Here is a 54,538-nt window from a genome sequence, read left to right on the forward strand (position 1 = left end):
CATCGCCATGCGCCACGACTGGACCGAGAAGCGCAAGGGGCGGCCCACCGGCCATGGCTCGGTGTTCCGTTTCGATCCGGCGCAGCATGGGTTCCTGTACGAAGACCTTGCCAAGGACGCCTATGCAGAGGTCGAAAAGGCCCGCGGATCAGAGCAGCGCTATACCTCGCACAAAGCGATGGATCGCGATGTTTTCACATATATCCCAGAGCCTTGGGTCGTGTCCTTCAAGTATGACTGCAATCCGTTTCCGGGCAATTGGCTGCATGCGCCGCGCCTGCCGGAAGAGGCGCGCGTGGTCTGCTTTCATGGCCACCCGAAGATGTCCGAGGCGCTGGAGGGCTACAACGGCAGCCTGATCCGCCATTCCAAACCCTGCGATTGGCTGCGCGAGCATTGGATCGACCGGGCACGCGCGGATCTCGGCCAAGACTGGGCCTGATCCTTCGGAAGATTAACCGTTATGCTTGCCGACTATGCCGCCCGCGCGGTAAGAGCGGCGTCAACATTACGAACTTGAGAGAGAGGCAGAGCAATGCGTCGCGTTGTGGTTACCGGGCTGGGGCTTGTCACGCCGCTGGCGGATGGTGTCGAAAAGAGCTGGGAACGTATTCTTGACGGCCAGTCGGGCGCTGGCCCGATTCAAGGCTTCGATACCGAGGGGCTCACCACCACCTATGCCTGCGAAGTGCCGCTGGGTGACGGCTCGGACGGGACGTTCAATGCCGATGCCTATATGGAGCCGAAAGAGCAGCGCAAGGTCGATACCTTCATTCTCTTTGGTATGGCCGCCGCGCAGCAGGCGGTCGAGGATTCCGGCTGGACCCCCACCGAGAAAGAAGATCTGGAGCGCACCGGCGTTCTGATCGGCTCGGGCATCGGTGGCCTCAACTCCATCGCAAACACCGCCGTGATGATGGAACAGAAGGGCCCGCGCCGCGTGTCGCCGTTCTTTGTGCCCGGCGCGCTGATCAACCTCATTTCGGGTCAGGTCTCGATCAAATACGGCTTCAAGGGTCCGAACCACTCGGTGGTCACCGCCTGCTCGACCGGCGCGCACGCCATCGGCGACGCGATGCGGCTGATCAAATACGGCGACGCCGACGTGATGGTCGCGGGCGGCGCCGAGGCGGCGATCTGCAAGATCGGCATCGCCGGGTTCAACGCCTGCAAGGCGCTGTCGACCAAGCGCGCCGACGATCCGCAGAAGGCCAGCCGTCCTTATGATGCCGACCGTGACGGTTTCGTCATGGGCGAGGGCGCGGGCATCGTCGTGCTCGAGGAATACGAGCACGCCAAGGCGCGCGGCGCGAAGATCTACGCTGAGGTCCTCGGCTACGGTCTGTCGGGCGACGCCTATCACATCACCGCCCCCTCCGAGGATGGCGAGGGTGGCGAGCGCTCGATGCGCGCGGCGCTGAAATCCGCCGGGCTCGAGCCGTCGGACATCGACTACATCAACGCCCACGGCACCTCGACCATGGCCGACACGATCGAGCTTGGCGCGGTGGAACGGCTGCTGGGCGATCACGCCAAGAACGTCACCATGTCGTCGACCAAATCGGCCACCGGCCACCTGCTGGGCGCCGCCGGTGCGATCGAGGCGATCTTCTCGATCCTCGCGATCCGCGATCAGGTCGCGCCGCCGACGATCAACCTCGACAACCCGGCGGTGGAGACGCCCATCGATCTCGCCCCCAACGCCAAGCGCGCGCGCAAGGTGACCTACGCCCTGTCCAACAGCTTCGGCTTCGGCGGCACCAACGCGAGCGTGATCTTCGGGAAGGTCAGCTGATATGTGGCGCAACATCGCCTCCAACGCGATGACCTTTCTGGTGGTGCTGGTGTTCCTCGCCGGCGGGCTGCTGCTCTGGGCTCAGAACGAGTACAGCGCCGAGGGTCCGCTGGAGCAGCCCATGTGCCTGCAGGTCGAACGCGGCTCGAATTTCACCCGCGTCTCGCACGATCTCGCGGAACAGGGCGCGATCAGCTCTGACATGATCTTCCGTCTCGGCGCCGACTATGGCGACAAGACCGATCTGCTCAAGGCCGGGTCCTATCTGGTGCCCGAGCATGCCTCGATGACGCAGATCACCGACATCGTCACCAAGGGCGGCGCGTCGACCTGTGGCACCGAGGTGGTCTATCGCATCGGCGTCAACAGCGCTGAGGTGCAGGTGCGCGAACTCGACCCCGAGACCGGCCGCTATGTGGAGCGCATCGAGTTCGACCCCGCCAGCGACGAGCCGCGCCCCGAAGGCTATGAGGCGATCAAATCCGAGGTCGGCACGCGCTTCCGCGTGGCGCTGGCCGAGGGTGTGACCAGCTGGAAAGTGGTCGAGGAACTGGGCCAGATCGACGTGCTCGACGGCGAGGTCGCCGAGCGTCCCGCCGAGGGCGCGCTTGCCCCCGACAGCTATGAGATCAGCCCCGGCGACAGCCGCGCCGATCTCATCGCGCGTATGGAGCAGGCGCAGGAGGCGATCCTCGCGCAGGCGTGGCAGAACCGCGCCGAGGGCGTGCCCTATGACAGCCCCGAAGAGGCGCTGATCATGGCGTCGATCGTCGAGAAGGAAACCGGTGTCGCCGAGGAGCGTCCGATGGTGGCTTCGGTCTTCGTCAACCGTATCGAGCGCGGCATGCGCCTGCAGACGGACCCGACGGTGATCTACGGGCTGACCAATGGCGAAGGCGTGCTGGGCCGCGGGTTGCGCCAGTCCGAGCTGCGCAAAGAGACGCCGTACAACACCTATGTCATCGACGGCCTGCCGCCGACCCCGATCGCCAACCCGGGCCGCGCCAGCATCGAGGCGGCGCTGAACCCGGCGCAATCGGACTATGTGTACTTCGTGGCGGATGGATCGGGCGGCCATGCCTTTGCGGCGACGCTGGCCGAGCACAACCGCAACGTCGCCGCATGGCGCAAGATCGAAGCGGAGAAGGCTGAGGGCAACTGAGCACTCTCTGTCGGAAACAAGAAAAGGCCGGGCGCGATGCCCGGCCTTTTTCGTTTTGGGGATGAGAGCACGGTATGAAAAACGCCCGGGATCAAGGCGAAGCCGCCGGGCGAGCGGTCGTTTATCGTGGCGCCATCGGTCCAAGCGCGATGGACGACGCCGTCCGGGCGGGCTGGCGCTTTGGCGACCTCGCCAAACGTTCGTATGTGCTTCGGATTTGGCGGGCATAAAGCGCGCATGTCATTGGTTGCGGCGCCACCCCACGGTCCGGCGCACGCACGACTGCCGTGGCTACTTTAAGTTCAGCCCTTCAGCACCCGCGCCAGTGCGCAGAATTGCTCGAGCGAGACCTGCTCGGCGCGCTCGGTGGGCTCGATGCCCGCCGCCCGCAGCTTGTCCTCGATGTCCGGCGTCAGCCCCTTCAGCGCGGCGCGCAGCATCTTGCGGCGCTGGTTGAAGGCCATGGCGACGACCCGCTCCAAGGTCTTGGCGTCGGCGGGGTAGCGCGGCTCGGGCAGGGCTTTCAGATGCACCACCGCCGAGGACACTTTGGGCGGCGGGGTGAAGGCCGAGGGCGGCAGGCTGATTACGATACGCGCCTCGCAGCGCCATTGCGCCAGCAGAGCGAGCCGCCCATAGGCCTTCGAGCCGGGCTGCGCGACGATGCGCTCGGCCACCTCGCGCTGGAACATCAGCGTCAGGGTCGACCAGAAGGGCGGCCAGTCGGTCGGCGTCAGCCAGCGCACCAGCAGCTCGGTGCCGACGTTGTAGGGCAGGTTGGCGCAGATGGCGATCGGCGGGGTGAGCCGCTCGAGCGGGTCGATCTCCAGCGCGTCGCCGTTGATCACCTCGAGGCGGCCGTCGTAGTGCAGCACGATCTCGTCGAGCGCGGGCAGGCAGCGCGCGTCCTTCTCGACCGCCAGCACCCGCCGTGCGCCCTCGGCCAGCAGCCCGCGGGTGAGCCCGCCGGGGCCGGGACCGATCTCCAGGACATCCATATTCGACAGATCGCCCGCCGCCCGCGCGATCTTGGCGGTCAGGTTGAGATCGAGCAGGAAGTTCTGCCCGAGCGATTTCTTGGCGCTCAGCTGATGGGTGGCGATCACCTCGCGCAGCGGGGGCAGGCCGTCGATACCGCTCATGTCTTCATTGTTCTCCAAATACGCCGGGGGTGAGCCCGAAGGGCGAGGGGGCAGCGCCCCCTCTATACCTCTACCCCTGCGGCGCGCCAGCCGAAAGCTCGGCGGCCATGCGCAGCGCGGCGAGCGTCGAGGAGGGATTTGCCAGCCCCTTGCCCGCGATGTCGAAGGCAGTGCCATGGTCGGGCGAGGTGCGCACGAAGGGCAGGCCGAGCGTGACGTTGACGCCCTCGTCAAAGCCCAGTGTCTTCACCGGGATCAGCGCCTGATCGTGATACATGCAGACCGCCACGTCATAGCGCGCGCGGGCGGCAGCGTGGAACATCGTGTCGGCGGGCAGCGGGCCGATCAGATCCATGCCCTCGGCGCGCAGCCGGTCCAGCAGCGGCGCGATCATCTCGATCTCTTGCCGGCCCATGCGCCCGCCTTCGCCGGCATGCGGATTAAGCCCGGCCACGGCGATGCGCGGGCGGGCGATGCCAAAGCCCGCCATGGCCTCATGGGTGATGCGCAGCCGGGCCTCGAGCAGCTCGGCGGTCAGCGCCTGCGGCACCTCTTCGAGCGCGATATGGATGGTGGCGGGCACCACCTTTAGCTCGGGACAGGCGAGCATCATCACCACCTCGGGCACATGGCCGAGATGGGCGAGAAATTCGGTATGGCCGGGGAAAGCGAAGCCGCAGCCGCTCGCCAGCGCTTGCTTCGAGATCGGCAGGGTGCAGAGCGCCGCGGCCTCACCGCGCTGGCACAGGGCGACGCCGCGCTCGATGGCGGCGACGACACCAGCGGCCTGCGCTGCCTGCGGCACGCCCGGCACGCGGGGCCCGGGCATCTCCTGCACCAGCACCGGCAGGCCGCGCGTGGCGGCCTCTGGCGCCTCGGCGGGGCGCTCGATGATCACATGCGGCACAGTGCCCGGCAGGTGGTGCGGCGCGCCGATCCAGAAGAACGGCAGCTCGGTCCCGAGCGCCTGCCACGCGGCCTCGGCCAGTTCCGGCCCGATGCCCGAGGGCTCGCCGCACGACAGCGCGAGGGGCAGAGCGGGCCGGTGCGGGCTCATTTCTCGACGATGCGCGCGTTGGCGCGCAGCTGCGCGAGATAGGCCTCGGAGAGCTGGTTGAGCCGCTGGTTGCGCAGACCGACGCTCACCTGCTGGCGGTCGGCGTCGGCGGTGACCTCCGGCGTGCGGCTGCACATCATCAGGAACATCAGCGTCTGGCCGTTGGAGCGCGTCAGCGCGGTCGAGACCTCGCCCGCATCGAGCTTCGACAGCTCATAGGCGATGTCGGTGGGGATCTCCGAAGGTGCTTGCTGGTGGCGCTGCAGCACCTCGGCGGGCTGGCCCTTGGCGACGCCATAAAGATCGTCGCAGCGGTCGATCTTGCTGGCCAGAACCCGCGCCTTGGCGAGGGTCTCGGCGCTGCGGCCACCGGCCATGTAGTAAGTGGCGTAATCGACCGAGGCGATCTCGGGTTCGGAATAGCCGCTCTCTTCGACCTGACGCATCTGGAAGAGCGCCACGGCGCCTTGGATCGGGATCGGATCGGTGACCTCGCCGGGGGCGAGACCGATCACCAGCGGGCGCAGCACGGGCGGCAGGTCGTTGAGATCCTGCCACGGCAGCCGTCCGCCTTCACCGCGGGTGGCGGTGGCCGAATATTCGCGCGCGGCGGCGGAGAAATCGGCGGTCGAGCGGTAGTTCGAGATGCGCTCGGCGAGGTTGTTCACCTGCGCCTCGGTGCCGGGACGGATCGGGATGATGATCTCCGACAGCAGCACACGCACGTTCGAGCCGGTGCCGGTGCCCGAGAGCGCGCGGTCGACCTCTTCGTCGCTCACCTGCGCGCGGGCCTGAAAGCGCGCCTGCACCAGTTGCCGCCACGCATAACCGGCGCGGACGAAATCACGGAAGGTCTGCTCGTCGACGCCGTTCTGCGCCAGCAGGGCGACGAACTGGTCGAGGCCGAGATTGCCGCGTTGGGCAAATTCGCTCATCCCGTCTTCGATTTCCTCGTCGGTGGGGGCGATCCCCGCGTCGGAGGCGGCCTGCATGCGCAGCCGGTCGTCGATCAGCTGTTCGCGTGCCAGCTGCTGCGGGTTCTGGCCGGAGTTGAGCACCTCAATCATCCGTGCGCGCTGCTGGATCTCGTAGTTGGTGATCACCATCTCGTCGACGGTGATCGCGGGCGAGAACAGCCCCTGCGCGGGCAGCGCGGCAGGAGCGAGCGCCAGACCGGCCGCCAAGAGGACGGAACGGAGGAGGCGGGCCGAAAAGCGGACGGGGGTCACTTGCATGTGCGTCGATACTCCTTGGCGCTATCCGTGGTGCCGAAGCCTGTCAGCGCGACGGAAAGGCCGAAATCGGTTGACGGTTCCAGGTTGCTCGAGGACGCGTATTTGCGCGTTACCGAGAAATCCACCTGGACGCATTCATTGCGGTATTGCAGGCCCAGACCAGCGCGGTCAAGCCGTTGATCGGCAAGGTCGTAGCGCCATTCTGCCGAGCTGGTCCAATTGCGGGCGAAGCGGTAGCTGCCATCGAGCGACCATTCCGATTGCGTCTCGTCGCGGTCCTCGTCGGGGTCCTGCACCAGCAGCAGGTAAGAGGCGCCAAGATCGATGCGCGCATTGCTCCAGTCGACACGCGCTTCGGCCTTGTTGAAATCGGTGATCCCGCCGAGCAGGCCGCGCGCCGAGATGGTCAGCCCGGCGTCATTGCTGAAGCCTGCGGCGATCAGCCAGTCGGACAGGCTGCTGTCGAGACCGGACGAGCGGCTGAAGTCTTCATCCACATCCGCCTGCCAGACCCGCCCGACGGTCATGCCCGCGCGCCAGCCATCGGGAGCCTCGTGCAGCCAGCGCAGGCCAGCGGCCACCGACTGGCCATGCTCGCGCCGGTCGGCAGCGGGAAAGCGCGACAGCGACAGCAGGTTGCCCTCGTCGAACTCGACACGGGTGCTCTCATCCGAGACGATATTGACCCGCGTGCCGCCGACCAGCGCGTATTGCGCCACCGGCTCGAGCAGCGTGCGCGCGCCATCGGCACCGCGCCGGATCAGTGGCCAGCGCAATTCGACGGCGGTGGCTCCCATCACGCGCGAGACGTCGCTGTCCGAGCTGCTGTCCTGACTGTAGTCGTAGCGGTCGAACCACAGGCTGTTGGTCCAGCCCATGCGGATGCCGCCCGCCAGCGTCCAGCGCTTGCGCCAGCTCGCCTCGGCGGTCAGCCGCGCCACGTCGCGCCCGATGATGTCCTCGTCGGAGGTGCGGTAATGCCCGTGCAGCTCGGTGCCGAGCCGCAGCTCGCCGCCGATGCGATCCGGGAAGAACCGCTTCTCGTAAGATCCGTCAAAAATCCACGACGGCAGTTCCTCGTCCTTTTCCGAGGCGCGCAGCGATTGGTAATGCGACAGCCCAAAGCGCAGCAGATCATCGGACCGGGCACGCGACAGCTCGATGGTGCTGCCCAGCCGGTCGAGGTCTTCATAGTCGTAATCGTTCAGATAGGCCTCGTCGCTGACCATCTTGAGATCGAGATCAAGCTGGAATTCGTTGCGCAGCCCGAATGTGCCTTCGGCAAAGAGATAGCCGCGGGTGGTGTCATCGGTCAGCGTGTCGCGGGTGAGCGCGCCGTTGAGTTCCAGATCGCCCCGCGCGAAGGCGCGGCGATAGCGCGCCTCCAGAGTCTTTGTGACGGGCGAGATATAGGGCGTCAGCGTGACGTCCTGATGCTCGCCGATCGGCACGAAATAGGGCAGTTTGACCCCGAAGCCGAGCAGCGTGGAGCTTCGGAACGTCGGGATCAGGAACCCTCGGGTGCGCTTCAGCGTGGGGTCGGGCAGGCGCATGCTGGGCACCCAGAACACCGGCACATCAAGCACCCGCAGTTGCGCGCCTTCGAAATAGATCTGCTTGGCTTCCTCGTCATGGACCACGCGCTGCGCGCGGATCGACCAAAGCGGAACCTCTTCCCTGCCGCAGACCTGACAGGAGGTCACCGCGACGCGGCTGAGTTGCGTGAAACGGCCCTCGGCGCGGCGCGCCTCGACGGCGGCCAGCTGCAATTGCTCGTTCATCACCATGCGCGCGCCGCTGAGGATGCCGTTGCGCAGCCCTTCTTCAAGCTCGGCGCTCTCGGCCAGCATAAGGTTACCCGAAGCATCGGTGATGCGAATCGGCCCTTCGATCTGCAGGCTGTCGGCCTCTTGATCGTAGATGATACGGCTGGCGGACAGCCGGGTGCCGTCCTGCAGCGCCTCGACATTGCCTTGGGCGATCAGCCGGTTACCGCTTTCGACATAGACGCTATCGGCGACCAGCAGGGCGGCCGTGGCGCTCTGTTCGCCGCCGGTCGGGGAAACGGCGGTCTGGGCGCGCAGCGCATCGGGAAGGGTCGCGCAGAGCGGCAGGCCAAGGGCCAGTGCCGCCGCGAGCAGGCGGGTGTGGGGGGTCATCCTTCCTCCATCTGAAGCACCAGACCCAGCGCCAGCAGCAAGGCGGCGACAGGCGGCACCCAAGCGGCAAGCAGCGGGTTCAGCTGCCCGTTTTCGCCGAGGATCTGCGCGAAGTTCCTGACGTAGTAAAGCCCGAAGCCGAGCATGACGGACCCGAGCACCGAAAGCCCGGTGTTGGCCAGCCGTGCCGGGCGCATGGTGAACCCGGCGGCGACCAGCACCATAGCCACCAGAAACACCGGCTGGGCCAGTTCCGACTGCAGCCACACGATGTGCCGCCGCGCCGAGAAGCCCGCGTTTTCAAGCCCGCGAATAAAGGCCGGAAGCTCCCAGATCGGGATCGCCGAGGGCTGGCCGAAACGGTCGCGGATGCCGTCTTGGGTGAGGTTCGAGGGCACCCGCATCTCGTCGTAGCTGAGCGCGGCGGCCTCGGGGTTCACCGCGCCGCTGAGCGGCCATGTCTTGGCCTTGGTCAGCACCCAGTCGCCGCCTTCCAGCCGGGCGCGCTCGGCGATGATGCGCTGGTCCGGTCCGCCGCCCGGCGCGTAGGAGACGAAGCTGACATCGTAAAGCACCGTCGCGTCGGGGTTGGTGCGGCTGGCGCGGATCACCGTCTGGCCGTTCTCGTCGCCCTGCCGCAGCCACAGGCCCTCGGAGCCGATCGACAGCACCGAGCCGCCGTCGCTGTCCCATTCCTGTTCAAGATCGGCGGCGCGCTTCGAGGTGGCAGCGACGATGGGATTGACCATCGCCACGGCAAAGCAGCCGATCGCCAGCGCCACGCCCACCGGCCCCATGAGCGCCGCCAGACCCGAGCGCCCCGCAGCGCGGCTGACCACCAGTTCGGAACTGCGCGCCAGCGAGATGCAGAGCGAGATCGCCGCAAGGATGATCACCAGCGGCAGGATCGTGTAAACGCCCTCGGGCAGCTTCAGCAGGGTGATGTGAACCACCTGTCCAAAGCCTTCGCTCTCGCCGAATTTCCGCAATTGCTCGACCAGATCGACGAGGAAGAAGAACAGCGCGAAGATCAGGCCAATGGCGAGAAAGAGCTTCAGGAAGCGGCGGGCGAAATAGTAGTGCAGGATCATGCGGCGGCTCCGGAAGCGGCCTGCCGGCGGCGTGCGGCGCTGGGACGGCGGGGGCGGGCGGCACGCCAGAGCATCAGCGCGCTGATGGCGAAACCGGCGATGCTGGGCAGGTAGATCAGCGGCCAGAGCGCGCCATTGGCCCGCACCGGGGTCGAGACCGCGCTTTCGATGATCTTGATCAGCACCAGCAGGAAGATCGCGCCGACGATCTGCCGGGTGACGCCAAAGCGCGAGAAACTGCCGGTCATCAGCGCCGCATAGCCGATCAGCGCCGCGACAACGCAAAGCAGCGGCTGCTCAAAGCGCATATGCGCCTCTTCCAGCACTTCGCCGACCGAGTCGTTGACCTCTTCGGCCACCGCTTCGGTGTCGGTCAGCAGTTCCAGCGTGCCGATCTGCCGGGCGCGGCGTCCGGGGCGGCGGTCGGGGGTGATCAGGCCAGAAATGTCGTAGGTGAGATCGGTGAACGTGGTGGTCGACAAGCTGTTGTCCGACAGACGCAGTGTCTCGGCGATGCCCTCGACCATGGTCAGCATGGTGTCGCCACCGTTGCCGCGCAGAATATAGGCGGTGCGCGCGGTGTAGATCACCTCGCGGCCTTCCTGACGGCGGTCCGACAGAAAGACGTCGCGCAGCTCTCCCTCGGGCGAGATCTCGCGGATGTAGAAAGTCACGCCCTTGGTGGGGTGCAGGAAGGTGCCCTCATGCAGCAGTCGTGCCGAGACAGAGCCCGAGATCTCGGCCTCCCGCTCGCGCAGCTGGGCGATCGACAGCGGCACCAGAGCATGGGTCAGCACCGCCATCATCGCGCCGATGATCACCCCAAAGACCAGCACCGGACGCGCGAGGCGCCACGGCGAGAAGCCCGCGGCCTGCACCACGGTCAGTTCCGAATCGTTGCTGGCGCGATTGGTGACGTAGACGGCGGCGGCGAAGGCCGCGATGGGCAGCACGATCCCGATCACCGCGGGCAGGCTGAGCAGCGTGAACTCGAGGAAAATACCGCCGGTGTGCCCATCGGCGATCAGGTCGCCAAAGAGGTTCACCGCACGGTTCACCCAATAGACCATCACCAGCACCAGCGAGAAAAATCCGAACAGGATCATGAGCTGCGACAGCATGTATCTGTCGAATCTCTGCACTCGATTTTCCCCCGGCTTTCCTTTGGCGACGACCCTAGACGATCGGTCATCGTCGGAAAAGGTGCCTCTGGTCAAGCCGATTGCGGCGAACTAGGACTCGGAGACAAACACAAACACGACAGACAACGGGAAGGACGGCGGATGAGCGAGCTGCGCGGTTTCGAATTTTCGGCGGTGGAACTGGATGGGCTGGCCGAGCGAGAGGGGCGCTTGGCGCTGCTGATCAACGCTGAGGGCCGGATGAGCCCCGGTGCCCGGCGCCTCAACCGTCTTTCGAAGGGCGCCGTGGCGCGGCTGCTGGAGTCGGACCGTTGGGAAAATGCAAAAGCGGGTGAAGTGATCACTCTTGCCTTTCCGACCGGCCTCGCCGCCGAGGCGCTGGATGTCGTGAAGCTCGAGCGCCGTCCGAGCGTCGCCGAGGCACGAAAGGCCGGGGCCGCGCTGGCGAAAACCGCCGGAACGGCGGCGCTGACCATCGTCGGGGAAAGCACCGCGCGGCTGCCGCATCTGGCGCTGGCGCTGGCGCTGCGCGGCCACGCGGTGGTCAATCACAAGTCCGAGAGCGCCGAGACCCCGGCGAACGCAACCATCCTGTGCGCAAAGCCCGAGCAGACCGAAACCGCTGCGACCTCGCTCTTGGCGGTGGCCGAAGGTGTCGCCTTTACCCGCGATCTGGTGAGCGAGCCCGCCAACGTGCTGACCACCGAAGAGTTCGCCGCCCGTCTCGAGGCGCTGACCGCGCTTGGCGTCGAGGTTGAGGTGCTGGACGAGGCGCGTATGGCCGAACTGGGCATGAACGCGCTGCTGGCCGTGGGGCAGGGATCTGCCGCGCCGTCGAAGATGGTGGTGATGCGCTGGAAGGGGGCCGATGGCGATCCGCTGGCGCTGGTCGGCAAGGGCGTGGTCTTTGACACCGGCGGCATCTCGCTGAAGCCGGGGCCGGGCATGGAAGACATGACCATGGACATGGGCGGCGCGGGCACGGTTGCGGGCGTGATGAAGGCGCTGGCCCTGCGCAAGGCGCCCGCCCATGTGGTGGGTCTTGTGGGGCTGGTCGAGAACATGCCCTCGGGCACCGCGATGCGGCCCGGCGATATCGTGAAATCCATGAAGGGCGACACGATCGAGATCCTCAACACCGACGCCGAGGGCCGCCTCGTGCTGTGCGATGTGCTGTGGTACGCGCAGGAGCATGTGAAGCCCGCCGCGATGGTCGATCTGGCCACGCTCACCGGCGCCTGCATCGTTGCGCTGGGGCATGAGAATGCCGCGGTCTACGCCAATGAAGACGATTTCGCCCGCGACTTCCTCAAGGCCGCCGAGACCGAGGGCGAGGGCGCGTGGCGGATGCCGCTGGGCCAAGCCTATGACGACATGCTGAAATCTCCGCTGGCGGACATGAAGAACATCGGCGGGCGTCCCGCCGGGTCGATCACCGCGGCGCAATTCCTCAAGCGCTTTGTGCGTGACGATGTGCCGTGGATCCATCTCGACATCGCCGGGGTCGCCAAGGTCAAATCGCCGACCCTGCTTGCGCCCGCCGGGGCTACCGGCTGGGGGGTGCTGTCGCTCGACCGGCTGGTGCGCGAGCGTTTCGAAAAGACCGAGGGCTGAGATCATGGGCGCTGCCGCGCTGCGCTTTCGCGAGCCCCTTCCACACGCCGATCACGGAGCCTGAGCCATGGGCGTTGCGATGTTCTATCACCTCACCCAGAGGCCGCTGGAGGAGACCCTGCCGATGCTGCTGGAGAAATCTCTGGCGGCAGGCTGGCGGGTGGCGGTGCGCGGCGTCGATCCGGGGCGGCTCGACTGGCTGGACGAGCGGCTGTGGCTTGGACCCGAGGAAGGTTTTCTTCCGCATGGCAGGGCCGGGGGCGCCCATGATGCGCAGCAGCCGATCCTGCTAACCGAGCGCGCCGATCTGCCCAATGGCGCGAGCTGCCTGATGTCGGTGGATGGCGCCGAGGTCTCTGCCGAAGAGGTCGCGCAGATGGAACGTGTCTGCATCCTTTTCGACGGTATGGACGAGCGCGCGCTGACGCAGGCCCGCGGGCAGTGGCGCGCGCTGACTGGCGCGGGCTGCACGGCGCAATATTGGTCAGAAGGGTCGGGGCGCTGGGAGAAAAAGGCCGAATCCTGAGCGGCACCTCCTGCGAATACTGACGAATTCGCGGGCATATTTTTTCCGCCCGCGTGTCCGCGGATTTGATCATTCCCGTGTAGCGAGAATAAATGCTTGCATAATTGCAACAGCATATAAAGATTATCAAAATTATAACTTTTCCACGGAATTTCGACCAGAAATGTCACCTCGCTTACACTGCGGTGGCGGAAAATTTCCTACAAGATGTTCACACCGCTTGGCGTGCGACTCGTGCGTTGCGGCGGTGTCTTGCGCGGGTTTACCCGCAAGAGGGTGAGGGTATACGAGTAACGGCTGTTTCAATTCCGGTCTTGGTCGATTTGGGCGCATCGGGTAAATTCCCGAAAGCTCGAAGCGCAGGGCGGGTTGAAACGGCCATTTACCTATTTCATTCTATAAAGATGACTGCTTTTATGAACGACGTTTGCAATAGCTTGCAACTTTCCGCACATGACATGCGTGTTTTGTTCTTGCACAAGTCGTCAATCCGGGTAACGGACTGATCTCATGACATCTTTGATCGATCATCAGGCGCTGCTTGGCTGTCCGCTCCTCGAAGGGCTGACGGTTGCGCAGAAAGAGGCCTTCCTCGCCGATTGTACCGTGCATCGCTTTGATGCGCCGACGGACATCCTCAAGCAGGGTGAGCCGACCCCGGTGTTCTACCTGATCGGTCGCGGCCGGGTCGAGGTGATCTATCTCGACAAGCAGGGCAATGCTGCGGTGGTGCATGTGGCCGATCCCGGTGAAGTGCTGGGCGAGGTCGAAGGTCTGTCGGGCACGCGCTGCGCCTCGACCTGCCGGACGCTCCCGGATGCCATCGTGCTGTCGGCCACCGACGAGCTGTTGTTCCGGCACATGCCGCCGCGGCTGATTGTGCGGAACACTGCCGCGATCCTGCAAAGCCGCCTGACACGCGACAACGAGCTGCGGGCCATTGCGCAGTTCTTCTCGGTCGAAGAGCGGCTGTGCATCTACCTGCATCAGTTCACCACCGACGAGCATCCCGAGGCGCGGCTCAGCCAGTCCTACCTTGCCGCCATGGTGGGGTGCTCGCGGCAGACCATCAACAAGCTGCTGGGTGATCTGCGCCGAGAGGGGATCATCGAGCTGCGGCGCGGTGCGATTCTTGTGCTGGACCGCGAGCGGCTGAAGATCGACGTCTGAGCCTCAGCCCCGCTGCAGCACCATCTTTCCACCCGCAATCTCCAGCCGGTCGAAACGCTGCAGATAGCTCATCCCAAGCAGAGAATTGTCCATCTCGCCGCCGTTGACATAGGCGGGCAGATCGCTGTCCGCGAACCGTCCGAGCGTGACCTTTTCAAGCCTCACCGGCGCGGTTTCGACAGAGCCATTGGCGGTGCGCGCGCGCGAATGGAAGATCAGCGCATCGGGATCCAGCCCGGCACGCTCGGCATCGCGGCGGGTCAGCACCACGCCACTGGCGCCGGTGTCGACCACAAAGCGCACGGGCACGTCGTTGATCTGCAGGGTCAGGTAATAATGCCCGTCGGGCGCGCGCGGCAATTCGATCCGCCCGGTCTCGGCAAAGACCGACTGCTGCGGCAGGACCGTCTGACGGATGTCTCCCCAAAGGCCGATGGCCGCCAGCACCGCGACAAAGATCAGGCCCCAGGCCGCCAGTTGCTGCAATTTCTGACCGATGCGGCCCCGGTGCTGCACGAACATCCAGATCACCAGCGCCGTCAGCAACAGCCCCAGATAGCCCAGACGTCCGATCTCATAGCCCGACACGGCGCGCTCCTTCTGTCATTGGGTTAATGTAGGGGGTCTTGCGGCAGCTTACGAGTCCCGCGTGGGGCGGCATCTCGCGGCAGGAGCCTAGAACACGCCGGACCAGTCGATGCCGCGGATGCCGTCGATGACAAACTGCACCGAAAGCGCCGCCAGCAGCATGCCGAAGAGCCGGGTGATCACCACGATGCCCACATGGCCAAGTGCGCGCTCCATCGGGCCCGCCACAAGGAAACAGCCCAGCACCATCAGCAGCACGACGCCCAGAACGCCCAGCACCATGGCGGTCTCGAGCGCGCCGTCCGACTGGCCCATCAGCAGGATGATCGAGGCGATGGCGCCAGGACCGGCGATCAGGGGAATGGCGATGGGAAACACCGAAGGGTCGGGCATCACCTCATCCTCGACCTTATCCTCGCGGCGCTTGGTGCGCCGCTCGAACAGCATGTCGAGCGCGGTCAGGAACAGCAGCAGCCCGCCCGAGATGCGGAAGGCGGGCATGGAGATGCCGATGAAGCCCAGCACCGCCTCGCCGAAGAAGGCAAAGAGCATCAGGATCACCAGCGCGGTGATACAGGCGCGAATGCCCACAGCCCGGCGATGCGCGCTGTCCGCCCCTTGGGTCAGCGCGATGAACACCGGGGTCAACCCGATCGGGTCGATCACCACGAAAAGCGTGGCGAAGGCGCTGATGAGAAAGGCCATGTCCATGACTAAGGGCTATGGGCTCGACGCCCGCCTGTCCAGAGAAACGAAGGGCTCAGCTGGCCTGAGCGGTCTCCAGCTTCTCCATCGCCGCCTCCCACAGCGCCTCGGCGCGGTGCAGCCCGTCCATGACTTCCGCATATTTGCGGTTCCAAGTCTCCAGCTCTCCGGCGCGGCCATCCTCATAGAGCGCGGGATCGGCCAGTTTCTTGGCCAGCTTCTCACGCATCTCTTCGATCTTGCCGACCCGTTCCTCGCATTTGCGCGCCTCCGAGCGCAGCGCCTGCATCTCGTCGCGGCTCGGGCGCTTGGGCTTGGCGGCGGCGGCCTTTTCGGCAGCCTTTGCCGCCTTGCCGGGTTTCTCGGGCTTGTCCTGCGTCAGCAGCAGCTTGCGGTAGGCTTCGAGGTCTTCCTCATAGGGCGTCACCGTGCCGTCCTTGACCAGCCACAGCCGGTCGGCGACCAGCCCCAGCAGGTGCATGTCGTGCGACACGAGGATCACCGCGCCGGAATAGGCGGTGAGCGCCTCGACCAGCGCCTCGCGGCTTTCGATGTCGAGGTGGTTGGTCGGCTCGTCGAGGATCAGCATATGCGGCGCATCGAGCGTCGCCAGCAACAGCGACAGACGCGCCTTCTGCCCGCCCGAGAGGCGGCCGACTTCCGTCTCCGCCTGATCGGCGCCAAGCCCGAAGCCCGCCAGTTGCGCACGCAGCTTCGGCGGCGCGGTCTCGGGGCGCTCGCGCTGCAAGTGCTGCAGCGGGGTCTCGACGAGATGCAGCTCGTCCACCTGATGCTGGGCGAAATAGCCGATGCGCAGTTTCGAGCTCGACGTCATCTTGCCGCCCATCAGATCCAGCCGCCCGGCAAAGAGCTTCGACAGCGTCGACTTGCCCTGACCGTTGCGGCCCAGCAGCGCGATGCGGTCGTCCTGATCGATGCGCAGCGACAGTTTGCGCAGCACGACGGTCTCGCCATAGCCGGTGGAGGCATCCTCCAGCGCCAGAATGGGCGGCGACAGCTCGTCGGGCTGCGGAAAGGTGAAGACGCGCTTTGCCACATCCTCGGGGGCGGTGATCCGCTCCATCTTCTCCAGCATCTTCACCCGCGCCTGCGCCTGCCGGGCCTTCGAGGCCTTGGCGCGGAAACGGTCGACGAATTTCTGCAGGTGGGCGCGGCGGTCGTCCTGCTTCTTGGCCATGGCGGCCTGCACCGCACGGCGCTCGGCGCGGGTGCGGGCGAACGTGTCGTAATTGCCCTGATAGAGCACCAGCTTGCGGTCTTCGAGATGCAGGATCGCACCGACGGCCCGGTTCAGCAGGCCGCGGTCGTGGCTGATCACGATGACCGTATGCGGGTAGCTCTGCAAATAGCTCTCGAGCCAGAGCGCGCCTTCGAGGTCGAGGTAGTTGGTCGGCTCGTCGAGCAGCAGCAGGTCGGGCTCGGCAAAGAGCACGCCCGCAAGTGCCACGCGCATCCGCCAGCCGCCCGAGAAATCCGAGCAGGGGCGCTGTTGCGCCGCCTCGTCAAAGCCAAGGCCCTTGAGGATGGTGGCGGCGCGCGCCTCGGCAGACCACGCGTCGATATCCGCCAGCCGCGTCTGCACCTCGGCGATACGATGCGCGTCGGTGGCGGTCTCGGCCTCGGCCATCAGCGCGGCGCGTTCAAGATCGCAGGCTAGAACCGTCTCGATCAGCGAGACATCCGAGGCCGGCGCCTCCTGCGCAACGCCGCCGATCTTGGCGCGGGCGGGCAGCTCAAGCTCGCCGCCGTCGAGCGTCAGCTCGCCGCGGATCAGGCGGAAGAGCGTGGTCTTGCCAGCGCCATTGGGGCCGACGAGGCCGACCTTGTGGCCGGCGGGAATCACGGCAGAGGCTTCCTCGAGCAGAGGGCGGCCTTCGACGGAATAGGAGATGTCTCGAATACTCAGCATGAGGCTGCCCATAGCAGAGGCCGCGGGCGGGCAACATCCCCCTTTGCACGCATAGCGCCTTTGCCGGGGCGCGCCTCCCGGCGGTCACGTCGCGCGGTGCGTATTTTCAAAGAGAAGAAGACCAAGGGGCGTCCGCTTCTTCTCTTTACAAATACGCCGGGGTGAATTGGCCGCAGGCCAAGAGGGGCAGCGCCCCTTTTTTGCCTATCAATGAGGCATCGGCGGGCAGCAGGGTCTTCCCAATCCATCAACCCCATGGTAACGCCCTGCGCAGAGAATACTGGCCGGGCCGTCGCCCGGCCTTGCGATATTGGAGAGACCAAAATGGCCGTCGAACGCACCCTGTCGATCATCAAGCCCGACGCAACCCGCCGCAACCTGACCGGCAAGATCAACGCCAAGTTCGAAGAAGCTGGCCTGCGCATCGTCGCGCAGAAGCGCATCCAGCTGACCCCGGCACAGGCCGGCGAGTTCTACAAGGTCCACGCCGAGCGTCCGTTCTACGGCGAGCTGTGCGAATTCATGGCCTCCGAGCCGGTCGTCGTGCAGGTGCTGGAAGGTGAAGGCGCAATCGCCAAGAACCGTGAAGTGATGGGCGCCACCAACCCGGCAGACGCCGCAGAGGGCACCATCCGCGCAGAGTTCGCCGAGTCGGTCGGCGAGAACTCGGTGCACGGTTCGGACGCGCCGGAAACCGCCGCCGAAGAGATCGCCTACTTCTTCTCGGGCCTCGAGCTCGTCGGCTGAGCGATTTCGCTCACCCCGGTCGTGAGACCGAAACATACGAAAGGGCGCCCCTCGGGGCGCCCTTTTGCGTTTGGCAGGTTCATCTGGCGCGGCAATGCAGCGTCAGGCAACTGCAGGGCGAACAGGCCTTGCGGGGCCGCTGCCCGCTGCCGCCACGCGGCTCTGCGCCCAGTCGCGCAGCAGCATGGCGTTGCGGGTATTGGCGCGGTAGCCGATGTCGAGAATATCGCCCACCAGCGGCAGCAAACCGACGATCCAGTCGACCGCGATATTGCCGCCCATCTGCGCCAGCAGCGGCGCGGGCGCGCCCATCTCGCGGGCCTCTTTCACGATCCAGACCGCCGGCGCGAGGGCGAGCGTGTCACCCACGCCGGGCACGAGGCCCAGCACCGCGTCCCAGCCGAACCGGATCGGCGTGAAGGGGATGCGGTAGGCCCGGTCCATGCGCCGTGCCCAGCGATCGATGCGGTCGAGCCGCGCGAGATCAGACTGTGAAATGCTCATGGCTGGGGCCCTCCGCGCTTACACGCTCTGCTGCTTGGGGCCGGTGCGCGCGATGATCCAGATGGCGTGCACGATGCCCGGGATATAGCCGAGGATGGTCAGCAGGATGTTGATCCAGAAATGCTTGCCCAGACCCACCTGCAGAAAGACGCCGAGGGGGGGAAGAATGATCGAGAGGATGATGCGGATCAGGTCCATGTCAGTCTCCGTTGCGGTTGTGTTCGTCGTTGCAGGGCCAACACGCAAACTCGGGGGCTGGTTCCTTGAGGGTCGATGGAATGCGCCTCAAGGTATTGAAATATATTTAAATAATGTGATTTAGCGGGTTTTCTTGCCGGGGTCTACGACGCCGATCTCGTCAAGGATCGCCTCGATCCCGGAGAGCGGGGCTTGGGCTGTGTGCTCTGCGACCAGCGCGTCGAACCGCAGGCGCAGGGCCTCTTTCTCCTTGCCGCGGCAATCGTTCCACGGACGCCCCTGCAGCGCCATATGCAGCACGTAATAGCCGATGAAATGCGGCTTGGTGCCTTGGGCGAGAAGCCGCCCGTAAGCGGCATCCGCGCCGATCTCGCGCAGGGTTTCGGCGTCGGGAATGCCCGCGTTTATGCAGGCGCCCTCCATCGCGGGCCCAAGGTTGCGGATGCTCGAGATCGGTGTGCCGGACATGCGCTAGGCTGCCATTGCTCAGGCGGCCTTGGCGAGACCGGCGGCGAAACCGGCCAGCGTCGAGAGCGCCTCGGAAAACTGCGCGTCGGGCAGGGTGAGCGCGACGCGGATGAAGCCCGCTGCCGAGGGGCCGAAGCTCTCGCCCGGCATGACCGCAATGCGGTGCGCGTCGAGCAGAGCGTCGGCGAAAGCGATGCCGGAAAGGCCGGTCGCGCGCACGTCGAGGAAGAGATACATGGCGCCGCCCGAGGGCACGAGGCCAACGGTGGTCTGCGCGGCGAGGATGCCCTGCGCCAGCGCGCGGCGGCGGCGGAACGGCTCGGCGACGCGCGGCTCCAGCGTGGCATCCGCGGTGAGCGCATAAAGCGCGGCGTCCTGAATGTAGCCGGGCACGCCGTAGGTGGTGTTGGTGGCCAGATCGATCAGCGCCGAGATCGCCGCTTCGGGCGCGATCAGCCAGCCGATGCGGCTGCCGGTCATCGCGTGGCTTTTCGACAGCGAGCCGATCACCATGGTGCGCTCGGCCATGCCGGGCAGGGCGCGGGGGCTGAGGTGGGCGCCCTCCCAGATCTGCGTGTCGTAGACCTCGTCGGAGATCACCCAGAGGTCCTGCTCTCGTGCCAAATCGGCGATGCCGGTCAGCGTTTCGCGGGGGTAGACCGCGCCGGTGGGGTTGTTGGGCGTGTTGATCAGCAGCGAGCTTGCGCCGCTGGCGACGGCGCTGCGGCGCAGGTCGGCAGGATCGGGAAAGAAGCTGCGCTCGGGGCGGGTCTGCACGCTGTGGGGGATCGCCCCGGCGGCGCGGATGGTGCCGGGATAGGTGACGTAATGCGGCTCGACCATCAGCGCGGCGCCGCCCGGAGTGCAGGCCGCCATATGCGCGGCGAAAAGCGCCGACTGACCACCGGGGGTGACCAGCACGTTCGCGCGCGTGGTCGGCACGCCGCTGCGCTCGGTGACCCGCGCGGCGATGGCATCGCGCAGCGCAGGGGTGCCGGGAACCACCGCATAGCCGGTGTGCCCGGCGCTGGCGGCGCGGTGCATCTCGGCAAGAATCGCGGGATCGGTCTTTGTGTCGGGCTCGCCGATGGTCAGCTCGGTGACCGGCTGCCCTGCGGCGACCAGCGCGCGGGCCTTGTAGAAGATCTCCCAGCCGTCGCCGCCCCCGGCGTTGAGAGAGGTGATGCGGCTGGAAAGGGTCGGCATGGCGCGGCTCCGGACTGTGCTATGGGTGACTTTGTGCCAGAGCGTCCGGGGGGCGGCAAGAGCGTAGGGGGCGCGTTGGAGCGGGCGCTGCGGTGGTCTATTATTATCAATCATTAACAGTGGTTTAGATATGCTCCGTGCGGCCCGGTAACTTGACTTGGCGTGCGCTGCCGCGTAGCTTTTTAGACATGCTGGACGAATTGAGCAGGCGGCCCCGGGGGTGATCCCGGTGGCCGTTTTTTCGTTTGGCGGGCCTGCATCCAAAAAAACCAAAGCAGGCCGAGCAGAGGCACTTTCCACAGGCAAGAAAGGTATCGAGCCATGGTTCTCATCCATCTCGACGAGGAACTGACCCGTCTCGAAGAAGAGCGGGAGATGATCGCCGACATGCTGCGGCATCTGGGCGCCGACATGCGGCGTCTGCGCGGGCAGTACGAGGAAAGCGGCACTTTGGACAAACCCGAGACCAGCAAGGCGGTGGCGGATCTGCGCTACTGGCTCAAGGTCGCTCATGAAACGGAGGCACTGATCACCAATGTCAGACGCAAGCAAAAGGGAATTGCAGGGGACTGGGCGCTCGATCTCGAGCGGGCCCGGCTTGAGGTCGGCTGCCGCATGGCTCGCCTCCGCCGGTGCTGCGGTGCAGGAGAGCTTTCTGACTGAGCTGACCGAGGGGGAGCGCCTTGCGCTCCCCTTTCTGTTCGAGTTCTGGGCCATGGAGCACCAGCTGCCGCCCGAGGGCGATTGGCGCTCTTGGGTGATCATGGGCGGGCGCGGGGCGGGCAAGACCCGTGCCGGGGCCGAATGGGTGCGCGCCATGGTCGAAGGGGCGCTGCCGCTCTCGCCGGGGCAGTGCAAACGCGTGGCGCTGGTGGGCGAGACGCTGGATCAGGCGCGTGAGGTGATGGTCTTTGGCGACAGCGGCATCCTCGCCTGTTCTCCGCCCGACCGGCGCCCGGACTGGAGCGCCACGCGGCGTTGCCTGACGTGGCCCAATGGCGCCGAGGCGATGGTGTTTTCGGCGCATGATCCCGAGGCTTTGCGCGGCCCGCAGTTCGATGCCGCATGGGCGGATGAATTGGCGAAATGGCGCAAGGCGCGCGATACATGGGACATGCTGCAATTCGCGCTGCGGCTCGGCACCCATCCGCGCGCCTGTGTGACCACCACGCCGCGCAATGTGGCGGTGCTCAAGGAGGTGCTCGACCTGCCGAGCACCGTGGTGACCCGTGCGCCGACCGAAGCCAACCGCGCCAATCTTGCGGCGTCTTTCCTTGACGAGGTGCGGGCGCGTTATGGCGCGACGCGGCTGGCGCGGCAGGAGTTGGATGGCGAGATGGTCTCTGACGTGGATGGCACGCTTTGGACGCAGGACATGCTGGAGCGCGCGCGGCTGGCCGAGGTGCCGGGGTGCTTTGACCGGATCGTCGTGGCGGTGGATCCCCCAGCGGGCGACGGGCAGAGCGCGGACGCCTGCGGGATCGTGGTCTGCGGCGTGGTCAGCGACGGGCCGCCGCAGGTATGGCGGGCCTATGTGCTCGAGGATGCCTCGGTGCAGGGAATGGGGCCGACCGGCTGGGCGCAAGCGGCGGTCGAGGCGCTGGAGCGCTGGCAGGGGGACCGCATCGTCGCCGAGGTCAATCAGGGCGGCGCCATGGTCGAGGCAGTGCTGCGGCAGGTGGCGCCCAATGTGCCGCTGCGCAAGGTGACGGCGACCCGAGGCAAGGCGTCCCGCGCCGAGCCGGTGGCGGCGCTCTACGAGCAGGGGCGGATCGGGCACGCGCGGCGGTTCGAGGCGCTCGAAGAGCAGATGGGGCTGATGACGGTTGCGGGGTTTGCCGGGCAGGGCTCGCCGGACCGGGTGGATGCGCTGGTCTGGGCGCTGACCGAACTGGTGACCGGCCCGGCGGAAAGCTGGCGTCGGCCCCGGATGCGGCTTTTGTGACTTGCCGCAGGGTCATCGGCTTTGGTGGGTGACCCTGCAAATCCGGATTTCGACGCGATTTTCGCCGGTTGGCGGGCGTTTTCGATGCACGTTCCCGAGATTGCGGCGCTGCGGCGGACCCTCAGGCTTGCGCGGCGTCAATTTTCACGCAAGGCTCGCGCCGCGGTCTTTGCCACATTTTCGGCTGTCACGAGACCGTCAAGATAAGAACCTACACGCGCGTCACGGCCAATCGGGCCGGGTCCGGATACCGGGGAGAATGATTGTGAAAGCAAATACAAAGATTTGGCTGGCTGGCGTCGCCGCGCTGATGGCCACGACGTCGATGGTACAGGCGCAAGACCTGTCCGAGCTTGAGGCGGCGGCGATCGAAGAAGGCATGCTGACCACCATCGCTCTGCCGCACAGCTGGTGCGGCTATGGCGACGTGATCGCGGGCTTCAAGGCCAAATACCCCGACATCGAGGTCAACGAGTTGAACCCCGACGCGGGCTCGGCGGATGAGCTGGAAGCCGTGCGCGCCAACAAGGGCAACACCGGCCCGCAGGCGCCCGACGTTCTGGACGTGGGCCTGTCGTTCGGCCCGCAGGCCAAGGAAGAAGGCCTGCTGCAGCCCTACAAGGTTTCGACTTGGGACGAGATCCCCGACGCGGTGAAGGATGAGGAAGGCTACTGGTACGGCGACTATTACGGCGTCATGTCGTTCATGGTGAACAAGGACCTGATCGACACCACGCCCGAGGATTGGTCGGACCTGCTGAAGCCCGAATATGCGGGCTCGGTGGCGCTGGCGGGCGATCCGCGCGCCTCGAACCAAGCGATCCTCGCGGTGCTCGCAGCGGGCATGGCCGAGGGCGGTGCCGCTGGCAAGGATGCCGGTGAGAAGGGCCTCGATTTCTTCAAGAAGATGAACGAGGCGGGCAACTTCGTGCCGGTCATCGGCAAGGCGGGCACGCTGGCGCAGGGCGCGACCCCGATCACCATCATGTGGGACTATAACGCTCTGGCGGCCCGCGACACGCTGAACGGCAACCCGCCGGTCGATGTGGTGGTGCCGAAGTCGGGCGTTCTGGCCGGTGTTTATGTGCAGGGCATCTCGGCCCACGCGCCGCACCCGAACGCCGCGAAACTGTGGATGGAGTATCTCTATTCCGACGAGGGCCAGAGCCTGTGGCTCAAGGGCTACTGCCACCCGGCGCGGTTCAACGCGATGGCCGCCGATGGCAAGATCTCGCAGGAACTGCTCGACGCGCTGCCGCCGGCGGAAAGCTATGAGGCCGCCTATTTCCCGTCGCTCGGCGAGCAGGCGGGCAACAAAGAAGCGGTCGTCGGTGGCTGGGATGCCGTCGTGGGCGCCAACGTCCAGTAAGACCGAACTCTCGGGGGCCCACCGGATGTTCCGGGCGGGCCCCTGTCCCGCCGGCGTGTGTCTGCAAGCAAAGGCACCGGGGCGGGAGTGGCGTTTTCCGTCCTGCCCTTATCCGGACCTTGTGTGACTGACCTGACATCCCCCCCGCCAAAGCGCCGCTGGCGTCCAAGCCTGACATGGCTGGGCCTCCTGCCCTTCGCGCTGTTCATCGCGCTGTTTCTGGTGATGCCGACGATGAAGATCGTCATCGGTGCCTTCCAGCGTGCCGACGGCTCTTTCACCTTCGAGAATATCGCCGGGCTGTTCACCGCGTCGATCCTGTCGTCCTATTGGATCTCGATCAAGATTTCCGTCGCCTCGTCGGCGATCGGCTGTCTCATCGGCTTTCTGATGGCGGCGGGCATGGTGCTGGGCGGGCTGCCGCGCGGCATCCGCTCGCCGCTGATGACCTTCTCTGGCGTCGCCTCGAACTTTGCAGGCGTGCCGCTGGCCTTCGCCTTTCTGGCGACGCTCGGCCCGCTGGGTCTGGTGACCATGTTCCTGCGCACCGAGTTCGGCATCAACCTGCGCGCCATGGGGTTCAACATCCTCAGCTTCTGGGGGCTGACGATCACGTACCTCTTTTTCCAGATTCCGCTGATGATCCTGATCATCACCCCGGCGCTGGACGGGCTGAAGCGCGAATGGCGCGAGGCGGCGTCCTGCCTTGGGGCGAGCGGCGCGCAATATTGGCGCATCGTGGCGCTGCCGATCCTCTTTCCGACCATCCTCGGCACCTTCGCGCTGCTCTTTGCCAATGCCTTCGGTGCCGTGGCGACCGCCATCGCTTTGACAGGAAGCTCGCTCAACATCGTGCCGATCATGCTGTTCGCGCAAATTCGCGGTGACGTGCTGGGCAACCCGCATCTGGGCTATGCCATGGCCTTTGGGATGATCCTCGTCACCGGGCTGGCCAACGTCATCTACATCTGGCTGCGCATCCGTTCCGAAAGGTGGCTGAAATGACCAAGGCTGCCTCTTGGGCCATCCTGCTTCTGGGCCTGACCTATTTCATCCTGCCGCTGGTCGGCATGGTCGAATTCTCGCTGTCCATGCGGCGGGGCGAATATAGTTTCGACGCCTATGCCGCGGTGCTGGCCGATCCGCAGTTCCGCGAGACCTTTTCCTATTCGGTGGTGATGGCGCTGCTGACCATCGTCTTTGGCATCCTGCTGGTGGTGCCCACCGCGTTTTGGGTGCGGCTGAAGCTGCCGCGTCTGCGCCCGCTGGTCGAGTTCGTTACCCTGCTGCCGCTGGTGATCCCGGCGATCGTCACGGTGTTTGGCTATATCCGGCTTTACAACACCTCGAGCTGGCTGCCGCTGACCGGCACGACCTTTGGCACCAACCTGCTGCTGATGTTCGGCTACGCCATGCTGTCGCTGCCCTATATGTACCGCGCGGTCGACACCGGGCTGCGCACCATCGACGTCGCCACGCTCACCGAAGCGGCGCAGAGCCTTGGCGCGGGGTGGTTCACCATCATCGCCAAACTGATCCTGCCCAATGTGCTGGTCGCGGTGCTGTCGGGATCTTTCGTGACATTCGCCATCGTCATGGGCGAGTTCACCATGGCGGCGCTGCTCAACCGTCCAGCCTTTGGCCCGTATCTGCAGCTGATGGGGGCCAACAAGGCCTATGAGCCCTTCGCGCTGGCCACCATCGCTTTCATCATCACCTGGGCCTGCATGGGGCTGATCCAGCTGGTCACCAGATTTACCAAACACGACAAGGCGGGCCGATGAGCTTCCTGACGATTTCTCACCTGGAAAAGAGCTTTGGCGCCACCCGCGTCGTGAAGGACTTCAACCTCGATGTGCAGAAGGGCGAGTTCATCTCGCTGCTCGGGCCGTCAGGCTGTGGCAAGACCACGGTGCTGCGCATGGTGGCGGGCTTCGAGAGCCCAAGCGCCGGGAATATCACCATCGAGGGGCGCGAGGTCTCCAGCCTCAAGCCCAACCAGCGCAACATCGGTATGGTGTTTCAGGCCTACGCGCTGTTCCCGAACCTCACCGTGGCGCAGAACGTCGGCTTTGGTCTGCGGGTGAAGGGCACCCCCGCGCGTGAGATCGCGGCACGGGTCGAGGAGATGCTGTCGCTGATCGGCCTCCCGGAGCTGGGCGATCGCTATCCGTTTCAGCTTTCGGGCGGGCAACAGCAGCGCGTGGCGCTGGCGCGGGCCCTGGCCCCCAAGCCGCAGGTGCTGCTGCTCGACGAGCCGCTCTCGGCGCTCGACGCCAAGGTGCGGGTCAGCCTGCGCAACGAGATCCGCAGCATTCAACGCGAGCTGGGGATCACCACCATCTTTGTCACCCACGATCAGGAAGAGGCGCTGTCGATGTCCGACCGTATCGTGGTCATGCATCAGGGGGTGGCCGAGCAGGTGGGTAGCCCCTTCGAGATCTACAATGCCCCTGCGACCCGCTTCGTGGCGGGTTTCGTGGGGACGCTGAACACGCTCGACGCCAAAGTGATTGATCCGCAGGTGGGCCGGGTAAAGCTGGGTGAGAACGAGCTGGTGCTGGGACGCGCCGTGCCGCCCGGAGAAGCGACCTTGGGGCTGCGCCCGGAAATGCTGCGGCTTGGCGCGCATCCCGGAGAGACAGCACTCACCGGCACGATCACCGAGCTTGATTTCCTTGGCTCGGTGATCCGCCTGCGCATCGACCTTGGCGGGCAGCCGCTGGCAGTGGATCTGTTCAACACCACGCGGCAGGCACCGCCGCAGGTGGGCGAGACGGTCTCGCTGGCGCTCAATCCCTCGGACGCGCTGGTGATCGGCGCCTGACGCTTCACCTCACACATTGCACCTGCCTTAGAGGGTGTTGCCATGGCGGCGGGCGCTGCCTGCAAGCGTGGTTAACCAACGCTCTCTAGGGTTCTTCTCAACGCGCAACACGGCCGGGTGGCCGATGTTCCGGGGCGAAGCGAGGAGCGTGCAATGGTGTTCGAATTTCTGCGGCGGACGCGCGAGGGGGAAACTCTGCCCGAGGTGAAGGCCTCTGCCGTCGGGCCGCTTGTCGCGATGCAGGCGGTCGGGCGCGTGGCTTGGACGCCGCGTGACACCGGCTCGCTGACCCGGCAGGGGTTCTCTGGCAACCCCGTGGGCTTTCGCGCGGTGAAGCTGATTTCGGAGGCTGCCGCCGCGCTGCCGCTGGTGCTGCAGGACAGCGAGATGCGCTACAGCACCCACCCGATCCTGCGTTGCCTGAACGCGCCCAATCCCGCGCAGGGCCGTGCCGAGCTTTTCGAGGCGCTGTATGGCCAGCTGCTGCTGTCGGGGGATGGCTACGTCGAAGCGGTGGGCCAGGGACGCGGGCTGCCCGTGGAGTTGCATGTGCTGCGCTCGGAACGGATGCGGCTGGTGCCGGGGGCTGATGGCTGGCCCGTCGCCTATGAGTATCATGTGGACGGCAGGCGCCATCGCTTTGACGTGCAGGACACGCCCGCACCGATCTGCCATGTGAAGAACTTCCACCCGCAGGACGATCACTATGGCCTCTCGCCGCTGCAACCGGCGGCGCAGGCGGTGGATGTGCACAACAGCGCCTCGCGCTGGTCCAAGGGGCTGCTCGACAATGCGGCGCGGCCCTCGGGGGCGATTGTCTGGACCGGGGCCGACGGGCAGGGCACGCTTGCGCAGGACCAGTACGAGCGGCTGGTGGCGGAGATGGAGAGCAACCATCAGGGGGCGCGCAACGCCGGGCGGCCGATGCTGCTTGAAGGCGGGCTCGACTGGAAGCCCATGGGGTTCTCTCCCTCGGACATGGAGTTCCGCCAGACCAAGGAGGCCGCCGCGCGCGAGATCGCCATCGCCTTTGGCGTGCCGCCGATGCTGCTGGGCATCCCAGGTGATGCGACCTACGCCAATTACCAAGAGGCCAACCGCGCCTTCTACCGGCTGACCGTGCTGCCACTGGCGCAGCGGGTGAGCGCCGCGCTGGGCAGATGGCTGGCGGGTTTCACCGGCGAGGAGGTGGAGCTGAAGCCAGACCTCGATCAGGTGCCAGCCCTGTCGGCAGAACGCGAGACCCATTGGCGCCGCGTCTCCGAGGCGGCCTTCCTCACCGTGCCGGAAAAACGCCGGATGCTGGGGCTGCCGCCGCTCACCGAGGATGGCGACCGACCGGGGGGGAATATGGGGGAAGAACCCGGTGCGTGAGCGCGATCTGCCCTATGAGCCCTTCGCCTGCGCCCCGGCGCTGAAACTCGATGCCCACGAGCGGCTGCACAAGCTGCAGATCGACGCTTTGGAGGGACGGCTCGCCCGGCTCGAACTGGTGCTGGAGCGGCTCGAGAAGCGCCTGTGGCTGGCGGTCTACGGGGTGGCCGCGGGTCTGCTGGCGCAGGCGCTGCAGGGACTGGTCACCATGGCGCCCTGAGGGGCGGAACACGAAGGGATGCAAGCGATGCAACTGGAGCACAAGTTCTGCCGGCTGGGCACAGAGATTACCGCGCAGGTCACCGAGGCCGAAGGGACGCGGATCGAAGGTTACGCCTCGCTCTTCGGCGCGCCGGATCAGGGGGGCGATATCGTGGCACCCGGTGCCTATGCCGCCTCGTTGAAGCGGCTGGCAGACGAGGGGCGCGCGGTGCGTATGCTCTGGCAGCACGACCCGGGCCAGCCCATCGGCATCTGGGACGAGGTGCGCGAGGACGCGCGCGGCCTGCACGTGAAGGGACGGCTGCTGGAGAGCGTCGAGAAGGGACGTGAGGCGGCGGCGCTCATCGCTGCGGGGGCCATCGACGGGCTGTCGATCGGCTATCGCACCGTCACGGCGGTGAAAGAGCACGGGGGGCGCAGGCTCATCAAGGAACTGGAGCTTTGGGAGGTGTCGCTTGTCACCTTTCCGATGCTGCCCAGTGCGCGGGTGGCGGCCAAGGGAGAGCACCCCGAGGCAGACATGATGCGTGATCTGGCGCTGGCCATCGACGCCGCGCGCCTCGACCTGGCGCGCCGCTGACGCGCGCCCTCAACAGGGGACAGAGTTGATGAAGACAACCGAGAGCCATTCTCGGGCCGGGGAAGATCTGTCCCCGGTCGCCCGTGTGGGCGCCGCCATGGCGGGGCTCACGGCGGACATCAGGGCCATGCAGGCCGACATTCACGCGAAACTGGACAAACACGAAGAGCGACTGACCATGCTGGATACCAAGACCTCTCATGCCGCGGCGCGCCCGGCGCTGGCCACCACCGCCGAGCTGGAGCTGCCGCACCGCAAGGCGTTCAACGCCTATCTGCGCACCGGCGACGACGACGGGCTGCGCGGGCTGGTGCTGGAGGGCAAGGCGCTCTCGACCGCCGTCGCGGCGGATGGCGGCTATCTCGTCGATCCGGTCACCTCCGAGACCGTCCGCGGCGTGCTGGAAGGCGCGGCCTCGATCCGTGCCATCGCCGCCGTGGTGAGCGTCGAGGCGGGCTCCTTCGACGTGCTGGTCGATCAGGGCGACACTGGCGCGGGCTGGGCGAACGAGCTTTCGGACAGTACCGAGAGCGAGACGCCGACCATCGACCGCATCCAGATCAAGCTGCACGAGCTCTCGGCCATGCCCAAGGCCTCGCAGCGTCTGCTGGACGACGCGGCCTTCGATCTGGAGGCTTGGCTCGCCGGGCGCATCGCCGACAAGTTCTCGCGCGCCGAGGCGGCGGCTTTCGTGGCGGGTGACGGCATCGACAAGCCCATGGGCATCCTGTCGCACAGCATGGTCGACAATGAGATCTGGGAGTGGGGCAATCTGGGCTATGTGCCCTCGGAGGTGGCCGCGGGGATCGGCGATGGCGACAAGATCATCGACCTGGTCTACGCGCTGGGCGCCGAGTACCGCGCAAAGGCGAGCTTCGTGATGAACTCCAAGACCGCCGGTGCTCTGCGCAAGCTCAAGGATGCGGACGGGCGGCACCTGTGGAGCGACGGGCTCTCGGCAGGGCAACCGGCGCGGCTGCTGGGCTACCCGGTGCTGATCGCCGAGGACATGCCCGACATCGCCGCCGATACCTATCCCATCGCTTTTGGCGACTTCGCTGCCGGTTACACGATCGCCGAACGCCCCGATCTGCGGGTGCTGCGCGATCCGTTCAGCGCCAAGCCGCATGTGCTGTTCTACGCCACCAAGCGCGTCGGCGGCGACGTGAGCGATTTCGCCGCGATCAAGCTGCTGCGCTGCGCCACCAGCTGAGCGTGAGGGGCCATGGCGGCGAGGTGTCGCCATAGCCGCCAGCGGCACGAACCGGAGAAGGCTGATGATGGTGATCGAAGAGACGCAGGTGGCGGACGAGCTGCTGCCGGTTGAGGCGCTGACGGCGCAGCTGCGCATGGGCAGCGGCTTTGACGAGGCGGACCTGCAGGAGCCGGTGCTGCGGGCCTTTCTGCGCGCGGCACTGGCGGCGATCGAGGCCCGGACCGGCAAGGCGCTGCTGATCCGCAGCTTCCTCTGGACGCTGCACGGCTGGCGCGACCCCGAGGGCGCGGTGCTCCCGCTGGCGCCGGTGCAGAGCGTCACCGAACTGGCGCTGATCGACCGCAACGGCGCGGCGCAGGTGATCGCGCCCGAGCGCTACCGGCTGGAGGTGGACAGCATCGCCCCGCGGCTGCGCCCGCAGGGGGCCACGCTTCCGAGCATCCCCGAGGGCGGCGCGGCGGAGCTGCGCTTCAGCGCGGGATTTGCCGCCAGTTTCGACGCGCTGCCGCCCGATCTGGCGCAGGCGGTGCTGCTGCTCGCGGCGCATTACTACGAATATCGCGACGAGACCGCGCTGAGCCAGGGTTGCATGCCCTTTGGGGTAACATCGCTGATCGCCCGCTACCGCCCGCTGCGCATGGGATTCACCTCATGAGGGCGGTGCGTCTTTCACAGCGGCTGGTGCTCGAGGCCCCGGCACGCACGCCCGACGGGATGGGCGGTTTCACCGAGGGCTGGCAGGCGCTCGGCACGCTCTGGGCTGAACTGCAGCCGCGCAGCGGGCGCGAGGTGCAGGGCGAGGCCGGGCCGGTGGCGCGGGGCCGCTTCCGCATCACCGTGCGCGCGGCCCCCGAGGGATCCTCGAGCCGCCCGGCACCGGGCCAGCGCTTTCGGCGCGGCAGCCGCATCTTCGACATTCAGGCGGTGACCGAGTGCGACGGCTCGGGCCTCTACCTGCAATGCGAAGCGCAGGAGGAGGTGGCGTCATGAGCTATGCGATGTCCGGCGCGTTGCAGGCGGCGGTCTTCGCCGCGCTGCAGGGCGATGCCACGCTGGCCGAGCTGGTCGGCAGCAACATCTACGACGCGCTGCCCGCCGGAAACCTGCCGCCGCTCTACGTCACGCTCGGCGCGGAAGAGGCGCGCGACGCCTCGGATGTGGGCAGCCGCGGCGCTTGGCACGATCTCACCGTTGCCGTGGTGACTGAGGCGGCGGGCTTTGCGGCGGCCAAGACGGTGGCGGCGGCGGTCTCGGACGCGCTGCATGAGGCGGACCTGGCGCTGAGCCGCGGACGGTTGATCAGCCTGCGCTTTCGCCGTGCCCGCGCCCGCCGCGAGACCGGCGGTCTGCGCCGCATCGAAATGACATTCCGCGCGCGGCTTGAAGACGACTGAACGCGCCAAATCAAGGAGTTGCGACAATGGCTGCCCAGAACGGCAAGGACCTTCTGATCAAGCTCGACCTGACCGGCGACGGCCAGTTCGAGACCATGGCGGGGCTGCGCGCCACGCGGGTGAGTTTCAACGCCGAGAGCGTCGATGTGACCTCTCTGGAAAGCGCCGGAGGCTGGCGCGAACTGCTCGCCGGGGCCGGGGTAAAATCGGCCAATCTCTCGGGCTCGGGCGTGTTCAAGGACGCGGGCACCGACGAGCGCGCGCGGCAGATCTTCTTTGACGGAGAGACGCCGGATTTTCAGGTGATCATCCCCGATTTCGGCACCGTGGAGGGGCCGTTTCAACTCACCTCGATCGACTATGCCGGCAGCCACGACGGCGAGGCGACCTATGAGATCGCGCTCGCCTCGGCGGGGGCGCTGAGTTTCGTGCCGGCGGTGGAGGCCTAAATGTCGAACCCGTGGCGCGGAGAGGTGGCGCTGGAGATCGACGGCCAGCGCCATGTGATGCGGCTGACGCTGGGCGCGTTGGCCGAACTGGAGGCGATGCTGGAGGACGGCACGCTGCTTGATCTGGTGCGCCGTTTCGAAAGCGGCAGCTGTTCGACCCGCGACGTGCTCGCGCTGATCGTCGCGGGGCTGCGCGGGGGCGGCTGGCCGGGCACGGCGCAGGACCTCGTAAGCGCCGAGATCGGCGGCGGCCCGCTGCTGGCCGCGCGCGCGGCGGCGGAGCTGCTGGCGCATGCTTTCGCGCTGCCCGGAGAGACCGGATGAGCGGCTTTGACTGGGCGGCGCTTTTGCGTGCGGCGGTCGAGCGGCTGGGGCTGCGCCCGGCGGAGTTCTGGGCGCTGACCCCCGCCGAACTGCGGCTGATGCTGGGGGGCGGCGGCGGGTCGCGCGCGATGGGCCGCGCCCGGCTGGAGGAATTGATCGCGGCCTTTCCGGACGCGGTGCAGGGAGATGGCGATGACTGAGATGGATGATCTTGACCGGGCCCTCGAGGGGCTGGAGCAGAGCCTTGGCGGGGCCAGCACCATGGCGGCGGGGTTCGATGCGGAACTGAAGCGCATCCACCAGACGTTTTCCGCCACCGGGCGCGGCGCGTCAAAGCTCGAAGGCACGCTCAGCCGCTCGCTGGCACGGGCGTTTGATGGCGTGGTGTTCGGCGGCCGCAGCGCCTCCGAGGCGCTCGAGCAGGTGGCGCGCAGCGTGCGTGACAGTGCCTACCGCGCCGCGGTGCGCCCGGTGACCGACCATCTGGGCGGCGCTCTGGCCGCCGGGGTGACGCAGCTTTTCGGGGCGTTTTCGCCCTTTGCGCAGGGCGGCGCCTTCTCGCAGGGGCGGGTCACGCCCTTTGCCAGCGGCGGCGTCGTCAGCGGGCCGGTGCGCTTTCCCATGCGCGGCGGCACGGGCCTGATGGGCGAGGCGGGGCCCGAGGCGATCCTGCCGCTGTCGCGCGGTGCCGACGGGCGTCTTGGCGTGCGCGCCGAGGGACGCAGCCAGCCGGTCACCGTGGTGATGAACATCCAGACCCCCGACGTGCAGGGCTTTCAGCGCAGCCGCGCGCAGATCGCCGCGCAGATAAGCCGTGCGCTGTCGCAGGGCGCGCGCAACCGCTGAAGGAGCGATCATGAGCTTTCACGAGATACGCTTTCCCGCCGACCTCAGCTTTGGCGCCATGGGCGGGCCAGAGCGCCGCACCGATGTGGTCGAACTGAGCTCGGGCTTCGAAGAGCGCAACACCCCTTGGGCACAGTCGCGGCGGCGCTTCGATGCCGGGCTGGGGCTGCGCTCGCTGGATCATATCGCGCAACTGCTGGCGTTCTTCGAGGCGCGGCGGGGGCAGCTTTATGGGTTTCGCTGGAAGGATTGGTCGGATTACGCCTCTTGCCTGCCATCGCAGAGCGTCTCTGCCGGGGATCAGGTGATCGCCCGCGGCGACGGCGCGACCCGCAGCTTCCAGCTCACCAAAACCTACCGCTCGGGCACGGCCACCTATGCGCGCGCCATCACCAAGCCGGTGGCCGGAACGGTGCTGGCGGCGGTGCAGGATGTTGCGATGCATGAGGGCGTACATTTCGAGGTAGACACCACCAGCGGCCTCGTCACCTTCGCCGAGCCGCCGCTGGCCGGGGCCGAGGTCAGCGCGGGCTTTGAGTTCGACGTGCCAGTGCGCTTCGACACCGACCGGATCAACGTCTCGGTCGCGAGCTTTCAGGCCGGACAGGTGCCCGATGTGCCGGTGGTCGAGGTGCGGGTCTGATGGGCGCTGCAGAGCTTCACGCGCATCTGGCGGGCGGGCTGACCACCGTGGTGCGTTGCTGGGCGTTGACCCGGCGCGATGGTCTGCGCCTTGGCTTTACCGACCACGACCGCGCGCTGAGCTTCGACGGGCTGGAGTTCCGCGCCGACAGCGGGCTCAGCGCCAAGGCAGTGCAGCAGGCGACCGGGCTTTCGGTGGACAATTCCGAGGCGATGGGCGCGCTGTCGGATGCATCGCTCTCGGAGGCAGATATTGAGGCCGGGCGCTTTGATGATGCCGAGCTTGTCGCTTGGCTGGTCAACTGGGCCGACGTCAGCCAGCGCCGCATCCTGTTTCGCGGCACGCTGGGACAAATCCGGCGCGGCCCTTCGGCCTTTCATGCGGAACTGCGCGGGCTGACCGAGCGGCTGAACCGTCCCTTAGGGCGGGTCTACCACAAATCCTGCGCCGCGGTTCTGGGCGATGCGGCGTGCAAGTTCGATCTCAAGACTGCCGGTTATCTTGCTGAAACTGATATCATTTCAGTGGATGGATCGCAGAGCCTTTCGGTTGCGCTTCTGCCGGGGTTCGAGCTTGGCTGGTTCAGCCGTGGGCGGCTCGAGATGCTGAGCGGCGCCGCTGCGGGGCTGTCCGGAGGGATCAAGCGTGACCGCCATATCGACGGGCTGCGGGTCATCGACCTGTGGGAGCCGCTGCGCGCGCCGCTTGCGCCGGGAGATCGCGTTCGGCTCACCGCGGGCTGCGACAAGATGTTCGAAAGCTGCCAGTTTAAATTCAACAACATCATAAACTTCCAAGGGTTTCCTGACGTGCCGGAAGAGGATTGGATGCTGACCCATGCCAGCAGCGCATCGGTCACCGACGGCGGGTCGAGACGATGAGCCGCGCGCACGCAGTGGCGGTGGCCCGCAGCTGGATCGGCACGCCTTATCTGCATCAGGGATCGCGGCGCGGCGCGGGCTGCGACTGCCTCGGGCTGCTGCGCGGCGTCTGGCGCGAACTGCTGGGGCCAGAGCCCGAGCCGGTGCCGCGCTACAGCATGGACTGGTCGGAGCCGCAGGGCGAAGAGGCGCTGCTGCAGGCCGCCCTGCGCCACCTGCGCCCGAAAACCTTGGGCGATGAGTCCCCGGGCGATGTGCTTCTGTTCCGCATGCGCGCGGGCAGCGTCGCCAAGCATCTGGGGCTGCAGGCGCGCACTGGGGTCGATGCGTCCTTCATCCATGCCTACAGCGGCCATGGGGTGATCGAAAGCGCCCTCAGCGCCCCGTGGCGGCGGCGCATCGCGGCACGTTTTGCCCTTCCGATGGAGAACGACTGATGGCGACTATCCTCCTTTCCGCCGCGGGTGCGGCGCTTGGCAGCGCGGTGGGCGGCTCGGTGCTTGGCCTGTCGATGACCGCCGTTGGCCGCTTCATCGGCGCCGGTCTGGGGCGCGCTTTGGACCAGCGCCTGATGGGGGGCGGCTCGGAGACCGTCGAGACCGGGCGGATCGAGCGTTTCCGGCTCAGTGGCGCTGGCGAGGGCGCGGCGGTGTCGCAGGTGTTTGGCCGGATGCGCATCGGCGGGCAGGTGATCTGGGCCAGCGAGTTCCGCGAAGAGGTGAAGAAACAGACGGTCTCGAGCGGCGGCAAGGGCAGCCCGCGCAGCGAGACCACGGTGAAAAGCTACAGCTATTCGGTGAGCCTCGCTCTGGCGCTCTGCGAGGGCGAGATCACCGGGGTGAACCGTGTCTGGGCGGATGGCAGTGAGATCGCGTTGCGCGATCTCAACATGCGCGTCTACAGCGGCAGCGACGATCAGCTGCCCGATCCCAAGATGGAGGCGGTCGAGGGCGCGGGACTGGTGCCGGCCTATCGCGGCACCGCCTATGTGGTGATCGAGGATCTGCTGCTCGAACGCTTCGGCAACCGCGTGCCGCAGCTGAGTTTCGAGGTCACGCGACCAGAGCTTGCGGACGCCGAGGATGTGCCTCTGGCGATCCGCGGCGTGGCGATGATCCCCGGCACCGGCGAATATGCTTTGGCGACCCGGCCGGTCTATCTCGATTACGGGGGCGGCGCGAAAGGCGCGGTCAATCTTAACACGCCCGCCGATGTCCCGGATTTCCTCGTGTCGCTGGATCAGCTGCGCGATGAGCTGCCCGCGTGCCGCGCCGCCTCGCTGGTGGTGAGCTGGTTTGGCGATGACCTGCGCTGCGGGAGTTGCGCGATCCGGCCCAAGCTGGAGCAGGCGGACTGGGACTCCGAGGAGATGCCGTGGCGGGTCTCGGGGCTGGGGCGCGATGCGGCGGGTCTGGTGCCGAGGCTGGAGGACCGTCCGGTCTATGGCGGCACGCCGTCGGACGCCTCGGTGATCGAGGCGCTGCAGGAGATGGCGGCGCGTGGGCTCGAGGTGGTCTATTACCCCTTCATCCTGATGGAGCAGATGGCGGGCAATGATCTTCCCGACCCGTGGACCGGCGCCGAGGGGCAGCCGGTGCTGCCGTGGCGCGGCAGGATCACGCTGAGCGCGGCGCCGGGGCGTGCGCGCTCGCCCGATGGCACGACGGCAGCGGAGGATGAGGTGGCGGCCTTCTTCGGCAGCGCCGCGGCGGCGGATTTCTCGGTGCAGGAAGGCGGCGTGAGCTACGCGGGGCCGGATGAATGGTCGTTCCGGCGCTTCATCCTGCATCAGGCGGCGCTCTGCGCGGCAGCGGGCGGTGTTGCGGCCTTCTGCATCGGCTCGGAGATGCGCGGGCTGACGCAGATCCGCGGCGCTTCGGGCTTTCCCGCGGTGGCGGCGCTGCGCGCCTTGGCCGCCGAGTGCCGGGCGCTGCTGGGGCCGGAGGTGAAGATCGGCTATGCCGCCGATTGGAGCGAGTATTTCGGCTATCACCCGCAGGACGGCTCGGGCGATGTCTATTTCCATCTCGACCCGCTGTGGAGCGATCCGCAGATCGATTTCATCGGCATCGACAATTACATGCCGCTGTCGGACTGGCGCGATGGTGACGATCATGCCGATGCCGCATGGGGGGCGATTTACGATCCCGGATACCTCATGTCGAACGTCGAGGGCGGCGAGGGGTTCGACTGGTATTACCCCAGCGCCGAGGCCCGCGAGGCGCAGCGCCGCGTTGCGATCACCGATGGCGCGCATGGCGAGCCGTGGGTCTATCGCTACAAGGATTTGCGCAGCTGGTGGTCGAACCTGCACCACGAGCGGATCGGCGGTGTGCGGCAGGCGCCGCCGACCGGTTGGGAGCCGCAAAGCAAGCCGATCTGGTTCACCGAACTGGGCTGCGCCGCCATCGACAAGGGCGCCAACCAGCCCAATAAATTCCTCGATCCGAAAAGCTCTGAGAGCCTTCTTCCGCATTATTCCAATGGCTTGCGGGACGATCTTATGCAGCGCCAGTACCTGCGTGCGATCCATGCCCATTGGAATGACCCGGCGCATAACCCGGTCTCGGAGGTCTATGGCGGGCCGATGCTCGACATGTCCAAGGCGCTGGTCTGGGCGTGGGATGCGCGGCCGTTTCCGTGGTTTCCGGGGCTCGAGGATCTGTGGAGCGATGGCGGCAACTACCGGCGCGGGCATTGGCTGAACGGGCGCTGCTCGGCGCGCACGCTGGCGTCGGTGGTGGCCGAGGTCTGCACCGCTGCCGGGGTGCCGCAGTTCGACGTGAGCCGCCTCTGGGGCTGGGTGCGCGGCTATCAGATCGACCGTGTGGGCGATGCGCGAAGCGCGCTGCAGGGGCTCTTACTGGCGCATGGGGTGGATGCGATCGAACGCGACGGTGTGCTGCTGTTCCTGCCGCGCCGGGGCCGGGCTGCGGTGGCGCTGGACCTGAGCGATCTGGTGCATGACGGCGATGACGAGGGGGATCTGCGGCAGACCCGTGCCGCCGAGGCCGAGATGTCGGGGCGGCTGCGGCTGCGCTTTGTCGAGGCCGAGGGCGATCACGCCATCGCCGCCGAGGAGGTGGTGCTGCCCGACGAGGGCACCCATGCGGTGGCCGAGAGCGAACTGCCGCTGTCGCTGAGCCGGGCCGAGGGGAGGATGATCCTCGAGCGTTGGCTGGCCGAGGCGCGGATCGCGCGGGACACGCTGGACTTCAGCCTGCCGCCGTCGCGGCTCGAGCTCGGTGCGGGCGACATCGTCTCGCTGCCATCCCCCTCGGGCGTCACGCGGATGCGTATCGACCGGGTGGAGATCGGCGACAGCCAGCGCATCGAGGCGGTGCGGATCGAGCCCGACACCTATCTTCCTGCACACATGCAGGACAGCGCGCCGCTGCTGCGGCCCTTCGCGGCGCCGGTTCCGGTGCTGCCGCTGTTCCTCGATCTGCCGTTGATGAGCGGCGCGGAGGTGCCCCATGCGCCGCATCTTGCGCTGACCGCGCAGCCTTGGCCGGGCAGCGTCGCGGTTTATGACGCGCCAAGCGATGCGGACTACGTGCTGAACGAGATTCTCGCCGCGCGCGCCACCGTGGGGCGCACCGAAACGCCGCTTTTCGCAGCGCCGCCGGGACGGATCGACCGCGGCGACGCGCTGCAACTGCGGCTGACGTCCGGCGCGCTGCAGTCGGTGGAAGAGGCGGCGTTTCTGGCCGGTGCCAATCTGATGGCCATCGGTGACGGCAGCCCGGGCAACTGGGAAGTGCTGCAGTTCCGCGATGCGCAACTGGCCGAGCCGGGCGTGTGGTTCGTCTCGCACCGGCTGCGCGGTCAGGCGGGCAGCGACGGGCTGATGCCCGAGGTCTGGCCGGTGGGCTCATGGGTGGTGCTGCTCGACGGCGCGCCGCAGCAGATCGCGCTGGCGGCGGCGCAGCGGCGGCAGGCGCGGCATTACCGCATCGGACCCGCGCGGCGCGGCTATGACGATCCGAGCTATGTGCACCGGGTGCTGGCGTTTGATGGCAACGGGCTGCGGCCCTACCGACCAGCGCATCTGCGCGCGGATTTTGGCGCGGGTGGGCTGTCAGTCAGCTGGATTCGGCGCACCCGGATCGAGGGCGATGATTGGGATCTGCCCGAGGTTCCCCTGGGCGAGGAAAGCGAGAGCTATCTCATTCGCGTCACGCAGGGGGAGACGCTGATCCGCGAGGCGTTTTCCGGCGTCCCGTCTTGGAGTTACGATCCGGCGATTGATGGGCTTTCGGGGGCGTTCGAGCTGCGCGTGGCACAAGTGTCGGCGCGCTATGGGCCAGGGCCTTTCGCGACGCTGGCGCTGTCGGCCGGAGAGTGAGACCTGAGAGTGAGACCCGCGGCGCAGGGCAATCGGCGCTTTCATCTCCGCCCGCGATCCCCTAGATCACGGTTTTGCATTTCGGCGCGCCGCGCCTATCTGCTAGACTGCTGGGCAACCGCACGGAGGATTCCAATGGCCAAGACCCGCGCCAAGATCGCCGAACTCGACCCTGTCTGGGCCCGGATCATCCACGAGGCCGAAGAGGTCGTGGCCGCCGAGCCGCTGCTTGGGGGCTCGGTGCATTATTCGATCCTGCACCATCCCACCATAGAGCGGGCTTTGGCCTATCGGATCTCGCTCAAGCTGGCCAATGGCGAGATGTCCGAGCAAATCCTGCGTGAGATCTGCGACGAGGCCTACAGCATGGACCCCTCGCTGGCACTGAAGGCGCGCGCCGACATTCAGGCCACTTATGAGCGTGACCCGGCCTGCCACCGCTATCTGCAGCCGCTGCTCTACTTCAAGGGCTTTCAGGCGATCCAGAGCCAGCGCGTGGCGAACTGGCTGTGGACCCAAGGCCGTCGCGATCTGTCGTATTTTTTCCAGATGCGCTCGTCCGAGGTGTTCGGCGTCGACATTCACCCGGCGGCGAAGATCGGCAAGGGCATCATGATCGACCACGCGCATTCCATCGTCATCGGTGAGACGGCGGTGGTGGGCGATGACGTGTCGATCCTGCACTCGGTGACGCTGGGCGGCACCGGCAAGGAAGACGAGGACCGTCACCCCAAGATCGGCAATGGCGTGCTGATCGGCGCAGGGGCCAAGGTGCTCGGCAATATCAAGGTCGGCTGCGGCTCGCGCATTGCCGCGGGTTCGGTGGTTCTGGCCGAGGTGCCGCCGTGCAAGACCGTGGCGGGCGTGCCTGCCAAGATCGTCGGCGAGGCGGGCTGCGATCAGCCCTCGCGCTCGATGGACCAGAAGCTGACCGGCTGCAATTGCAGCGAGTGAGCGGTTTCAGGATCGCGAAATAGAGAAAGGCGCGGACCTCGGGGTCCGCGCCTTTTGCGTTGTCGTGGTGACCTGATCCACCCGGAATCAAGGCGAAGCCGCCGGGTGAGCGCCGGCCCGTCCCGGCGGGCTGGCGCTTTGGCATCCGCGCGCTTGGCTCAGATGTCGTCAGGACTTGGCCTCGATAAACCGCCCATGTCAGACGCTGCAGCGCCACCCCAACGGGCCAGCGCTCACCCGCCTTGTTCCGGTGCGTGCGGGTCACTCCGCCGGCATGACGGCGGGCATGACGCGGCGGGCGCGGCTGCGGCTCTCGAACCATGCCAGAGCCAGCATTAAGATCCCGCCTGCGGCGAGCGCGGCGCCCACTTGACCCGTTGCGCCCCAGCCATGGCCCGCGGCCAGCGCGCGCCCGGCGAGGAACGGCCCCAGCGCGTTGGCGGCGTTGAAGGCGGCGTGGTTGAGCGCGGCGGCCAGCGTCTGCGCTTCTCCGGCCACATCCATCAGGCGCATCTGCAGCGGGATGGCGAGGCTGGCGGTGGTGCCGAGCAGGAAGATCGACAGGCTCATCATCATCCAATCACCGATCACCACGGTGTAGAGCAGCGACATCAGCACCATGCCCACCAGCAGCAGCAGCGCGCCGCCGAGCCGCGACCAATCGGCCAGACGCCCGGCGATGAGGTTGCCGAGCACGCCGCCAAGGCCAAAGCCCGAGAGCGCCGCCGGGATCGCCCAAGCGGGGGCGGTGGTGGCGTCGAGCATGGCGGCGGAGAAATAGGAGTAGACCGCGAAGACCCCGCCAAAGCCAATGGCACCGATCATCAGCGTGCTCCAGACAGCGCGGTTGGCCAGCGCGCCAAGCTCACGCAGCGGGCTCGGCATCGGGCCGGTCTGCACGTTGGGCGCGACGCGGGTGATCATCAGCGCCGAAGCGGCGGCGATGGCGGCGGTCACGACAAAACACAGACGCCAGCCAAACACCTGACCCGCGGCACCGGCGAGCGGCACTCCGATCACATTGGCGATGGTCAGCCCCATGAGCACCTGCGCCACGCCGCGCGCCTTGCGGCCCTCGGGCGAGAACTCGGCGGCGAACAGCATCGAGATGCCGAGGAAGGCACCATGCGGCAGACCCGAGGCGAAACGCCCGATGATCAGCGTGGTAAGATCGGTGGACATGGAGCTCAGCAGGTTGCCGAGACCAAAGAAAGAGATCAGCAGGATCAGCAGCAGCTTGCGCGGGATCATCGAGCCGAGGACGGCCAGCACCGGCGCGCCGACGACGACGCCAAGCGCATAGGCGCTGACCGCGTGGCCGGCTTCGGGTTCGGTCACCGACAGATCGGCGGCGTAATAGGGCAGCAGCCCCATTGCGGCGAATTCGGAAACGCCGATTGCAAAGGCGCCAAGCGCCAGCGAGAGGATCGTCAGAACGGCCTGACGGTCTTGGGTAGCCATGTCACAGCTCCGATGGTCGGAAGTTGGGTTGGACGTGGGTCGTCGAATGCGATGTCGGGAAGCCTTGGCGGGGCGGGTGTCAAACAGGCATGACAAGCCCGCCGCGACGCAGCATGAGCTTAATCTACGCGAACGGTACATCTTCTCAAGCGACGCCTGCGCAAGCTCGCCATGCAGCGATTGCATGACGCACGGGCAGCTTTCCGCGCGCCGAGTGCGAGGCCTGAACGGAAAACGGCCCCCGCCGCAAGGGCGAGGGCCGCTGATGTGCTCAGGTTTTGCGGCGGATCAGGCCAGCATCACCATCGGGTTCTCGAGGTTGTCAGCGATGGCCGACAGCAGCTCGGCGCCAAGCGCGCCGTCGATGACCCGGTGGTCGACCGAGAGCGTCACCGACATCACGGTGGCCACGGTCAGCTCGCCATCTTCGCCGACAATCGGCTTCTTGACGCCCGCGCCCACGGCGAGGATCGCGCCATGCGGCGGGTTGATCACCGCGTCGAAGTTGTCGATGCCATACATGCCGAGGTTTGAGATCGCGAAGCTGCCGCCGACATATTCATGCGGTGCGAGCTTCTTGTTGCGGGCGCGGCCCGCCAGATCCTTCATCTCGGACGAGAGCGCCGACAGCGACTTCATCTCGGCGTCTTTCAGCACCGGGGTGAAGAGACCGCCTTCGATCGCCACGGCCACGGCCACATCGGAGGGCTTGAGCTTGAAGATGCGGTCGCCTGCCCAGACGGCGTTTGCGTCAGGCACGGACTGCAGCGCCAGCGCGCAGGCCTTGATGATGAAGTCGTTGACCGAGAGCTTCACGCCGCGCGCTTCCAGCTGCTTGTTGAGCTGGCTGCGGAACTTCAGCAGCGCGTCGAGCTTGATGTCGCGGCGCAGGTAGAAGTGCGGGATGGTCTGCTTGGCCTCGGTGAGGCGGCTGGCCACCGTCTTGCGCATGCCGTCGAGTTTGACCTCTTCGAAGTCGCGCCCGTCGTACATCTTGCGCACCGCGTCCGTGGACGGACCGGCGGGCATGACGGCGGCATCGGCGGCCTTCTTCTCGGCAGGTGCCGCAGCCTCGGACTTGGCCGGAGCAGCGCCGGGCTTGGCGGCCTCGACGTCGGCTTTGACGATGCGACCGTGCGGGCCGGTGCCTTTGACCTGCGCCAGGTCGAGCCCCTTGTCCGCCGCGATGCGGCGGGCCAGCGGCGAGGCGAAGATGCGGGTGCCATCGGCAGCGGCGGGCGCTGCCGGGGCAGGGGTTGCGGAGCCAGCTGCCGGGGTGGCGGCCGCGGCCTTGGCCTCTTCCGCCTTGGGCGCTTCGGCTTTCGCCTCGGGTTTGGCGGCCGAGGTGTCGATGTCGTCGGCGCTTTCACCTTCTTCGAGCAACACGGCGATGGGGGTGTTCACCTTCACCCCTTCGCTGCCTTCCTCGATGAGGATCTTGCCGATGGTGCCTTCGTCGACGGCTTCGAACTCCATCGTCGCCTTGTCGGTCTCGATCTCGGCGAGGATGTCGCCGGAGTTGACCGTATCGCCCTCTTTCACCAGCCATTTGGCCAGTGTGCCTTCCTCCATGGTCGGCGACAGCGCGGGCATCAGGATTTCCGTGGGCATGACGCGCTCTCCTTACCGGTAGGTGACTTGGCGGACCGCGTCGACCACCTCTGCGGTGGTGATCAGCGCGTGCTTTTCGAGGTTCGCCGCATAGGGCATGGGCACGTCCTTGCCGGTGCAGTTGATCACCGGAGCGTCGAGCCAGTCGAAAGCGTTCTGCATGATGTAGGCCGACAGGTGGTTGCCGATCGAGCCGACGGGCCAGCCTTCTTCCACGGTCACGCAGCGGTTGGTCTTCTTCACCGACTCGATGACGGTGCCATAGTCGATCGGGCGCAGGGTGCGCAGGTCGATGACCTCGGCCGAGATGCCGTCTTCCGCCAGCTTCTCCGCCGCCTCGAGGGCGTAGGTCATGCCGATGCCGAAGGACACGATGGTGACATCTTCGCCTTCGCGCCAGATGCGGGCCTTGCCGAAGGGCACGGTGAAATCATCCATCACCGGCACATCGAAGGAGCGGCCGTAGAGGATTTCGTTCTCGAGGAAGATCACCGGGTTGGGATCGCGGATCGCCGATTTGAGCAGGCCTTTGGCGTCCGAGGCCGAGTAGGGCATCGCCACCTTGAGGCCGGGCACCATCGCGTACCATGCCGCGTAGTCCTGGGAGTGCTGCGCGCCGACGCGGGCCGCCGCGCCGTTCGGGCCGCGGAACACCATGGGCGCACCCATCTGGCCGCCGGACATGTAGAGCGTCTTGGCCGCCGAGTTGATGATGTGGTCAATCGCCTGCATGGCGAAGTTGAAGGTCATGAACTCGACGATGGGCTTGAGCCCGCCGAAGGCCGCGCCGACGCCGATACCGGCAAAGCCGTGCTCGGTGATCGGCGTGTCGATCACCCGCTTGGAGCCGAACTCGTCGAGCAGGCCCTGGGTCACCTTATAGGCGCCCTGATACTCGGCCACTTCCTCGCCCATGACGAAGACATTGGCGTCCGAGCGCATTTCCTCGGCCATGGCGTCGCGCAGCGCTTCGCGCACGGTCTGCTGCTTGAGCTCGGTGCCCTCGGGCCAGTCGGGCTCGACCGCTTTGGCCTTGGGCGTTGCGGGGGCGGAGGCGGGGGCCGCCTCTGCCGGAGCCGCGGGGGCTTCTTCGGCGGCTGCCGGAGCGGCGTCGCCACCCGAGGAGGTCTCGATCGACGAGGCGTCTTCGCCTTCCTCGACCAGCACGGCGATCGGGGTGTTGACCTTCACGCCTTCGGTGCCTTCCTCGATGAGGATCTTGCCGACGATGCCTTCATCGACCGCTTCGAACTCCATCGTGGCCTTGTCGGTCTCGATCTCGGCGAGAATGTCGCCCGAGGTGACGGTGTCGCCTTCCTTGACCAGCCATTTGGCCAGCGTGCCCTCTTCCATGGTCGGCGAGAGCGCGGGCATGAGAATTTCGGTTGCCATATGCGTCTAGTCCTTCTGCCTCAGGCCTCTACCGCGTCGCCTTGCGGCACTTCGTCGGCATAGATGTCGGTCCACAGCTCTTCCAGAGCGGGCTCCGGGCTCTCTTTCGAGAACTCCGCCGAGGCGTTGACGATGTCCTTGATTTCCTTGTCGATGGCCTTGAGGTCATCTTCCGAAGCGTGCTTGCCCTGCAGCAGCAGGTCGCGCACGTTCTGGATCGGGTCGCGCTCGTCGCGCATCTTCTGCACTTCCTCGCGGGTCCGGTATTTCGCCGGGTCCGACATGGAGTGGCCGCGGTAGCGGTAGGTCTTGATCTCGAGGATGTAGGGGCCCTTGCCGGCGCGGCAGTGCGCCACCGCCTTTTCGCCGGCTTCCTTGACCGCCAGCACGTCCATACCGTCGACCAGTTCGCCCGGGATGCCGAAGGGCGCGCCGCGGGTGTAGATCTCGTCGGTGGAGGTCGAGCGCTTCTGCGAGGTGCCCATGGCGTATTGGTTGTTCTCGATCACGAACACCACCGGCAGCTTCCAGATCGAGGCCATGTTGAAGGTCTCATAGACCTGGCCCTGGTTGGCAGCGCCGTCGCCGAAATAGGTGAAGGTCACGCGGGAGTTGTCGAGATAGGCATCGGCAAAGGCGAGACCGGCGCCAAGCGGCACCTGCGCGCCGACGATGCCGTGGCCGCCGTAGAAATGCTTCTCGCGGCTGAACATGTGCATCGAGCCGCCCTTACCCTTGGAATAGCCGCCTTCGCGGCCGGTCAGCTCGGCCATCACGCCGTTCGGGTCCATGCCGCAGGCGAGCATGTGGCCGTGGTCGCGATAGGAGGTGACGCGCTTGTCGCCTTCCTCCGCTGCGGCCTCGAGGCCGACGACAACGGCTTCCTGACCGATGTATAGGTGACAGAACCCACCGATGAGCCCCATGCCATACAGCTGACCCGCCTTCTCTTCGAAGCGGCGGATGAGCAGCATGTCACGATAGTATTGCTTGAGCTCTTCGGGCGAGACGTTCGGCTTGGCGGCTGGTTTCCGGGCGGCCATTAGCGCTCCTCCCAACTTAGTTTAGTGTTAAACTTTCTCACACAGTAAAGCCCTGACACGTCAGTGTCAAAGGGCGCTGGCGGCTGTTGCGGGAAAAAGTGGTGCGGGCCGGGCTCAGGGCAAGCGGGTGGCGAAACCCCGCCGGCGCGCGCCGCTGCCTGCGCGGCGCTCGGACGGACTGTTGCGATATGCGTATTTGGAAAGAGAAGAAGCCCTCTGAGGCGCTCTCCCCGGGGCTTCTTCTCTTCAAAAATACGCCGGGGGAGCGCGCAGCGTAGCGGCGGGCGGGGGCGGAGCCCCTAGATCGGTAGGGTTGGATGGAGTGCCGCGGCGGGCCTTAGCGCACGACGATTTCGTCCGAGCGGATCATTCCCAGAACGTCGCGGGCCTGCTGGTCGAGCAGGTCGAGATCGAGAAAATCATCCGACAGGCGGCGAGTGAGGTTTTCCATATGAGCCACCTCGGTGTTGAGCCGGTCAAGCTCGGCGGTCAGCCGGTCGCCCTCGACCTCGATCTCGGCGCGGCGGAACACGCCATAGTCGCCCTGAACCGCAGCAAAGGTGAAATAGCCTGCAAGGCTCACCGCGATACTCGCGAAAATCAGGCCGCCAAAGGCCGGTTTGCGTCTGCCCGTCATGAAAATTGGGTCCTGCTCAAAGGTCGTACCGCTCTGCACTCTGCCGCGGCCCCTCGTTCGTGCGGGGGCCTTCCGGCGCAGAAACTATGCCACAGGCGAATCGTGTTGGGAATGCTTGCCGGTGCCGGGGGCGGGCGCGGGCCCGGAATTTGCCGCTTTTCCCGGCGGGTGTGCCGGGAAAAGCGCAGTTGCGGTGGCCAGTTACCGCCGCTTTCCGCCTGTTACCCTAGTGCTGCGACACCGGGCAGGGTCTTGCCTTCCATCCATTCGAGGAAGGCGCCGCCCGCGGTGGAGATATAGGTGAAATCCTCCGACGCGCCGGCCTTGTTGAGCGCCGCCACCGTGTCGCCGCCACCGGCGACCGAGACCAGCTCGCCCTGCGCGGTGCGCTTGGCGGCAAATTTGGCCGCGGCATTGGTGGCCGCATCGAAGGGGGCGATCTCGAAGGCGCCAAGCGGGCCGTTCCAGATCAGCGTCTCGGCGCGGCCGATGGCCTGCTCGACGTGGGCCACGCTGTCGGGACCGGCGTCGAGGATCATCGCATCCGCGGGGCAGGCCTCGGCGGGCACCACTTCCGACGGCGCGTTTTCACGGAACTCGCGCGCCACCACCACGTCGCGCGGCAGCAGGATCTCGCAGCCCGCCGCGGCGGCCTTCTCGGCGATTTCGAGGGCGGTGCCGGTCATCTCATGCTCGCAGAGCGACTTGCCCACGTCCACGCCCTGCGCGGCAAGGAAGGTGTTGGCCATGCCGCCGCCGATCACCAGCATGTCGACCTTTTCCACCAGATTGCCCAGCAGGTCGAGCTTGGTCGACACTTTCGCGCCGCCGACCACCGCCAGCACCGGGCGCTTGGGGTTGCCCAGAGCCGCCTCGAGCGCTTCCAGTTCGGCCTGCATCAGCCGTCCGGCGCAGGCCGGCAGCAGATGCGCCAGCGCGGCGGTGGAGGCATGGGCGCGGTGCGCCGCCGAGAAGGCATCGTTGCAATAGACATCGCCAAGCGCGGCATAGCGCTGCGCCAGCGCCTCGTCGTTCTTTTCCTCACCGGGCTCGAAGCGGGTGTTTTCCAGCAGCACGATCTGGCCCTCGCCGCAGCCGTCGATCACCGCCGCGGCCTCGTCGAGCGTGGCGAAATTGACGGTGGTGCCAAAGGCGGCCTCGAGCGCGGGCACCAGCATTTTCAGCGACATCTCGGGCACAACCTTGCCCTTGGGGCGGCCGAAATGGGCGAGCAGCACCGGCGTGCCGCCGCGCGACAGGATGTCCTGCACGGTGGGGGCCACGCGCTCGATCCGGGTTGCATCGGTGACCACGCCGCCATCCACCGGCACGTTGATGTCGACACGGGTCAGCACGCGCTTGCCGCTCAGGTCCATGTCGTCGAGTGTCTTCCAGGCCATTCTGGTCCTCCTGATCTCGTCCTTGCCCAAAGGTCTGCCCCGAGCGGCCCCAGAGGTCAATGCAACACAAGAGCTTGCGCTGTTTGAGCGCGCGCCCGACTTGGCATTCGGAGCGGGGCAGACTAAATCTCGGCCAGCACTTGCCATAGGGAGTATCGACATGGCCGAGATCAAGGACCCCGAGAACACCATTCTCATCGAGCTGAAAGGTGGCACCGTCACCATCGAGCTGCTGCCCGACGTGGCCCCCAAACACGCCGAGCGCATGAAGGAACTGGCGCGCGCGGGCGAGTATGACAACGTCTGTTTCCACCGCGTGATCGACGGTTTCATGGCGCAGACCGGCGATGTCGAGCATGGCGACATGGAAGACGGTTTCAACCTGCGCCGCGCCGGCACTGGCGGCTCGGACCTGCCGGACCTGCCGGCGGAGTTCTCGAAACTGCCGCATGACCGGGGCACGCTGGGCGCCGCGCGCTCGATGAACCCGAACTCGGCCAACTCGCAGTTCTTCATCAACTTCAAGGACAACCACTTCCTCAACGGCCAGTACACCGTCTATGGCCGGGTTGTCGAAGGCATGGAGCATGTGGACGCGATCACCCGCGGCGAGCCGCCTGCCGAGCCCGACCGGATGATCTCGGTGAAGGTGGCTGCAGATGCGTAAGCTGGCGCTGCTGCTTTCGGTGCTGGCCTCGCCCGCGCTGGCGGCGGGGCTCGACGTGCAGGTCGAAGGCGAGGGCGCCAATGGCACCTTCCACATCGAACTGTTCGACGATGTCGCGCCCGAGGCCTCGGCCCGGCTGACCGAACTGGCGAAATCCGGCGCTTATGATGGCGTGGTGTTTCACCGGGTGATCGACGGCTTCATGGCGCAGACCGGCGACGTGCAATACGGCAAGCTGGGCGAGGACCTGCGCATGGCGGGCACCGGCGGCTCGGACATGGATGATCTGCCGGCGGAGTTCTCGGACAAATCGTTCGAGCGCGGCGTGGTCGGCATGGCCCGCTCGCAAAACCCCAACTCGGCCAACTCGCAGTTCTTCATCATGTTCGCCCCGGCGCCGCATCTGAACGGCCAGTACACGGTGGTGGGCGAGGTGACCTCGGGCATGGAAGTGGTCGACGCGATCAAGCGCGGCGAAGGCCGCAATGGCGCGGTGATCGGCAAGCCCGACGTGATGACCTCGGTGAGCGTGACCGAGTAAGCCTTGCGCTGGGGAGGGGCGCTGCCCCTCTTGCCCTGCGGGCAATTCACCCGGGAGTTCTTGGGGCGTATTTGCGAAGAGAAGAAGGGCTGGGCACCGCGCGGTGGCCGGCCCTTTTTCATTTGCGGGTGTTAGGGCAGGTGCGTCGCGGCTGTCAACGCACCGAGGCGCTTGGCTATCAGCGCGCCGAGGCGCTTGGCAGGCGGCGGGCCAGCGGGGCGAGGGCGCGGCTGTGCATCCAAGTGCCGCCGAGCCGATGCACGCGCGCGCCGGTGCCGAGCTTGAAATGCGTCAGCCCCGGCGCGTCTTGCTGGTTGAGGATGCCCATGTCGAGCCAGAGGTGCCCCTGCGCCGCAAGCCAGCGCGCGGCCTCCCAAAGCAGCAGGTTCATCGCGCCGGAGCGGCGGCCCTCGGGCCTTGTGACGCCACTGGTCCAACTGGCCATCAGCCCGTGGCGCAGCACCGCGATAGCGGCGACGGGCGCGCCCTCCAGCCGCGCCTCCCAGATCAGCGCGTCGCCGGGGTTGGCGGCAGCATAGGCGGCAAGGAAGCCCGGCGGCAGGTTGCGATAGCGCCGGGCGCGCGCCTGCGCCGCCTCTGTGGGCAGCAGCCAGTGATCGCCGCGCAGCGCCAGCCGCCGCAGCCGCAGCCCGCTGCGTTGCGCCCGGTTGAGCCGGTTGCGCCATTTTTGCGCCAGTGCGGCGCGCATCTCCGTCTCGGGGCCGAGCGGCAGCAGCGCCAAGCTCGCCGGGGTGAGCAGCGGCCAGAAGCCCGCGCGGCGCAGCACCTCGGGCGGCGTGCCATCGGCATTGAGCAGCAGCGGCCCGCGGGGGCGGGCTGCGAGAAACCCCTCGAACCATGCGTCCAGCGGTGCGGGGGCGTCGCAATCGCGCGTTACGGGGCCGCGTGAGAGCAACTCGACCCGGCCAAGGCCGGGCAGGTGGCGCGCCTGTGTCTGCCAGTGCAGCCACTCGCGGCCCGACGCGCTGCCTGAGCCAGTCAATGTGCCGCCGCGCGTCTCGGTGCCGAGAGCCGCGCAGGCGCGGGCGTATTGCGGCGATTGCGGCAGGGGCAAGGTCAGGGGCAGGCATGGCGCGTCCATGCGGGCATTAACGTTTCGAGAAGTCACGATGTGGTTAACATGGCCGCATGAGCCGCCCGCCCCTCAGCCCACGCCCCACCAAGCAAAGAGACACCACAGCACTGCGCGCCCGTCCGACCCGCGCCGCCGCGCTCTTGCTGGCGCTAATTCTGTCGCTGCCTTTCGCCCTTCTGGCGCTGGCTGAGTTGATGCTCTGAGCCCTTCCTCTTGGTTCAAATATCCCGGGGGAGCCCGCAGGGCGGGGGCAGCGCCCCCACAAAAACCACGTCCAAGCGTGCGAAATCGCGAGGGGTCTTTCCCCCGCTCAACTTCCGTGCAATAGGGACGTGCCAACCGATACCCTCCCAAGGAGCCGCCCCCATGGAGATTCGCGAGGCTTTCACCTTCGACGACGTCCTACTGCTTCCCGCTGCGTCCAGCGTCCTGCCGTCCACGGCTGACACGCGCACGCGGGTGACGAAGAGCATCGCGCTCAACATTCCGCTGCTGTCCTCGGCGATGGACACGGTGACCGAGGCCCGCATGGCCATCACCATGGCGCAGGCCGGCGGCATCGGGGTGATCCACAAGAACCTCGACATCGAGCGTCAGGCGCAGGAAGTGCGCCGGGTGAAGCGCTTCGAGAGTGGCATCGTCTACAACCCGGTGACGCTGACCCCCGAGCAGACGCTGGCCGACGCGCAGGCGCTGACCGAGCGCTACGGCTTCACCGGCTTCCCGGTGGTCGATGAGAAGCACCGCGTGGTCGGCATCGTCACCAACCGTGACATGCGCTTTGCGCAAAAGCCCGACACGCCGGTGCGGGTGATGATGACCTCGGAACACCTTGCTATCCTGCAAGAGCCCGCCGACCGCGAAGAGGCGATCAGCCTGATGCGCGCGCGCCGGATCGAGAAGCTGCTGGTCACCGATGCCAGCGGCAAGCTCACCGGCCTGCTGACGCTGAAGGACACCGAGAAGGCCGTGGTCAACCCCACCGCCTCGAAGGACGAGCTGGGCCGTCTGCGTGTCGCTGCCGCGAGCGGCGTCGGCGACGCGGGCTTTGAGCGCACCGAAGCGCTGGTGGATGCGGGCGTCGACATCGTGGTGATCGACACTGCGCATGGCCATAGCGCCGGGGTGCTCGAGGCGGTGACCCGCGCCAAAAACCTGTCGAACCACGTGCAGGTGATCGCGGGCAATGTCGCCACCGCCGATGCCACCCGCGCGCTGATCGATGCGGGCGCGGATGCGGTGAAAGTCGGCATTGGCCCGGGCTCGATCTGCACCACCCGCATGGTCGCCGGGGTTGGCGTGCCGCAGCTGACGGCGGTGATGGATTGCGCCAAGGCCGCCGGTGACGTGCCGGTGATCGCCGACGGCGGCATCAAGTTCTCGGGCGATTTCGCCAAGGCGATCGCTGCGGGGGCGTCCTGCGCCATGGTCGGCAGCATGATCGCGGGCACCGACGAGAGCCCGGGCGAGGTGATCCTCTATCAGGGCCGCTCGTTCAAGGCCTACCGCGGCATGGGCAGCCTCGGCGCCATGGCGCGTGGCTCGGCCGACCGCTACTTCCAGAAAGACGCGGCGAGCGACAAGCTGGTGCCCGAGGGCATCGAGGGTCAGGTCCCCTACAAGGGCTCGGCCTCGGCGGTGATCCACCAACTGGTCGGCGGCCTGCGCGCCGCCATGGGCTACACCGGCAATGCCACCGTCGAAGAGATGCGCAAGAACTGCAATTTCGTGCGCATCACCAACGCGGGTCTGTCGGAAAGCCACGTGCACGACGTGCAGATCACCCGCGAGTCGCCGAACTACCGCATCGGCTGAGCCGCGGCGGATTGAGAAGATCAGGGCCGGTCCTTCGGGGCCGGCCTTTTTCTTTGGGTGTGCTATGGCGGCGAGCGCTATCTTTCTTTCAAGCATGAAAGGGCGAGTAGGGCACGTAGGTGCTTGGGATACTATAGATCGAGAGGTAGCGCGTTTTCGCGTCACCGCTGGTGCTGATATTTCTGGTCGAGCCCTTCGCGCGGGCCGGACGTAAGTACCGAGACCTCGCAAGGTCCGACGTCAGCGACGGCATCCCTATGCGCATATTCAATTCGAACAGAAATTCCATGTTGGCTCGACGGTCGCGCGATCGCTCTCCAAGCGCACTCTGCGGATTGACCCCGCACTGTGACACCAGCCTCCGCCACATATGTAAGGCCATTTCCGATATGCTTGCCGACTTTCGCCAGCCCGCCGAGCTCTGACTGCAGTTGCGCGCCGACCACCCCTCTGTGGTCGATGATCTTAATGACCGTGCGGAGAATCTTGTTCCAGTTCGGCCTAGCGACCGGGATGCCATCGAGCGTCGCCCTTACCGGCTTCATGTGACTGAGTTGTGGGGGCCCGGGCGCGCTGGCGGCGACTTCGTAGAGCGCAAGGCCGTCTGGCAATGGCTTGGGCGCCGCGGCTTGAGGCGCAGATGCGCAGTTCTCGGTTTCTTGCCGCACCAGTTGTTCTACGATGGCCGCTGGTGTCACGGCTCGGCGTTGTGATTGCAGCATCCGCAGGTTGGCGAATGTCGTCTCGTCGATCGTGATCGTCGGCATTTCGGCGCTCTCCGGTGCGGGCGGAAGATGCAGCATTTAATGAAATCAATTCTGAATATTCGGTAAATTGTCCGAGGCCGAGTCCGAAGCTGTGGGCGGTAGGGCGCATCGCCTCTTTCCTGCGCAGCGCCGGTTGCGCGAACTGCGATCCTGCGCCGCCCGTCTTGCTTTGGCGGAAACCCAATGGCTAGAAGCGGTTGAACGGTGCCGCGCGCGGCGCCTCTCAAGCGAAAGGCCTTGCCATGTCCCTCGATCTTGTCATCTCTCAGGCGCGGCTGCAGGACGGTGCGGAGCCGGTTGATATCGGCATCGCAGAGGGAAAAATCGCCGCCATCGCGCCGCGGATCGACAGCGATGCGCCGGTGCGCGAGGCGTGGGGCGGGCTGCTCATCCGCGGCTTTGCCGACAGCCATTTGCACCTCGACAAGGCCTGCATCCTCGAACGCGCGGTGAACCACAGCGGCACGCTCAAGGGCGCGCTTGAGGCGGTGACCGCGGCCAAGCGCGGTTTCACCCAACAGGACGTCTACGCCCGTGGCGCGAAGGTGCTGGAGCGGGCGATCGGGCAGGGCACCACGCTCATCCGCACGCAGGTCGAGATCGACCCGGTGATCGGTCTGGCGGGGTTTCACGCAGTGCAGCAACTGGCCAAGGACTATGCCTGGGCACTCGATCTGCAGATCTGCGTGTTTCCGCAGGAAGGGCTGCTGAACTATCCCGGCACCGAAGAGTTGCTGCGCGCGGCGCTGGCGCAGGGGGCGGATCTGCTGGGCGGCTGCCCCTATACCGACAGTGACCCGCATGGGCAGATCGCGCGGATCTTCGAGATGGCGCGGGAGTTCGATGTGGATCTGGATTTCCACCTCGATTTCGACCTCGATCCCGGCTGGCGGCATCTGGACGAAGTGGCGCGCCAGACCATCGCCTTTGGCATGCAGGGGCGGGTGGCGATCGGCCATGTCACAAAGCTTTCGATGCTGCCGCCCGAGGCGCTGGCGCAGAGCGTGGCGCTGCTGCGTGAGGCGGGGATCGCCCTGACCGTGCTGCCGGCGACCGATCTCTTCATCACCGGGCGCGAGTTCGATCATGCGGTGCCGCGCGGGGTGGCGCCCGCGCATCGCTTTCACGCGGGCGGCGTGTGCTGCACGGTGGCCACCAACAATGTGCTCAACCCGTTCACGCCCTATGGCGATTGTTCGCTGCCGCGGATGGCCAATCTCTTCGCCAATGTCGCGCAACTGGGGCAGGAGGCGGAACTGAGCGCCTGTTTCGACATGGTGAGCGGTGCGGCGTTCCGCCTGCTGGGGCGCGATCCGGCGATCCGTCTGGGCAGCGCGGCGGATCTGGTGCTGCTGCCGGGGGCGAGCCGGGCGGCGACGGTTGCCGAGATCGGGCGGCCTCTGTGGGGGATGCGCGCCGGACGGATGAGCTTTGAGGCGCCCGCGCCGCGGCTGCTGCGGCCCTGAGCTTGGGTGTCGCGGGGCGAGCGCTGCGGGGAAAGCGCTGGACGCGCCGCGCCGGAGCCGGGTAGAGGGGCGCTGAACGGCCCAAGGCGGGCGAGGTAGAGGGGCAGGCGCCATGCAGCATTCCATCACAGGGCGGGTCAGCCGGACGATCACGGGCGCGGCCCTCTGGGCGGAGCGCGCAGCATGACCCCCGGCGCACGGCTTCAGGCCGCCGCCGAGGTGCTCGACCGGATCGCTGGCGGCATGGCGGCGGAACAGGCGCTGCTTGGCTGGTCGCGGGGCGCGCGTTACGCGGGCTCCAAGGACCGGGCGGCGGTGCGTGACCATGTCTTCGACACGCTGCGGCGCTGGCGCTCGACCGCCGTACAGGGCGGCGGCGAGAGCGGTCGCGCGCGGCTTATAGGATTGCTGCGCCAGCAGGGGATCGCACCCGAGACATTGTTCACCGGCGACGGCCACGCCCCCGCGCCGCTGACCGATGCCGAAACGGCGGCGGGCGCGCTGCCCGAGGGGGCCGATGCGCGCGACATGCCCGATTGGCTCGACGCTCTGCTGACCGAAAGCCTTGGCGATGAGGCGGGACCGGCTGCAGAGGCGCTGCGCGAGCGCGCTCCGGTGTTTCTGCGGGTCAACAGCCTGCGCGGGGATCTGACCGCGGCGCAGGAGGCGTTGGCCGCCGAGGGGATCGAGACCCGCCCGCATCCGCTCGCCGCAGGGGCGCTTGAGGTAATCGAAGGCGCGCGCCGCATCGCGCAGGGCCGCGCCTTTGCCGAGGGTCTGGTGGAACTGCAGGATGTGGCAAGTCAGGCGGTGGTCGAGGCGCTGCCGCTG

General features: G+C 66.8%; 56 protein-coding genes (2 of these 56 only partly in view). 35 read left to right on the forward strand and 21 right to left on the reverse strand.

Annotation, left to right across the window (positions count from 1 at the left end; translation table 11 throughout):
- The 3 genes from AYJ57_RS13450 to mltG all read left to right on the forward strand — a co-directional run.
- Positions 1-442, forward strand: partial view of a glycosyl transferase gene (locus tag AYJ57_RS13450; RefSeq protein ID WP_066106215.1) — the 3' portion only. 353 nt of this gene lie to the left of the window's left edge; the window shows 442 of its 795 coding nt (coding positions 354-795); its start codon lies off the left edge, out of view; it ends in the stop codon at positions 440-442.
- A gap of 93 nt (positions 443-535) precedes the next feature.
- Positions 536-1,795: a beta-ketoacyl-ACP synthase II gene (fabF, locus tag AYJ57_RS13455; protein ID WP_066106218.1), complete on the forward strand. Its 1,260-nt coding sequence runs from the start codon at positions 536-538 to the stop codon at positions 1,793-1,795.
- 1 nt (position 1,796) lies between these two features.
- On the forward strand, positions 1,797-2,957 hold the full coding sequence (gene mltG, locus AYJ57_RS13460) for an endolytic transglycosylase MltG (RefSeq protein WP_066106221.1): 1,161 nt from the start codon (positions 1,797-1,799) through the stop codon (positions 2,955-2,957).
- A gap of 302 nt (positions 2,958-3,259) precedes the next feature.
- On the opposite strand, the gene rsmA is transcribed toward mltG, so the two are convergent.
- The 6 genes from rsmA to lptF form a co-directional block, all read right to left on the reverse strand.
- On the reverse strand, positions 3,260-4,099 hold the full coding sequence (rsmA, locus tag AYJ57_RS13465) for a 16S rRNA (adenine(1518)-N(6)/adenine(1519)-N(6))-dimethyltransferase RsmA (protein ID WP_066106224.1): 840 nt from the start codon (positions 4,097-4,099) through the stop codon (positions 3,260-3,262).
- Between the two features lie 70 nt (positions 4,100-4,169).
- Positions 4,170-5,156, reverse strand: coding sequence for a 4-hydroxythreonine-4-phosphate dehydrogenase PdxA (pdxA, locus tag AYJ57_RS13470; RefSeq protein ID WP_066106227.1), 987 nt, complete (start codon positions 5,154-5,156; stop codon positions 4,170-4,172).
- Positions 5,153-6,391, reverse strand: a complete 1,239-nt coding sequence (locus tag AYJ57_RS13475) for a peptidylprolyl isomerase (RefSeq protein WP_066106230.1) — start codon at positions 6,389-6,391, stop codon at positions 5,153-5,155. The genes pdxA and AYJ57_RS13475 overlap by 4 nt, the downstream gene beginning before the upstream one ends.
- Entirely contained in the window at positions 6,382-8,550 is a 2,169-nt protein-coding gene (locus tag AYJ57_RS13480) for an LPS-assembly protein LptD (protein ID WP_066106233.1), read from the reverse strand. Before AYJ57_RS13480 ends, AYJ57_RS13475 begins: the two co-directional genes overlap by 10 nt.
- Entirely contained in the window at positions 8,547-9,641 is a 1,095-nt protein-coding gene (lptG, locus tag AYJ57_RS13485; RefSeq protein WP_066106236.1) for an LPS export ABC transporter permease LptG, read from the reverse strand. Before lptG ends, AYJ57_RS13480 begins: the two co-directional genes overlap by 4 nt.
- Positions 9,638-10,762, reverse strand: coding sequence for an LPS export ABC transporter permease LptF (gene lptF / locus AYJ57_RS13490; RefSeq protein WP_066106238.1), 1,125 nt, complete (start codon positions 10,760-10,762; stop codon positions 9,638-9,640). The genes lptG and lptF overlap by 4 nt, the downstream gene beginning before the upstream one ends.
- A 162-nt stretch (positions 10,763-10,924) precedes the next feature.
- Between lptF and AYJ57_RS13495 the strand changes: the two genes are divergently transcribed.
- The 3 genes from AYJ57_RS13495 (at position 10,925) to AYJ57_RS13505 (ending at position 14,093) form a co-directional block, all read left to right on the forward strand.
- Positions 10,925-12,397 carry a leucyl aminopeptidase gene (locus AYJ57_RS13495; protein ID WP_066106241.1) on the forward strand — a complete coding sequence of 491 codons (1,473 nt, stop codon included), beginning with the start codon at positions 10,925-10,927 and terminating at the stop codon, positions 12,395-12,397.
- Between the two features lie 67 nt (positions 12,398-12,464).
- Complete coding sequence (locus AYJ57_RS13500; protein WP_066106244.1) at positions 12,465-12,923, forward strand: DNA polymerase III subunit chi; 459 nt, start codon at positions 12,465-12,467, stop codon at positions 12,921-12,923.
- A 510-nt stretch (positions 12,924-13,433) separates the two neighbouring features.
- Positions 13,434-14,093: a Crp/Fnr family transcriptional regulator gene (locus tag AYJ57_RS13505; RefSeq protein WP_066106247.1), complete on the forward strand. Its 660-nt coding sequence runs from the start codon at positions 13,434-13,436 to the stop codon at positions 14,091-14,093.
- 3 nt (positions 14,094-14,096) lie between these two features.
- Here AYJ57_RS13505 and AYJ57_RS13510 read toward each other — a convergent pair whose 3' ends face one another.
- From AYJ57_RS13510 to AYJ57_RS13520, 3 genes are all read right to left on the reverse strand, one after another.
- Positions 14,097-14,681, reverse strand: coding sequence for a retropepsin-like aspartic protease family protein (locus AYJ57_RS13510; RefSeq protein WP_066106250.1), 585 nt, complete (start codon positions 14,679-14,681; stop codon positions 14,097-14,099).
- Between the two features lie 87 nt (positions 14,682-14,768).
- Complete coding sequence (locus tag AYJ57_RS13515) at positions 14,769-15,392, reverse strand: MarC family protein (protein WP_066106253.1); 624 nt, start codon at positions 15,390-15,392, stop codon at positions 14,769-14,771.
- Positions 15,393-15,441: 49 nt separating this feature from the next.
- A complete protein-coding gene (locus tag AYJ57_RS13520) occupies positions 15,442-17,316 on the reverse strand; it encodes an ABC-F family ATP-binding cassette domain-containing protein (RefSeq protein ID WP_066107106.1) in 1,875 nt (624 codons plus the stop codon).
- A 324-nt stretch (positions 17,317-17,640) separates the two neighbouring features.
- On the opposite strand from AYJ57_RS13520, the gene ndk reads away from it, so the two are divergent.
- A complete protein-coding gene (ndk, locus tag AYJ57_RS13525; protein WP_066106256.1) occupies positions 17,641-18,063 on the forward strand; it encodes a nucleoside-diphosphate kinase in 423 nt (140 codons plus the stop codon).
- A gap of 102 nt (positions 18,064-18,165) precedes the next feature.
- Here ndk and AYJ57_RS13530 read toward each other — a convergent pair whose 3' ends face one another.
- From AYJ57_RS13530 to AYJ57_RS13545, 4 genes are all read right to left on the reverse strand, one after another.
- Entirely contained in the window at positions 18,166-18,567 is a 402-nt protein-coding gene (locus tag AYJ57_RS13530; protein ID WP_066106259.1) for a DUF4112 domain-containing protein, read from the reverse strand.
- A gap of 18 nt (positions 18,568-18,585) precedes the next feature.
- Positions 18,586-18,765, reverse strand: a complete 180-nt coding sequence (locus AYJ57_RS13535) for a YqaE/Pmp3 family membrane protein (RefSeq protein WP_066106261.1) — start codon at positions 18,763-18,765, stop codon at positions 18,586-18,588.
- A 120-nt stretch (positions 18,766-18,885) separates the two neighbouring features.
- On the reverse strand, positions 18,886-19,233 hold the full coding sequence (locus tag AYJ57_RS13540) for a TfoX/Sxy family protein (RefSeq protein ID WP_066106263.1): 348 nt from the start codon (positions 19,231-19,233) through the stop codon (positions 18,886-18,888).
- An 18-nt stretch (positions 19,234-19,251) separates the two neighbouring features.
- Positions 19,252-20,439, reverse strand: a complete 1,188-nt coding sequence (locus AYJ57_RS13545) for a pyridoxal phosphate-dependent aminotransferase (protein ID WP_066106266.1) — start codon at positions 20,437-20,439, stop codon at positions 19,252-19,254.
- Positions 20,440-20,760: 321 nt separating this feature from the next.
- Here AYJ57_RS13545 and AYJ57_RS26355 point away from each other — a divergent pair, with 321 nt between their 5' ends.
- From AYJ57_RS26355 to cysE, 22 genes are all read left to right on the forward strand, one after another.
- Entirely contained in the window at positions 20,761-21,102 is a 342-nt protein-coding gene (locus tag AYJ57_RS26355) for a hypothetical protein (protein ID WP_066106268.1), read from the forward strand.
- Entirely contained in the window at positions 21,038-22,384 is a 1,347-nt protein-coding gene (locus AYJ57_RS13555) for a DNA-packaging protein (RefSeq protein ID WP_237220159.1), read from the forward strand. Before AYJ57_RS26355 ends, AYJ57_RS13555 begins: the two co-directional genes overlap by 65 nt.
- A 310-nt stretch (positions 22,385-22,694) precedes the next feature.
- Positions 22,695-23,753, forward strand: coding sequence for an ABC transporter substrate-binding protein (locus tag AYJ57_RS13560; RefSeq protein WP_217621117.1), 1,059 nt, complete (start codon positions 22,695-22,697; stop codon positions 23,751-23,753).
- A gap of 123 nt (positions 23,754-23,876) precedes the next feature.
- Complete coding sequence (locus AYJ57_RS13565; RefSeq protein WP_066106274.1) at positions 23,877-24,758, forward strand: ABC transporter permease; 882 nt, start codon at positions 23,877-23,879, stop codon at positions 24,756-24,758.
- Positions 24,755-25,537, forward strand: a complete 783-nt coding sequence (locus AYJ57_RS13570; protein WP_066106277.1) for an ABC transporter permease — start codon at positions 24,755-24,757, stop codon at positions 25,535-25,537. Before AYJ57_RS13565 ends, AYJ57_RS13570 begins: the two co-directional genes overlap by 4 nt.
- Positions 25,534-26,580, forward strand: a complete 1,047-nt coding sequence (locus AYJ57_RS13575; protein ID WP_066106280.1) for an ABC transporter ATP-binding protein — start codon at positions 25,534-25,536, stop codon at positions 26,578-26,580. The genes AYJ57_RS13570 and AYJ57_RS13575 overlap by 4 nt, the downstream gene beginning before the upstream one ends.
- 153 nt (positions 26,581-26,733) lie before the next feature.
- Complete coding sequence (locus tag AYJ57_RS13580; protein ID WP_066106283.1) at positions 26,734-27,954, forward strand: phage portal protein; 1,221 nt, start codon at positions 26,734-26,736, stop codon at positions 27,952-27,954.
- Positions 27,908-28,174: a GTA head formation protein, RCAP_rcc01685 family gene (locus tag AYJ57_RS13585; protein WP_066106286.1), complete on the forward strand. Its 267-nt coding sequence runs from the start codon at positions 27,908-27,910 to the stop codon at positions 28,172-28,174. Before AYJ57_RS13580 ends, AYJ57_RS13585 begins: the two co-directional genes overlap by 47 nt.
- 27 nt (positions 28,175-28,201) lie before the next feature.
- Entirely contained in the window at positions 28,202-28,756 is a 555-nt protein-coding gene (locus tag AYJ57_RS13590; protein WP_066107112.1) for an HK97 family phage prohead protease, read from the forward strand.
- A gap of 28 nt (positions 28,757-28,784) precedes the next feature.
- The gene (locus AYJ57_RS13595) at positions 28,785-29,969 is read left to right on the forward strand and encodes a phage major capsid protein (RefSeq protein WP_066106289.1); all 1,185 of its coding nucleotides are present in this window, start codon (positions 28,785-28,787) and stop codon (positions 29,967-29,969) included.
- Between the two features lie 64 nt (positions 29,970-30,033).
- The gene (locus AYJ57_RS13600) at positions 30,034-30,627 is read left to right on the forward strand and encodes a head-tail connector protein (RefSeq protein ID WP_066106292.1); all 594 of its coding nucleotides are present in this window, start codon (positions 30,034-30,036) and stop codon (positions 30,625-30,627) included.
- Positions 30,624-30,962 carry a head-tail adaptor protein gene (locus AYJ57_RS13605; RefSeq protein ID WP_066106295.1) on the forward strand — a complete coding sequence of 113 codons (339 nt, stop codon included), beginning with the start codon at positions 30,624-30,626 and terminating at the stop codon, positions 30,960-30,962. Before AYJ57_RS13600 ends, AYJ57_RS13605 begins: the two co-directional genes overlap by 4 nt.
- The gene (locus tag AYJ57_RS13610; protein WP_066106297.1) at positions 30,959-31,366 is read left to right on the forward strand and encodes a DUF3168 domain-containing protein; all 408 of its coding nucleotides are present in this window, start codon (positions 30,959-30,961) and stop codon (positions 31,364-31,366) included. The genes AYJ57_RS13605 and AYJ57_RS13610 overlap by 4 nt, the downstream gene beginning before the upstream one ends.
- 26 nt (positions 31,367-31,392) lie before the next feature.
- Positions 31,393-31,815 carry a phage major tail protein, TP901-1 family gene (locus AYJ57_RS13615; RefSeq protein ID WP_066106302.1) on the forward strand — a complete coding sequence of 141 codons (423 nt, stop codon included), beginning with the start codon at positions 31,393-31,395 and terminating at the stop codon, positions 31,813-31,815.
- Positions 31,816-32,139 carry a gene transfer agent family protein gene (locus tag AYJ57_RS13620; RefSeq protein ID WP_066106305.1) on the forward strand — a complete coding sequence of 108 codons (324 nt, stop codon included), beginning with the start codon at positions 31,816-31,818 and terminating at the stop codon, positions 32,137-32,139.
- Positions 32,136-32,339 carry a rcc01693 family protein gene (locus tag AYJ57_RS13625; protein ID WP_066106308.1) on the forward strand — a complete coding sequence of 68 codons (204 nt, stop codon included), beginning with the start codon at positions 32,136-32,138 and terminating at the stop codon, positions 32,337-32,339. The genes AYJ57_RS13620 and AYJ57_RS13625 overlap by 4 nt, the downstream gene beginning before the upstream one ends.
- Positions 32,326-32,985, forward strand: coding sequence for a phage tail tape measure protein (locus AYJ57_RS13630; RefSeq protein ID WP_442974573.1), 660 nt, complete (start codon positions 32,326-32,328; stop codon positions 32,983-32,985). Before AYJ57_RS13625 ends, AYJ57_RS13630 begins: the two co-directional genes overlap by 14 nt.
- 10 nt (positions 32,986-32,995) lie before the next feature.
- Positions 32,996-33,628 (forward strand): DUF2460 domain-containing protein, encoded by a 633-nt coding sequence (locus tag AYJ57_RS13635; protein ID WP_066106311.1) that lies wholly within the window; start codon positions 32,996-32,998, stop codon positions 33,626-33,628.
- On the forward strand, positions 33,628-34,509 hold the full coding sequence (locus tag AYJ57_RS13640) for a DUF2163 domain-containing protein (RefSeq protein WP_066106314.1): 882 nt from the start codon (positions 33,628-33,630) through the stop codon (positions 34,507-34,509). The genes AYJ57_RS13635 and AYJ57_RS13640 overlap by 1 nt, the downstream gene beginning before the upstream one ends.
- Positions 34,506-34,946: an NlpC/P60 family protein gene (locus AYJ57_RS13645; RefSeq protein WP_066106317.1), complete on the forward strand. Its 441-nt coding sequence runs from the start codon at positions 34,506-34,508 to the stop codon at positions 34,944-34,946. Before AYJ57_RS13640 ends, AYJ57_RS13645 begins: the two co-directional genes overlap by 4 nt.
- On the forward strand, positions 34,946-38,857 hold the full coding sequence (locus AYJ57_RS13650) for a baseplate multidomain protein megatron (protein ID WP_066106321.1): 3,912 nt from the start codon (positions 34,946-34,948) through the stop codon (positions 38,855-38,857). The genes AYJ57_RS13645 and AYJ57_RS13650 overlap by 1 nt, the downstream gene beginning before the upstream one ends.
- A gap of 135 nt (positions 38,858-38,992) precedes the next feature.
- Positions 38,993-39,811, forward strand: coding sequence for a serine O-acetyltransferase (gene cysE, locus AYJ57_RS13655; RefSeq protein WP_066106324.1), 819 nt, complete (start codon positions 38,993-38,995; stop codon positions 39,809-39,811).
- A gap of 261 nt (positions 39,812-40,072) precedes the next feature.
- On the opposite strand, the gene AYJ57_RS13660 is transcribed toward cysE, so the two are convergent.
- From AYJ57_RS13660 to AYJ57_RS13685, 6 genes are all read right to left on the reverse strand, one after another.
- Complete coding sequence (locus tag AYJ57_RS13660; RefSeq protein WP_066106327.1) at positions 40,073-41,272, reverse strand: MFS transporter; 1,200 nt, start codon at positions 41,270-41,272, stop codon at positions 40,073-40,075.
- A gap of 288 nt (positions 41,273-41,560) precedes the next feature.
- Positions 41,561-42,883 (reverse strand): pyruvate dehydrogenase complex dihydrolipoamide acetyltransferase, encoded by a 1,323-nt coding sequence (locus AYJ57_RS13665; protein ID WP_066106330.1) that lies wholly within the window; start codon positions 42,881-42,883, stop codon positions 41,561-41,563.
- 12 nt (positions 42,884-42,895) lie between these two features.
- Positions 42,896-44,275 carry a pyruvate dehydrogenase complex E1 component subunit beta gene (locus AYJ57_RS13670; protein ID WP_066106333.1) on the reverse strand — a complete coding sequence of 460 codons (1,380 nt, stop codon included), beginning with the start codon at positions 44,273-44,275 and terminating at the stop codon, positions 42,896-42,898.
- A 20-nt stretch (positions 44,276-44,295) separates the two neighbouring features.
- Positions 44,296-45,318: a pyruvate dehydrogenase (acetyl-transferring) E1 component subunit alpha gene (gene pdhA, locus AYJ57_RS13675; protein ID WP_066106336.1), complete on the reverse strand. Its 1,023-nt coding sequence runs from the start codon at positions 45,316-45,318 to the stop codon at positions 44,296-44,298.
- A 337-nt stretch (positions 45,319-45,655) separates the two neighbouring features.
- Entirely contained in the window at positions 45,656-45,955 is a 300-nt protein-coding gene (locus AYJ57_RS13680; RefSeq protein ID WP_066106339.1) for an FtsB family cell division protein, read from the reverse strand.
- Positions 45,956-46,176: 221 nt separating this feature from the next.
- A complete protein-coding gene (locus AYJ57_RS13685) occupies positions 46,177-47,355 on the reverse strand; it encodes a phosphoglycerate kinase (protein WP_066106342.1) in 1,179 nt (392 codons plus the stop codon).
- Between the two features lie 160 nt (positions 47,356-47,515).
- Between AYJ57_RS13685 and AYJ57_RS13690 the strand changes: the two genes are divergently transcribed.
- Positions 47,516-48,022 (forward strand): peptidylprolyl isomerase, encoded by a 507-nt coding sequence (locus AYJ57_RS13690; protein ID WP_066106345.1) that lies wholly within the window; start codon positions 47,516-47,518, stop codon positions 48,020-48,022.
- The gene (locus tag AYJ57_RS13695; RefSeq protein WP_066106348.1) at positions 48,015-48,563 is read left to right on the forward strand and encodes a peptidylprolyl isomerase; all 549 of its coding nucleotides are present in this window, start codon (positions 48,015-48,017) and stop codon (positions 48,561-48,563) included. Before AYJ57_RS13690 ends, AYJ57_RS13695 begins: the two co-directional genes overlap by 8 nt.
- A 178-nt stretch (positions 48,564-48,741) precedes the next feature.
- On the opposite strand, the gene AYJ57_RS13700 is transcribed toward AYJ57_RS13695, so the two are convergent.
- A complete protein-coding gene (locus tag AYJ57_RS13700) occupies positions 48,742-49,665 on the reverse strand; it encodes a GNAT family N-acetyltransferase (RefSeq protein WP_066106351.1) in 924 nt (307 codons plus the stop codon).
- 47 nt (positions 49,666-49,712) lie between these two features.
- On the opposite strand from AYJ57_RS13700, the gene AYJ57_RS25890 reads away from it, so the two are divergent.
- Together AYJ57_RS25890 and guaB are read left to right on the forward strand one after the other, a co-directional pair.
- Positions 49,713-49,862: a hypothetical protein gene (locus tag AYJ57_RS25890; RefSeq protein ID WP_157374089.1), complete on the forward strand. Its 150-nt coding sequence runs from the start codon at positions 49,713-49,715 to the stop codon at positions 49,860-49,862.
- A 163-nt stretch (positions 49,863-50,025) separates the two neighbouring features.
- Positions 50,026-51,474, forward strand: coding sequence for an IMP dehydrogenase (guaB, locus tag AYJ57_RS13705; RefSeq protein WP_066106353.1), 1,449 nt, complete (start codon positions 50,026-50,028; stop codon positions 51,472-51,474).
- A gap of 161 nt (positions 51,475-51,635) precedes the next feature.
- On the opposite strand, the gene AYJ57_RS13710 is transcribed toward guaB, so the two are convergent.
- Complete coding sequence (locus tag AYJ57_RS13710; RefSeq protein ID WP_066106356.1) at positions 51,636-52,241, reverse strand: hypothetical protein; 606 nt, start codon at positions 52,239-52,241, stop codon at positions 51,636-51,638.
- 242 nt (positions 52,242-52,483) lie between these two features.
- Here AYJ57_RS13710 and AYJ57_RS13715 point away from each other — a divergent pair, with 242 nt between their 5' ends.
- Both AYJ57_RS13715 and AYJ57_RS13720 read left to right on the forward strand, forming a co-directional pair.
- Complete coding sequence (locus AYJ57_RS13715; protein WP_066106358.1) at positions 52,484-53,707, forward strand: amidohydrolase family protein; 1,224 nt, start codon at positions 52,484-52,486, stop codon at positions 53,705-53,707.
- A 183-nt stretch (positions 53,708-53,890) separates the two neighbouring features.
- Positions 53,891-54,538, forward strand: the 5' portion of a protein-coding gene (locus AYJ57_RS13720) for an RsmB/NOP family class I SAM-dependent RNA methyltransferase (RefSeq protein WP_066106361.1). The gene runs 507 nt beyond the window's last position; 648 of the gene's 1,155 nt are visible here — the first part of the coding sequence; it begins with the start codon at positions 53,891-53,893; its stop codon lies beyond the right edge, outside the window.

This window comes from Salipiger sp. CCB-MM3, assembly GCF_001687105.1.
Taxonomy (GTDB): Bacteria; Pseudomonadota; Alphaproteobacteria; order Rhodobacterales; family Rhodobacteraceae; genus Salipiger.

What these genes read in the sequence shown, in the direction of transcription:
- fabF (WP_066106218.1), top strand. Translation starts at nt 536, where the DNA reads ATGCGTCGCGTTGTGGTTACCGGGCTGGGGCTTGTCACGCCGCTGGCG.
- mltG (WP_066106221.1), top strand. Translation starts at nt 1,797, where the DNA reads ATGTGGCGCAACATCGCCTCCAACGCGATGACCTTTCTGGTGGTGCTG.
- rsmA (WP_066106224.1), bottom strand. Translation starts at nt 4,099, where the DNA reads ATGAGCGGTATCGACGGCCTGCCCCCGCTGCGCGAGGTGATCGCCACC.
- pdxA (WP_066106227.1), bottom strand. Translation starts at nt 5,156, where the DNA reads ATGAGCCCGCACCGGCCCGCTCTGCCCCTCGCGCTGTCGTGCGGCGAG.
- AYJ57_RS13475 (WP_066106230.1), bottom strand. Translation starts at nt 6,391, where the DNA reads ATGCAAGTGACCCCCGTCCGCTTTTCGGCCCGCCTCCTCCGTTCCGTC.
- AYJ57_RS13480 (WP_066106233.1), bottom strand. Translation starts at nt 8,550, where the DNA reads ATGACCCCCCACACCCGCCTGCTCGCGGCGGCACTGGCCCTTGGCCTG.
- lptG (WP_066106236.1), bottom strand. Translation starts at nt 9,641, where the DNA reads ATGATCCTGCACTACTATTTCGCCCGCCGCTTCCTGAAGCTCTTTCTC.
- lptF (WP_066106238.1), bottom strand. Translation starts at nt 10,762, where the DNA reads ATGCTGTCGCAGCTCATGATCCTGTTCGGATTTTTCTCGCTGGTGCTG.
- AYJ57_RS13495 (WP_066106241.1), top strand. Translation starts at nt 10,925, where the DNA reads ATGAGCGAGCTGCGCGGTTTCGAATTTTCGGCGGTGGAACTGGATGGG.
- AYJ57_RS13500 (WP_066106244.1), top strand. Translation starts at nt 12,465, where the DNA reads ATGGGCGTTGCGATGTTCTATCACCTCACCCAGAGGCCGCTGGAGGAG.
- AYJ57_RS13505 (WP_066106247.1), top strand. Translation starts at nt 13,434, where the DNA reads ATGACATCTTTGATCGATCATCAGGCGCTGCTTGGCTGTCCGCTCCTC.
- AYJ57_RS13515 (WP_066106253.1), bottom strand. Translation starts at nt 15,392, where the DNA reads ATGGACATGGCCTTTCTCATCAGCGCCTTCGCCACGCTTTTCGTGGTG.
- AYJ57_RS13520 (WP_066107106.1), bottom strand. Translation starts at nt 17,316, where the DNA reads ATGCTGAGTATTCGAGACATCTCCTATTCCGTCGAAGGCCGCCCTCTG.
- ndk (WP_066106256.1), top strand. Translation starts at nt 17,641, where the DNA reads ATGGCCGTCGAACGCACCCTGTCGATCATCAAGCCCGACGCAACCCGC.
- AYJ57_RS13530 (WP_066106259.1), bottom strand. Translation starts at nt 18,567, where the DNA reads ATGAGCATTTCACAGTCTGATCTCGCGCGGCTCGACCGCATCGATCGC.
- AYJ57_RS13535 (WP_066106261.1), bottom strand. Translation starts at nt 18,765, where the DNA reads ATGGACCTGATCCGCATCATCCTCTCGATCATTCTTCCCCCCCTCGGC.
- AYJ57_RS13540 (WP_066106263.1), bottom strand. Translation starts at nt 19,233, where the DNA reads ATGTCCGGCACACCGATCTCGAGCATCCGCAACCTTGGGCCCGCGATG.
- AYJ57_RS13545 (WP_066106266.1), bottom strand. Translation starts at nt 20,439, where the DNA reads ATGCCGACCCTTTCCAGCCGCATCACCTCTCTCAACGCCGGGGGCGGC.
- AYJ57_RS26355 (WP_066106268.1), top strand. Translation starts at nt 20,761, where the DNA reads ATGGTTCTCATCCATCTCGACGAGGAACTGACCCGTCTCGAAGAAGAG.
- AYJ57_RS13560 (WP_217621117.1), top strand. Translation starts at nt 22,695, where the DNA reads ATGGCCACGACGTCGATGGTACAGGCGCAAGACCTGTCCGAGCTTGAG.
- AYJ57_RS13570 (WP_066106277.1), top strand. Translation starts at nt 24,755, where the DNA reads ATGACCAAGGCTGCCTCTTGGGCCATCCTGCTTCTGGGCCTGACCTAT.
- AYJ57_RS13575 (WP_066106280.1), top strand. Translation starts at nt 25,534, where the DNA reads ATGAGCTTCCTGACGATTTCTCACCTGGAAAAGAGCTTTGGCGCCACC.
- AYJ57_RS13580 (WP_066106283.1), top strand. Translation starts at nt 26,734, where the DNA reads ATGGTGTTCGAATTTCTGCGGCGGACGCGCGAGGGGGAAACTCTGCCC.
- AYJ57_RS13585 (WP_066106286.1), top strand. Translation starts at nt 27,908, where the DNA reads ATGGCGACCGACCGGGGGGGAATATGGGGGAAGAACCCGGTGCGTGAG.
- AYJ57_RS13590 (WP_066107112.1), top strand. Translation starts at nt 28,202, where the DNA reads ATGCAACTGGAGCACAAGTTCTGCCGGCTGGGCACAGAGATTACCGCG.
- AYJ57_RS13595 (WP_066106289.1), top strand. Translation starts at nt 28,785, where the DNA reads ATGAAGACAACCGAGAGCCATTCTCGGGCCGGGGAAGATCTGTCCCCG.
- AYJ57_RS13600 (WP_066106292.1), top strand. Translation starts at nt 30,034, where the DNA reads ATGATGGTGATCGAAGAGACGCAGGTGGCGGACGAGCTGCTGCCGGTT.
- AYJ57_RS13605 (WP_066106295.1), top strand. Translation starts at nt 30,624, where the DNA reads ATGAGGGCGGTGCGTCTTTCACAGCGGCTGGTGCTCGAGGCCCCGGCA.
- AYJ57_RS13610 (WP_066106297.1), top strand. Translation starts at nt 30,959, where the DNA reads ATGAGCTATGCGATGTCCGGCGCGTTGCAGGCGGCGGTCTTCGCCGCG.
- AYJ57_RS13615 (WP_066106302.1), top strand. Translation starts at nt 31,393, where the DNA reads ATGGCTGCCCAGAACGGCAAGGACCTTCTGATCAAGCTCGACCTGACC.
- AYJ57_RS13620 (WP_066106305.1), top strand. Translation starts at nt 31,816, where the DNA reads ATGTCGAACCCGTGGCGCGGAGAGGTGGCGCTGGAGATCGACGGCCAG.
- AYJ57_RS13625 (WP_066106308.1), top strand. Translation starts at nt 32,136, where the DNA reads ATGAGCGGCTTTGACTGGGCGGCGCTTTTGCGTGCGGCGGTCGAGCGG.
- AYJ57_RS13630 (WP_442974573.1), top strand. Translation starts at nt 32,326, where the DNA reads ATGGCGATGACTGAGATGGATGATCTTGACCGGGCCCTCGAGGGGCTG.
- AYJ57_RS13635 (WP_066106311.1), top strand. Translation starts at nt 32,996, where the DNA reads ATGAGCTTTCACGAGATACGCTTTCCCGCCGACCTCAGCTTTGGCGCC.
- AYJ57_RS13640 (WP_066106314.1), top strand. Translation starts at nt 33,628, where the DNA reads ATGGGCGCTGCAGAGCTTCACGCGCATCTGGCGGGCGGGCTGACCACC.
- AYJ57_RS13645 (WP_066106317.1), top strand. Translation starts at nt 34,506, where the DNA reads ATGAGCCGCGCGCACGCAGTGGCGGTGGCCCGCAGCTGGATCGGCACG.
- AYJ57_RS13650 (WP_066106321.1), top strand. Translation starts at nt 34,946, where the DNA reads ATGGCGACTATCCTCCTTTCCGCCGCGGGTGCGGCGCTTGGCAGCGCG.
- cysE (WP_066106324.1), top strand. Translation starts at nt 38,993, where the DNA reads ATGGCCAAGACCCGCGCCAAGATCGCCGAACTCGACCCTGTCTGGGCC.
- AYJ57_RS13660 (WP_066106327.1), bottom strand. Translation starts at nt 41,272, where the DNA reads ATGGCTACCCAAGACCGTCAGGCCGTTCTGACGATCCTCTCGCTGGCG.
- AYJ57_RS13665 (WP_066106330.1), bottom strand. Translation starts at nt 42,883, where the DNA reads ATGCCCACGGAAATCCTGATGCCCGCGCTGTCGCCGACCATGGAGGAA.
- AYJ57_RS13670 (WP_066106333.1), bottom strand. Translation starts at nt 44,275, where the DNA reads ATGGCAACCGAAATTCTCATGCCCGCGCTCTCGCCGACCATGGAAGAG.
- pdhA (WP_066106336.1), bottom strand. Translation starts at nt 45,318, where the DNA reads ATGGCCGCCCGGAAACCAGCCGCCAAGCCGAACGTCTCGCCCGAAGAG.
- AYJ57_RS13680 (WP_066106339.1), bottom strand. Translation starts at nt 45,955, where the DNA reads ATGACGGGCAGACGCAAACCGGCCTTTGGCGGCCTGATTTTCGCGAGT.
- AYJ57_RS13685 (WP_066106342.1), bottom strand. Translation starts at nt 47,355, where the DNA reads ATGGCCTGGAAGACACTCGACGACATGGACCTGAGCGGCAAGCGCGTG.
- AYJ57_RS13690 (WP_066106345.1), top strand. Translation starts at nt 47,516, where the DNA reads ATGGCCGAGATCAAGGACCCCGAGAACACCATTCTCATCGAGCTGAAA.
- AYJ57_RS13695 (WP_066106348.1), top strand. Translation starts at nt 48,015, where the DNA reads ATGCGTAAGCTGGCGCTGCTGCTTTCGGTGCTGGCCTCGCCCGCGCTG.
- AYJ57_RS13700 (WP_066106351.1), bottom strand. Translation starts at nt 49,665, where the DNA reads ATGGACGCGCCATGCCTGCCCCTGACCTTGCCCCTGCCGCAATCGCCG.
- AYJ57_RS25890 (WP_157374089.1), top strand. Translation starts at nt 49,713, where the DNA reads ATGAGCCGCCCGCCCCTCAGCCCACGCCCCACCAAGCAAAGAGACACC.
- guaB (WP_066106353.1), top strand. Translation starts at nt 50,026, where the DNA reads ATGGAGATTCGCGAGGCTTTCACCTTCGACGACGTCCTACTGCTTCCC.
- AYJ57_RS13710 (WP_066106356.1), bottom strand. Translation starts at nt 52,241, where the DNA reads ATGCCGACGATCACGATCGACGAGACGACATTCGCCAACCTGCGGATG.
- AYJ57_RS13715 (WP_066106358.1), top strand. Translation starts at nt 52,484, where the DNA reads ATGTCCCTCGATCTTGTCATCTCTCAGGCGCGGCTGCAGGACGGTGCG.